The organism is Mesorhizobium sp. L103C131B0, from assembly GCF_000502275.1.
Lineage (GTDB): Bacteria > Pseudomonadota > Alphaproteobacteria > Rhizobiales > Rhizobiaceae > Mesorhizobium.
In genome coordinates, this window is the sequence record NZ_AYXC01000010.1 from 166593 (window position 1) to 220015 (window position 53423).

Genomic DNA, 53423 nt, shown 5'->3' on the forward strand with positions numbered 1-53423 from the left:
CCTCCTTGATGGTCAGCGAGGTGTCGTCGAGCGCCTTGAACGCCCCATAGCTGCGGGTAACGCTGCGGATTTCGATCATTGCTCGGTCGGTTTGGGGTCGATCAGATTGGGCCCGCTCGGACTTATCTTGCTTGGATGGCTCATCCTGAGGCCGTTCGGCCCGGGACTGCTCAGGCATAGAGGCCTCCCTCGCTCTGGGTGCGTCTGGCCGCATGGCGGCGCAGGATCTCGGCAACGGTCATCAAAACGAAAGAGGCAACCAGCAGCAGCGTGCCCAGCGCCAACACACCCGGCAGCTTGGCGGCAAAGCGCAACTGGCCCCAGATATAGATCGGCAGCGTCGTCTCGGTGCCGGTCAGGAAGAAAGCGATGACGAACTCGTCGAGCGAGATGGTGAAGCAGACCAGGAGGCTGGAAATGATCGCCGGCGCCACCATCGGCAGCGTCACCCGCCGGAAGGTGCCGAAGGCACTCTCGCCGAGATCGGCGGAGGCTTCTTCGAGGCTGCGGTCGAAGCCCTCGAAACCGGCGGTCAGCACCGTCATCGAATAGGGAATGCAGATCAGGACATGGCCGAGTACGACGGTGAACAGCGAAAGGGTTAAGCCCAGTTGCAGCATGACCAGCAGCATGGAGATGGCGAGGATGATTTCCGGCAGCACCAGCGGCGCCATGATCAGGCCATTGATTGTGCGGCGGCCGGGATAGCGGTAGCGGGTGATCGAGCGGGCGGCGAGGATGCCGAGCAGCGTCGCCAGCACCGATGCCGAGATACCGACGATCAGGCTGTTCCAGGCGGCGTCAAGCAGCGCCGGCGTCTTCGGCAGGTCTTGGTACCATTTCAGCGTATAGCCGGTGAGAGGAAATTTTGGCGTCGGCGCGGTGTTGATCGAGAAGATCGGCAGGAAGATCACCGGCAGATAGAGAAAGACGACGTAGAGGAAGGCGTAGGCGGACAGCCAGCCGCCGGGAAAAAGGCGCCGCCTCGCCGTCATCGCGCCAGCCTCTGCAGCGCGCGGATGATGAGCACGGTGGCGCCCGCCATCAGCGTCACGACCAGCATGGTGGTCACGGACAATGCCGCGCCGAGTGGCCAGTTGGAGGCCTTATGGAACTGCGACTCGATGGCATTGGCGATCATCACGCCATCCTTGCCGCCGACCAGCCTTGGGGTGACGTAGTCGCCGACGGTGGGGATCATGACGATGAGAGCGGCCGAGATGACGCCCGGCGCCGACAGCGGCAGCGTCACGCGCAGGAAGGAGCGCAGCGGGCCGTCGCCAAGATCGGTGGCAGCCTCGACCAAGGTGCGGTCGACCTTCTCGAGCGAAACGAAGATCGGCAGGATGGCGAAGGCCGCCCAGGCGTGTGTGAGCGTGATGATGACGGCGCTGGAATTGTAGAGTAGCGCGGTCGATGGTTCGTCGATGATGCCGAGGCCCATCAGGCCGGAATTCAGCACGCCATTATAGCCGAGGATGACTTTCCATGACATCACGCGCAGGAGATAGCTGGTCCAGAACGGGATGGTGATCAGGAACAGCCATAGGCTCTTGTGGCGACCGCCATGGAACGAGATGAAATAGGCGATCGGATAGGCGAGGATGACGGTGAAAAAGCTCACCGTCAGCGAAATGTAGAGCGAGCGCCAGAGCAGATCGCGATAGATCGGCTCGGTCAGCGCGATGCGATAATTCTCCAGCGTGAATGTATGGTCGATGGTGAGGTAGTTCTGCGTCCAGAAGGAGTGGGCGAAGACCACCAGGATCGGCACCAGCAGCAGGATCAAAGCGTAGACCAAGGTCGGGCTGATCAGGGCAAGGCCCTGGACGGATTCGGACTGCAGAAGGGCGTTTCGCCTTGCTCGCGTCATGCGTCGCGTGGGCACCCCTTCGGCAGCTACCGTCATTGCAGCGACCCGGGCGTGATCTCGGTTGCTGGCTCGAACTGTTCCGCCATGATGCTCCCATTGACCGGGCCGGCTGCCTGTTCCCAATTTTGCGGAGCGCGCTTTGCTGGTTGCGCTCCAAGCTTGCCGGCTTTCTTTCATCATGAGCGCATCCGTGCATTGAAATCAAGCGCTATTTCTGTAATATTGATTGAACGGACATTCAAAATAATGTGAAGAAAGCCGGCTTTCCTGCCCTTGGCGCTTCGCTTTCTGTCCGGTGAAATTACGCTCAGACGATGCGAGGCAATGATGGCGGCTGCAAGAGACCTAAGAGCGATGGAAATGGCTGACGGTGGCGATGCGGTCGAGCTGGCCAAGCGCCATCTCATCCAGCCCTGGCCTTATGCCGGCTCGGTCGGCAATGAAGCGCGTGCGCTGATTGGCGAGGGCGATGGCATCTACATCACCGATGTAACAGGCAAGCGACTGATCGACGGGCCGGCCGGCATGTGGTGCATCAATGTCGGCCACCGCCGCGAGGAGCTGGCCAGGGTGATGTACGACCAGGCGATGATGCTGTCCTACAACACGCCCTGGTATACGATGAATGCGCCGTCGGCCGAGCTCGCCAAGCGCCTCGCCGATCATGCGCCGGGCGATCTCAGCCATACCTTCTTCACCACCGGCGGATCGTCGGCTGTCGAGACGGCGCTGCGCTTCATGCAGTTCTACAACAATGTGCGCGGGCGGCCGGAAAAGAAGCTGATCCTCAGCCGCGGCGGCGCCTATCACGGCTCGACCTATCTGTCGGCCTCGCTCAACGGCCGGCCGCGCGACCGCGACTGGATGGACGGCGCCGACGATCTCGTCGTCAAACTGTCCTCGCCAGACCCGTTCCGGCGGCCGAAAGGCATTGACATCGCCGCCTTCTGCGATTTCCTGGTCGATCAGTTTCGCGATACGGTCGCCCGCGTCGGCGCAGAGAAGATCGGTGCTTTCGTCGGCGAACCGGTGCAGGCATCCGGCGGCGTCGTCGTGCCGCCGGATGGCTATCTCAAGCGCATTCGCGAAATCTGCAGGGACAACGATATCCTCTATATCTCCGATGAGGTGGTGACCGGCTTCGGGCGGCTCGGCCATGTCTTTGCCTCCGGCGATGGCTTCGGCATCGACCCCGACATGATCACCTTCGCCAAGGGCGTTACATCAGGCTATTTCCCGCTTGGCGGCGTAATCATCTCGGAGCGGCTGCTTCAGGAAATGCGCCGTTCCAACCATCCCGATGCGATGTTCGGCCATGGCCTGACCTATACCAGTCATCCCATCGGCTGCGCGGTGGCGCTGAAGAACCTCGATATCCTGGAAGACAGCGTGCTGGCCCACACGCGCGATGTCGCGCCCTATTTCCAGGCGCAGTTGAAGACGCTGGAGGAACTGCCGCTGGTTGGCGAAGTCCGCGGCATGGGCCTGATGGGCTGCGTCGAGTGCGTAGCCGACCGCGAAAGCAAGGATCCGCTGCAGCTCGACAAGGATGTCGGCAAGCGCATCGACGCGCATTGCCACGAACTCGGCCTCCTGGTCCGGCCGCTGATCAACATGTGCGTGATGTCGCCGCCGCTGATCATCACGCGAGAGCAGATCGACGACATGGTGGCGATCCTGCGCGAAGGCATTTCGCGGACCATGGATGATCTGCGCAAAGAGGGCGTGTGGCAGGGGTGACTGGCAGTTCCGCCCCTACACCTGCGAGCGCATAGCCTCATTGAGGTTCCACATGTCCTTCTCCTCCGGCGCCGTCTCCAGGCCCAGCACCGGGATCTGCTTGCGCAGATGGTCGTGGTGGGTGCGCACACCGTATTCGAGGTCGGAGAGATAAAAACCCTCGAAGGCCTCCGAGATCATGGACTCGTTTGACCAGACGGAAAGCTGCACGTCCTCGTTCATGGTATCGCGGTCGATGCGGTAGGCGAGATAGCGGGCGGCCGCCTGTTCCCGGGTCTCGTCGGGGTAGCGGTAGATGGCGCCGCGCAGCAGCGTCTCGCCGGTCGACAGCGGGAACTCCTGATAGAACTGCACCGATTCCGGCATGATCGACAGCGCGTTGTTGGGGAAGATGCCGTAATAGATCCAGGCCCTGCGCAGATGCTCCGGCAGGTGTGAGGCATCGGGCGTGAGCTTGATGTATTCGCGCACGCTCCAGCGCCGGCCGGCATGCGGATTGTAGGTGGCAAACGAGCGCGACACGCCGTTGATGAACGGCTCGTCGAAATAGGTCGAGCCGTAGAGATCCTGCAGCGCCGGATGCGCCATGGCGACGTGGTAGCCTTCATTGTCGACGTCGCGCACCGACTTCCAGTTGACCGGCGTTTTCTGTGTCCAGATGCCCCAGGACGGCACCATCTCGGCCACGTTGTAGTGTGCCATCTCGGCCTCGATCGGCTTCAACAGTTCGGCCACCGAAGGCTGCGGGCCGCCCTTGCGAAAGCGGACAAAGATGAAGCCCATCCATATCTCAAGGTCGAGCGGCATCAGGCCGAATTCGGTCTTGTCGAGCTCGGGGAAGGAGCGCGGCCGGGCGGCGCCGCGCAGCGTGCCGTCGAGATTGTAGACCCAGCCATGGAACGGGCAGACCAGCGCGTTCTTGCAGGTGCCCTGGCTGTCGGCGACGACGCGGCTGCCGCGATGCCGGCACATGTTGTTGAAGGCGCGCACGACGCCGTCCTTGCCGCGCACGATGAGCGCCCGCTCGCCGACCACGTCCATAGTCAGATAGTCGCCGGCATTCGGCACGTCGCAGACATGGCCGGCGATCTGCCAATGGTTGCGGAAGACGTATTCCTTCTCAAGTTCGAGAAGCGCGTCGGAGTGATAGCTCCAGCCCGGCAGACCCCGCCGGTCCCAATCATTGGGGATCGCCACGTCACGGAGATGCGGGTTCATAAAAAAGCTCTTCTTTTATTGAATACTCATTCAATAAAACCATATTTTACATTGAAATGCAATGGTTTGTAGAAATCTCAACTTTTCAAGTCGGCACAACAGGACCAGCTGAAAGCCAGAAAATCCCGGAATATCCGGGCGTTAACCGGGGGGCGTGAAATAGTTGTCCGGCATGCGGATTTGGCCGTGCCGAGCTTCAAAACACGGCCCGCTCCGAGACGAAAATACCTGGCGTCCGCAAATTCGATCCGCAGTGTGAGCTTGTTCATAGTGCGGCCGACAGGAAGCGGGCTTGGTGCGTTCGCGGCCCGCCTGTCGTCAACATTTGATTGCCCGCATGAAACAGCTTCGCAAACGCATCTTGCCGTCGGCACATGACCGGATCTGTCCGGATATGCCCGAATTTCTTGTTTCAAACCTGTTACGCGGGCAAGCCAAGCGCATCATTCGCCCGTTACCAGGCGCGCTTAGGTTCGTTTCATAATAAAACGAAGGGGAGCAGCAATGCATACGAAAGTCGAGATCACTAGCAACGAACGACGCGCCAAACCGGCACTGCGTCAGCGCGCCAGCGACCATCCGGTTGCGATGTTCTCCATGCTGGGCGCCTGCGCTCTGGCCGTCATGTTCCTGACACCGGCTTCCGGTCCGGCCTTCGCTTCGCTCAACCCGCCGGCCAATGTCGTCCAGGGCGCGCCGACCACCATCAAGACCGCCCGGCTGCCGGAGCCGGAAATCGATTTTGCCTGCCAGGGCCAAGCCTGGGGCGCCGAGAGCGCGGAGTGCCTGCGCGTCATCGCCGCCCAGTCCGGCGTGCACAAGGCGCGTGCCGTCCGCATGATCGCCAACGCAGCGCCGCTGACCACGACACCCAACGTTTTCTGAACCTCCCGAGCGCTTCCTCCCGCGCTCGTTCTTGGCTCCCGCCGCTTCCCTCGGTCGGGAGCCTCTTTTTTAGGGCCTATCGACATTCGGGTGAGGCCGGCCTGCGCATGGAGGTTCCCTGCGCTTCCGGTGCTCGCGTACTTCAAGTACGCTCCGCTCCGGTTCTCGGGAACCACCATTCTCGACTCCGCCTGACCCGAATCTCGATAGACCCCTACGTGGGTGCTTCGGAAAACTTAGCCGGCGGCGGCGACCTGGTCGGCTATTGCCGAGAGTACGCCGCGGACGTCCAGCGTCGAGAACGGCTTTTCCAGGATTTGCGGGCGCTGCGGCGCCGGCAAGGCTTCGATCTCGGCCTTGGCGCCGATCAGGTCGCCGGTGACCAGCACGAAGCGTTTGGCCAGCGCCAGGTTGTCGGCGAGCAATTCGCGGTAGATGGCAATGCCGCTGGTGCCGGGCATGCGCAAGTCGGAAAAGACGATGTCTGGCGGCATGTGGCCGGTCAAGGTCGCCGCCGCCGACGTCCAGGCCGGCACAACCCGCGACTTGATACCCATCAGTTCCAGGATGTCGGAGAGGGAGCCGGCGACGTCGGGTTCGTCGTCGATGATCAGCGCATAGCGCAAGCCGCTGGAACGAGCCGGGCTGTCGCCGGCTGCTGCCGCGCCGCCGGTGATTACCGGCAGCTGGACGACGAAGCGCGCGCCGCGCGGCGGCACCTCCTCGAACCAGATATTGCCGTTGTGGCGCTCGACGATCGATTTCGAGATCGACAGGCCGATGCCGGTGCCGACGCCGACCGGCTTGGTGGTGAAATAGGATTCGAAGATGCGGCTGCGGATCGCCTCGGGAATGCCCGGTCCGTTGTCCTCGACCGAAAACCCGGGGTTGCCGCGATCGCTGCGGAATGTCCGCACCTTGATCAGGCGGTCGCCGCCGATACCGGCCAGAGCGTGTTGGCTGTTGATCAGGAAATTGGCGGCCACCTGCGTGACGTGGTCGGCATCGGCCATCGCCAGCAGCGGGCCGGGCGCGAAATCGGTGTCGATGATGATGCCGCTCGAGCGTGCGCCATAGGCGGTCACTTCGAGTGCGGCGCGGATCACCTGGTTGAGATCGGTCTCGGCCTGCGCCGCCGGATGCAGGCGCACCATCGACAGGAAGCTTTTGACGATGCGGCCGCAGCGCTCGGCAGCGGCGCGCACTTTCTCGGCGCGAACCTTGGTCTGCGGGTCGGTGGCGAATTCATGCAGCAGCGTCGACTGAGCAACGACCACGGCGAGCGGGTTGTTGAGCTCGTGCGAAACACCGGCCAGCAACGAACCCATTGCCGCCATCTTCTCGTTCTGGTGCAGTTTTTCGCGCTGGCGGTTGATCTCTTCTTCGGCGCGCAGCTTATCGCGCAGGTCGCGGATCGAACCGAAGATGAGCTGACGGTCGGCCACCCGCATCTCGGTCGCCGTCAATTCGATGGGAAACACCTCGCCGGCCGCATTCTGTGTCACGGTCTCAAGCCGCTGGCCAACCATCGGCGCGCCGCGGCCAGACATGTATTCGGCGCCCGAGACATAGCCCTTGCGGTAATATTCCGGCACCACGGTATCGAGCAGGTCCTTGCCGAGGATGTCGCTGCGCTGATAGCCGAACATCTTTTCGGCGGCCGGATTGAATTCGATGATCGAGCCGGTCTCGTCGATGACGATGATGGCGTCGAGCGACGCCTGCAGCATGGTGCGGCGGATGACTTCGCTGGCATGGGCGTCGGACGGCGAGTGCTCGATGGCGTCGCCGATGGCGAGCGCGATGATGTGCATCGTCGCCTCTTCCTCTTCGGTCCATTCGCGCTCGTTTAGGCAGTCATTGACCGCGAACGTGCCCCACAGATGACCGTGCGCGAACACCGATACCGACAGGAACGACTTGATGTGCTGCTTTTCGAAATCGGCCCTGAGGAACCCGTCGAGATCGCGCGTATGGCCGGCGAAGATCTTGCCTTGCCGCTCGTCCTCTCCAATCCGCTCCAGCAGCGGATCGGTATCGACGATCGACTGCATGATCACCGTCGGCGAAGCCAGTTCGCCGCCGAAGCGAGGATCGATCCAGTAGGCGGCGACCGATTGGGCGAAGCCCTGGCCGGGCAATTCGCGCAGCCTGAACAGGATGCCGCGCTGGCAATTCATGGCGCTGCAGAGCGTTTCGAGGATGGTTTCCATCTCGCGCTGCCAGTCGCCGGCATCGCGCAACCGGCGGACGACGCGCACAGCCGCCATCGCGGCGCTCTGGCGAGCGCCTTGCGGGTCCATACGTGGTGCTGGTTCAGCGGTCATGTCAGCCATCAGTAAAGGGCCGTCGGATTAGGCAGCTATGGAGCATTTCACGAAAAAGGTGAAACGCTCCATGTTTCAATGCAATCCCGAACGGAAAATCGCTACGTACTGTTCCTGGAATTGCTAGAGCGTTTCACCGTTTCACGGAAACGGAGAAGCGCTCTATCTCTTTGTTTTTACGCCATTCCGGGCGGAAAAACCGCGTACACTTTTCCTGTAATTGCTCTAGTGCCCGTCACCGGTCGGCAGCGAGAAGATATAGCCTTCGCCGCGCACTGTGCGCAAAAATTTCGGATTGGCCGGATCGGTTTCGATCTTCTTGCGCAGCCGCATGATGCGAATGTCGACGGCGCGCGACGATTCAGGATCCTCGACAAAACCAATCGCCTCGGAGATCGCCGATCGCGTCAACAGCCGGTTGGCGCGGGTCAGGAAAACCTCCAGCACATCGAACTCGCTCTTGGCCATGTCGATGACGGCGCCGTTGGCGCCGGTGACAAGCCTGCCGTCGAGGTCGGCCTGGAACGGGCCGAAGGTCAGGCGGCGGCCGCCATCGGCTTGTGTCTTCGCCGCCTGGGGCGGGCTCGGCTGCGGAACGCGGCGCAGCACGCTGCGCACACGAGCCAGCACCTCACGCAACTCGTAGGGCTTGACGATGTAGTCGTCGGCGCCAAGCTCCAGCCCGACAATGCGGTCGAGTGCGGTGCCGGCAGCCGTGGCATAGATGATGCCGACCGGTATTTTCGAGCGCAGCCAGCGGCCGAGCGACAGTCCGTCCTCGCCCGGCATGGCGATGTCGAGAATGGCCAAATGAAACGATTCCGTCTCCAGCAAGGCGCGCGCCTCGGCCGCGCTTCCGGCCTGGGTCACATCGTAGCCGTTGGCGCCGAGATACTCGGCGACCGCGTCCCGGAGATCGGGCTCGTCCTCGACGATGACAATCCGTGCCCGCACTATGGCCTCGCTCCCGCTTTCAGCGGAAAGTAGATTGGGTATAAACATGATGTCCAGCACTCATATCCGGTTGCGGGGGAACGGGAAGAAAAACATGGCTGCACGATCCGTCATCGCGCTGGTTTCCGTCGCCGATGTGGTGGCCGGCGATCTTGCCGATCATCTCGACCGGCGCGGCCATGACGTGCGCGAGGCGCGGCAGCCCTGGGAAGCTGAATCCCTGCTTTCGGCCGGAGGCATCGATATCGTCATCGTCGGCGACAGCCTCAGCCAGGCGGAAGGGCGGGACCTGCTCAGGCGTTATGGCGGCGGCCAGAGCGCGGACGGGAAGGCGGGGCCGGATTTCATCCTGATCTGCCGGCCGGCCGATCTGGTCGACAAGGTGCTGGCGCTCGAGCTTGGCGCCGCAGATGTCGTCGAAAGTCCGCTCAATGTCAGGGAGCTTGCCGCGCGCATCGGCGGCCTGCTGACGCGGCGCGGCAGGTCCGCCCAGGAACTGATCGTGCTGGAAAATGCCACCGTCGATTTGCGGTCGGCCATCGTCATGCACCGTTCGGGTACGGAAGAACAGCTGTCGCCGGGCCAGGTGGCGCTGCTCAGGCTGTTTCTGGCCAGCCCGCGCAAGGTGCTGACGCGCGACGACATCATTGCGGCGGCGCCCGCCGAAAATGCCGATGCCTTCGACCGCTCGATCGATTCGCGCATCGTGCGGCTGCGCCGCAAGCTCGACACCGAAACCATCACAACTATACGCGGCGCAGGCTACCGGTTCGACCCGCCGACGCAGCGCGCCGACTGAGGGTCGGGAGGCTGGATTGTTCCTCGGCTCGCCCAAAAAAGCTGCGCAATCTCGGGCGCCATGCATAGGCGTCAGCGCACCACCAGAAGCGATGGTCCCGACGGCAATTCGCTGGCGACTACGATTTCGCTGGCGGCATGCGCGCGGTCCTTCAGGAGAACCGTGGCGAGACCGGCAAAGCCGAGCAGGCCTTGTGCATAGAGCAGTACCGAAAGCACGGAGGCTGCAGATTTCGTCTTCATCGGTGTCCCCAAAAATCAGAACCGCGGGTGCTTCAGGATAAACCCGAAGTGCCCGCGTCGCCCACGGAGCCCCCCGTTGCGACGCGGGCCTTCGGTCCTCTCGGCAGCAAGTTGCCGGAGGGGCCGCGCATCCACTTCAACCCGAGGCCGACCCGCCAGAGGGCCCTGAGACGGTTGATGCGCAGACTGGAGACAATCCAGACCAAGGCTATGAACAGCGCGGCATGCAGCGTCGAAATCTCACCCGAATTCATCACCGCCAGTTTCGTCATCGGGGTGCCGGCTACTGTGCCGATGCCGCCGACGACAAATGCGGCGATGCTTATCCTGAAGAGCCAGGACAGGGTTGTCGATTTGATGCTCATTTTTCGTTGGCGCCGGCTGTTCTCGTTGGGATGACTGTGCCGCGAGCCTGTAACCAGATCATGCCGCCCAGGCCGCGCTTTGTTGCAAGTCGGTTTCGAGCGAAGCCAATCTTCTTTCATATGAGGACATCAGCACTTTCGTTTGGGGGGCGGTGGGTGATCGGGAGTGCGCAGCGAAGACGGGAGCACGCTCCTTGTCCACCTTGCTTGTTAACCAGAGGAAACAGATTCGAAACACAAACGAGCCTCAGCGAAGTCAGTCTGAAACATGGCGCAGGGATAAGGCGGCCACCGAATTGACGCCGGCAGGACCGGCAAAGGGGAGCCATCATGTACAAAGCCATTTCCGCCAAACTCATCAACGTCGCCGCCGCCGCTGCCGGCGCCGCGCTTCTGCTTGGCGCTGCCAATAGCACCGCCCATGCCGCGGCAAACCAGATCGTCGCGCGTGTTTCGCTGTCGCAGCAGACCATGGAAGTGCTGGTCGATGGCCGGCCGACTTTCGCCTGGAAGGTCTCGACCGGCGACAGTGCGCATGTCACGCCGACCGGCTCGTTCAAGCCGACCCGCATGCACGAGATGTGGCATTCGAAGAAATACGACAACGCGCCGATGCCGCACTCGGTCTTCTTCAGCGGCGGCTACGCCGTGCATGCGACCAACGCCATCAAGCGGCTGGGACGGCCGGCGTCGCATGGCTGCGTGCGGCTGCATCCCGACAATGCCGCCGACTTCTACCAGTTGGTCGAAACCTTCGGCCCGACCAACACCAGCATCGTCATCGTCAAGTAGCAGACTGCGTTTGGAGCGATGGTGCAGCGCAGCCGGCCAGGTCATGCCGCACCGCAAGTTCCCGCCTGAAGCTCCATCAGAGCTTCGCGGTAAATCAATCCAGTCAAAAAAGAGGCCGGAAATTTCCGGCCTCTTTTCGTTTGTTCGCTAACGCCGTTCGCAGCTCAGTCCGCGTGCACCGGCATCAGCTTCGGGTCTGGCTTTTCGGCGTGGTGCGGCAGGTCCTTGCTGGCGATGAAGGTGTAGAACATCGGCACCACGAACAGGGTGAACATGGTTCCGACCAGGATGCCGGTGAAGATCACGAGGCCCATCGAATAGCGCGCCGCCGCACCAGCACCACTGGACACGATCAGCGGCACGACGCCGAGCGCCATCGCCGCTGTCGTCATCAGGATCGGCCGCAAGCGCACCTTGGCCGAGGCGACGATCGCATCGCGCCGCCTCATGCCATGCAGCTCGCGCTGCTGGTTGGCGAACTCGACCAGAAGAATGCCATGCTTGGTGATCAGACCTATCAGTGTGATCAGGCCGACCTGCGTGTAGATATTGAGCGTTCCAAGCCCCAGATTGAGCGGCACGATGGCGCCAAAGATCGACAGTGGCACCGCCATCATGATGATCAGCGGGTCGCGGAAGCTTTCGAACTGCGCCGCCAGCACCAGATAGATGACGATTACGGCGGCTGCGAACGCGATAAGGATCGTGTTGCCCTGCTCCTTCTCCTGCCGGGACTGGCCGGAATAATCGATGAAGAAGGTATCGGGCAGGCTCTCCTTGGCAAGGTTCTCCAGGGTTTGCAGCCCGTCGCCCGTGGTGACGCCGGGAAGCGGCAGCGCTGATATCGTCGCCGAGTTCAGCTGGTTGAACTGCTCGATCGCGGCCGGCGCGGCGTTGGTCGAAATCTTCACCACCGCTGAAAGCGGCACCATTTCGCCGGTCACGCTACGCACGAAATATTCGCCGAGCTTCTCGGGATTGTCGCGGAATTCCTTCGGCACCTGCGGGATGATGTCGTAGCTGTTGGAGTCGCGGTCGAACTGAGCCACTTCGGCGCCGCCGACCAGCAGCGTCAGCGTCTGGCCGATGTCGGCGATCGGCAGGTTGAGAGCCGCCGCCCGGTCGCGGTCGATGGTCACCGTCACCTGCGGAGCGTCAAAGGACATCGAGTTTTGCACGACGATGAAGCGGCCGGAGGCCTGCGCCTTGTTCTTAATCTGCTCGGCCGCCTCGTAGACCTCGGCGGAACCACCGGTCGAGCGCACCACCATGGAGATCGGCAGGCCGCCGCCGGAGCCCGGCAGCGTCGGCGGCGCGAAGACGAAGGCCTCGACGCCGGCCACCTTGCCGAGGCGTCCCTGGATATCGGCTTGAAGCTCCTTTGAGTTGCGCTGGCGCTCGGCCCAATCCTTGAAGGCGAAGCCGACAAAGGCGCCGTTGGTGGCGCCGCCAAAGGCAACGGCGGAGAATTGCGCCCTGGTTTCGGGAATGTCCTTCACCAGGCCGAGGATCTGGTTGACGTAGGTCTCGGTGTAGTCCGAGGTCGCGTAGCGCGGTGCCGTCACGATCGACAACAGGAAGCCCTGGTCCTCTTCCGGCGCCAGTTCGCTCGAGGTCTTGGTGAACATGAAGCCGGTGAGCGCAACCAGCGCCACGACCATCAGCAGCGTCACCGGTCGATTTCTCAAGGAGGCGGTTACCGCCCGCTCATAGACATGCTCGACACGGCTGAAGGTTCCGTCGACGACGCGCTGGAAGCGACTGTGCGATCCCGCCTTGAGCAGACGCGCCGCCATCATCGGCGTGATGGTGACGGCTATGAGGCCGGACAGCACCACCGAACCGGCGAGCGTCACCGCGAACTCGCGGAACAGCGCGCCGGTCAGGCCGCCGGTGAAGGCCAGCGGCGCGAACACGGCGGCGAGCGTGATGGTCATGGCCACGATGGCGGAGAAAATCTCGCGCATGCCGTTGAAGGCCGCCTGCATCGGCGACATGTGGTCCTCCTCCATGTGGCGATGAATGTTCTCCACCACCACGATAGCGTCGTCGACGACAAGGCCGATGGCCAGCACCATGGCCAGCAGCGACAGAAGGTTGATCGAATAGCCGACCGCAAACAAAAGGAAGCAGACGCCGACCAGCGACAGCGGGATGGTCACGATCGGCATCATCACCGAGCGGAATGAGCCGAGGAACAACAGGATGACCACGACGACGATGGCGACGGCTTCGGCGATGGTCTTGAACACTTCATCGATCGAGGCGCTGATCTGTTCGGTGGAATCGTAAACGATTTCGATGGTCATGCCTTTCGGCAGCGTCTCTTGAATCAAAGGCACGATCTTGTGGATCGCCTCCGCCGTTGTCAGCGGGTTGGCGGCCGGCGTCGGGAAGATGGCGAGGAAGGTGCCGGGCTTGCCATTGAAGCTCACCCTCGTGTCGGTGCTCTCGGCGGCAAGCTCGACTCGCGCCACGTCGCGCAAGCGCACCACCTGGCCGTCCGTCGAGCGCAGCGGAAGCTCGGCAAAGGCCTCAGGCGTCTGCAGCGTCGAGCGAACCGTGATCGAGGAGACGACATATTCGTTCTCGGTGTTGCCGGGCGCCGACAGGAAGTTGGAGTTGTTGATCGCCGCCAGCACTTCGGCGGCGGTGACGCCACGCGCAGCAAGCTTGACCGGGTCGATCCAGACCCGCATCGAATATTCCTCGGCGCCGAAGATCTGCACGTCGGCGACACCTTCGACCGTCGACATGCGGGGCCGCACGACACGCTCGATATATTCGGTGAGCTGCTCCTTGCTCATGTTCGGATTCTGCATCGAGATGTACATCATCGCGAACTCTTGGCCGGTGCCCTTGACGATGACCGGGTCCTTGGATGCATCCGGCAAGGTGCCGCGTACGCCCTGCACTTTCGACAGGACCTCGGTCAGCGCGACATCCGGATTGGAGCCGAGCTTCATCTGGACGACCACAGTGCTCGAAGACGGCCGGCTGGACGAGGTGACGTAGTCGATGTTCTCGGTCGAGGCGACGGCCCGCGCGATCGGGGCGGAGATGAAGCCCTGGATCAGGTCGGCGCTGGCGCCGGGATAGGCGGTGGTGATGGTGATCGCCGTCTCGTCAACCTTGGGATACTGCCGGATCGACAGGTTGAAGATGCCCTGGAACCCGAGGAGCAGGATCATGCAGGCGAGGACGGTGGAGAGGACCGGCCGGCGAATGAAGATGTCGGAAAAGTTCATTGCTGAGCCTGCTGGTTAGCCGACTTGCTGGGATCAATGGTGTTGTCGACAGCGACGGACATGCCGTTGAAGAGACGGTTCTGACCGGCGGTGACGACCTCGTCCCCGGCCTTGATGCCCTCGATGATCTCGACCATGCCGTCGTTGCGGCGGCCGGGCTTCACGAACACCTGCGACAGCACGAGCGCCGGCTTTTCCGGTTCTGCCGCGGGCTTCGCGGGGTCGACAGCCGGCTTGTCCGCGGGCTTCGCCGCGGCGTCTTCGGCAGCCGGTTTCGCGCCGGCCGGCTTTGCATCTGCCGCCGGCTTTGCCGCGTCGGCCCCTGCAGCAGGCTTTTCCTCGGGTTTCGCGGCTGGGGCGCCTTCCGCCGGCTTCGCCGGAACGACGACGAAGACGAAGTCGCCATAGAGGCTCGACGTCAATGCCGTCTGCGGCAAGGACAGAATGTTTTTCTCCTGCGGCAGCTCGACGCGAACCTGGACGAACTGGCCGGGCGTCAGCTTGCCGTCGGGGTTGGCGACCTCGCCGCGCACGGACACCAGGCGGCTTGAAGCGTCGATCTTGGGATCGATGCCGCGAATGGAGCCGGCAAACGGCATGTCGGCGCCGCCGCCGGTGCCGCCGAGGCCGAGCCGCACGGCCTGGCCTATCTTGAGCAGCGGCAGCTGCTGTTCGGGTACCGAGAAATCGACCCGCATGGTGTCCAGATCCTGCAAGGTCACCACTGCGTTGCCGGGCGAGAGATATTGGCCGAGGTCGATCTTGGGGATGCCCACGGTGCCGGCGAAAGGCGCCGTCAGCTGCTTCTGATCAAGCACGGCCTGCAGCTTGTTGACCTGCGCGGCGGAGGCCGATGCAGCGGCTTGAGCGGTGTCGAGCGTGGCATCCGTTCCGACGCCGCGCCGCTGCAGTTCCAGCGCGCGTTCGAGCGCCGTCTTGTCGGACACGGACTGCGCCTTGGCCGCGACGAGATCCGCGCGTTCGACGGCATCGTCGAGCTGCAGCAGGACCGAATCGACAGGCACCTTCTGGTTGGCGTGGAAAAGGATGTCCTTGACGATGCCGCTGGTCTCGACGGTAAGGTCGACACCGCGCACGGCGCGTACCGTGCCGATCGCCTCGACGCCCGGCGTCCAGTCGGAAGGCTTGACGACAACCGTCGATACGGTCGTCGCCGGCGGCTTCATGGTGGCGAAATACTGTTTGATAGCGTTGTCGCGGAACAGGTTGAAGCCGACAACGCCGACGCACACCAGAGCGAGCAGAAGCAGAATTGCGGTGATAGAGATGAAGCGCTTCACGAACTGTCCCCTCGGCCGGTTTCCGGCAAAATAGCCGAATAGCGGGACACTTATCGACGCCAGGTCCCGATTACAAATGACGGCGAACTTACTGTACCGTCTGGACGGTCTTGTCAATTCCGCCTAGGCTGGTGCGGGGGAAGGGATCGATGAAGACCCAAAGGGCAAATTCGCGCGACAAGATACTCGCCGCCGCCGCCGATGTCGCACGTGAGGCCGGTCCCGGCAGCCTGTCGCTTGACGCCGTCGCCAGCCGCGCCGGCGTGTCAAAAGGCGGCCTGTTATATAACTTTCCGACCAAGGCCAAACTGATGCAGGGCCTGGTGGAGAATTACCTGCGCGCGTTCGAGCTGGCGCTGGAATCGGGCCGTGTCGCCGGCGCCAGCGGTGAGAACCTGCTCGCCACCTATATCCGGCTCTCGGCGGATGATTGCGAGGAGCCGAAGCCGACGGCTTCGTGGATATTCTCGGCGATCGCCGAGGATCCGGATTTCCTGACGCCGATAAAAGCCTTCAAGTCGCAGCTGCTGCAGCGGCTGAAGAGCGAGACGCCGGACCTGAAGACGCTGCTGGTCTGCTTTCTGGCCATCGAAGGGCTGCGCAGCATGAACCTCTTCGATTCCGACGTGCTTTCCGCCGACGAACGCCGCTTGCTGGTATCGGCCCTGCTGGAGATTGCGGGATAGCTCAAGACGTCGGGTCGAAGAAGCGATACGGGCCGGGCGGAAAGGACGGTTGGTGAGCGGCATGGCATAGCCACGCATCACGACATCGGCGATTTCAAGCTACAGCCCCCTGATTCGTTGGATCGATGGTTCAGGAATGACTGCGCGAATGCGCGGCCGACTATGTTGCGCCGCACCATAACACTGCCGTGTCAGCCTTGAGACGGCGCTCGGCGAGGCCGGCAAAGCGCGTTTTAGGGCTGTGATGGCGCCGACCTATGGTTATGGCGTTGTCATGTTGTGGCGCACAAACTATGTGCCTTTGTAGTCCTCCTAACAGTCGCGAGATCTCCATGGGTTCCCTTTCTTCGAAGAATGCGCTCGTCACCGGATCGACCAGCGGCATTGGCCTGGCCATTGCCCGCGCCCTTGCCGCCGAGGGCTCCAACGTCACGATCAACGGCCTTGGCGAAGCCGCGGCGATCGAACAGGAGCGCGCCGGCATCGAGAAGGATTTCGGCGTCCAGTGCCGCTACTCCGGCGCCAACATGATGGACGGCGCAGCGGTGACCGCCATGGTGCGCGAAGCCGAGCAGGCCTTGGGCAGCCTCGACATTCTGGTCAACAATGCCGGGATACAGCATGTCGCGCCAATCGAGGAGTTTCCCGACGACAAGTGGGAAGCCATCATCCGCATCAATCTGCTTGCCGCCTTTTACGCGATCAAGGCCGTGGTGCCCGGCATGAAGGCGCGCAAATGGGGCCGCATCATCAACACCGCGTCGGCGCATGCACTGGTCGCCTCGCCGTTCAAGTCGGCTTACGTCTCGGCCAAGCACGGCATAGCGGGTCTGACCAAGACGGTAGCGCTGGAAGTCGCGCAGGACGGCATCACCGTCAACGCCATCGCGCCCGGCTATGTCTGGACGCCACTGGTCGAAAAACAGATCCCCGACACGATGAAGGCGCGCGGCATGACCGAGGAACAGGTCAAGCGCGACGTGCTGCTGGCAGCGCAGCCCACGAAGGAATTCGTCACCGTCGAGGAGCTCGCCGCGCTGACGCTGTTCCTGTGCTCTGACGCAGCCAGACAGATCACCGGCACAACCTTGCCGATGGATGGCGGCTGGACGGCGCAGTAGGCGCGGTCCCCCGGCGCCGCTCTTTCCTTGACAAAGACGAAGGATCAATCCAGCATTGTGGCAAGGGGTTCCTTCGCGACGACCCCGTGAGGCGTCAGCCCAATGATCGCGTCCAAACTCTCACTCTGGAGGTGGACGCCATGCCGTCAACAACCGCAATCACCGTAGCGCAGCTTTCCCGCCTTGTCGGTCTGTCCGACGCGCCTGTTCTTGTCGATGTCCGCATCGACGAAGACTACGACGTCGATCCGCGGCTGCTTCCGGCCTCGTGCCGGCGCGACTTCAAGTCTGTTTCGAGCTGGGCGGCCGAGTTCACGGGGGCTCATGCTGTCGTCATCTGCCAGAAGGGGCTGAAGCTCTCGCAAGGCGTTGCCGCATGGCTGCGCCATGAGGGCATTGCTGCCGAATCCCTTGAAGGCGGCTTCGAGGCGTGGCAGGCGGCCAAGGGACTTCTGGTCAAGGCCGACAAGATACCGCCCCGCGACGACAAGGGCCGCACGGTCTGGGTGACGCGTGCCCGCCCCAAGGTCGACCGCATCGCCTGTCCCTGGCTGATCCGCCGCTTCGTCGATCCCTCGGCGGTGTTCCTGTTTGTCGAGCCGTCTGAAGTGCTGGCGGCCGCCGATCGGTTTGGGGCGGTTGCCTTCGACATCGACGACGTGTTCTGGAGCCATCGCGGCGAGCGCTGCACCTTCGACACGATGATCGAAGAGTTCGGGTTGCGGTCCGAAGCGCTCGATCGCCTTGCGCTGATCGTGCGTGCAGCCGATACGGCGCGCCTCGATCTCGTACCGCAGGCGGCCGGGTTCCTCGCTGCATCGCTCGGGCTGTCGCGCATGTTCCGCGACGATCTCGAACAGCTTGATGCCGGCATGCTGCTCTACGATGCGTTCTTCAGATGGTGCCGCGATGCCACTGACGAAACCCACAATTGGCCCAGCGCGGGCAAAGCGCCATGAGCGCCCTTGCCGCGGACGACAATGCACAGGCTACCGAGGCTCCGATCGTCCCGACCTTCCGCCAAGCCGCGAAACTGTGGGCAAGGATCGGCCTGCTCTCCTTCGGCGGGCCGGCCGGACAGATCGCGCTGATGCACAAGGAATTGGTCGAGGATCGCCGCTGGATCGGCGAGCAGCGGTTCCTGCATGCGCTCAACTACTGCATGCTTCTGCCAGGCCCCGAGGCACAGCAGCTCGCCATCTATATCGGCTGGCTGCTGCACCGGACCGCCGGCGGCCTCGTTGCCGGCATCCTGTTCGTGCTGCCCGGTGCGTTTGTCATGCTGGGCCTCAGCATCTTCTACGTGCTTTACAATGATGCGCCCGTCATCGAGGCGCTGTTTTTCGGCATCAAGGCGGCGGTGCTGGCCGTCGTCGTGGAGGCGGTCCTCCGCATCGGGAAACGGGCGCTCAAGAACCGGGTGATGATGGCGATCGCGGTGGCCGCGTTCCTTGCCATTTATGTCATCAGGCTGCCGTTTCCGCTGATCATCCTGGTTGCAGGGCTGACCGGCTGGATCGGCAACCGCCTGGCACCGGCGCGTTTTTCCGGAGCCGCACGCGGCAAGGACAATTTGCCCGATGTCAGGGGCGCCGTCGACGTCATGTTCGAACGCGGCGAACTCGCTCACACCAAGCCGACGAAATGGCACGCGCCGCGCACCATCGCGATCTGGGTGCCGATCTGGCTCGGGCCGGTCGTACTGATCCTGGCGCTGACCGGCCCTGCCAGTGTTTGGGCACAGCTTGGCGGCTTCTTCAGCCTGATGGCGGTGGTCACATTCGGCGGCGCCTACGCCGCACTCTCCTATGTCGCGCAGGCAGCGGTGACGTCGTTCGGCTGGCTGGCGCCGGGTGAAATGGTCGATGGGCTTGGCCTGGCCGAGACGACGCCGGGACCATTGATCCTGGTGCTGCAATTCGTCGGCTTCGTCGCCGCCTACCGGCACGCCGGTGCGATGGGACCGCTTGTCGCCGGATCGCTCGGCGCATTGCTGACGCTCTGGGTGACGTTCGTGCCGTGCTTCTTCTGGATCTTTCTCGGTGCCCCCTACATCGAAGCGCTGCGCGGCAACAAGGCACTGTCGGCGGCGCTGAGTGCGATCACGGCGGCTGTCGTCGGCGTGGTGATGAACCTTGCGCTGTGGTTCGCACTGCATGTCGTCTTCGGCGCGGTGCACCGCGTTGGCCTGGGCATGGAGGTGCCGGTGCTGTCGTCGCTGGATTGGCGTGCCGCGCTGCTGGCGGCAGCCGCTATGGTCGCCATGCTGAAACTGAGGATCGGCATGCTGCCGACATTGGCCGGCTCGGCGCTGGCCGGACTGGCGCTGCTGGCCTTGCCTGCGTAGCGTCCGAAGGCGCGACCAGCCATTATCACAGCCGGATTTTTGAGGTATGCCGGGCCGGCGCACAACGGTCGCGGGCGCTGGTGGGATCAGCGCTGGCCCCGGAGATACGCTTTACGTCGAACCCGATACCGCCAAGCTGAACCTGCTCGACGCGGAGAGCGGCGCGCTGGCGAACTGATTTGACGAGGTTGGCCGATCTGTTCAAAGTCGATCCTGGATCGCACAACGGGATATGACATGGTGGATTCCGATCGGATCGACAAGCTGATCGCAGGGGTGCCCCCCGCCTTGGCGCTTCGTGCCGGGCTGGACCTTGGCATCTTCACCCGGCTCGGCGGCGATGCTGCGACTGCCGACAGCCTTGGGGCAGCGCTCAAAGTCGAGCCCGCTCGTCTGTCGCGGCTCCTCTACGCGCTCGCCAGCATCGGTCTCCTCGACGTCAAGGATGGTCAGTTTCGCAACGGAGCCGAAGCGTCGAAGTTTCTCGACGCGTCCAAGCCGACCTATCGCGGCGGCGATCATGTGCTGCTGCGCGAACTCTGGGGAGCCGACCTTTTGACCGCAGAGTCGCTGCGGCAGAACCGGCCGGCCGCGCTGCATGACTTTTCTGAAGCGGGGCCAGAATCCGCAGCGGCCTTCAGCCGCATGCTCGCACCGGGAGGGGTGATTTTCGGCCGGAATCTGGCCCGTGAGCTGGACCTCTCGGCGGTCCGTTCGGTGATCGACATCGGCGGCGGCGCCGGGACCATTCTGGTCGGACTTCGCGAGCGATGGCCGCATATTGCGGCGACTTTGATGGAACTCCCGACGGTCGCAGCGGTCGCACCAGCGATCCTGTCGGAATACGGTGCCGGCGATGTGGTTGTCGAAGAAGGCGACATAACGGTCGCTCCATCGACCGGCCGGCATGACTTGGCAATCCTGAAGGCTGTCGTCCAGGTCCTGCCGCCGGACCAGGCGCGCAGTTCGATCCTGAACGCGGCGCGTTGCCTCACCCAAGGAGGCGAGATCGCAATTGCGGGGTGGGGTGTCGTCGATGACGACCGTCTCGGCCCGCCTGAGGGTGTCTTTCTCAATCTCACCTTCCTGAACCTTTACCGCGCAGGCGAATCGTACACGGAAGGTCAGTATCGCGGGTGGATGGCCGGGGCTGGGTTCCGGGATATCTCCAGGTCGCAGCTGACCGACGGCACCACGTTGTTTCGTGGGCGCCTCACGGACTGATCGTGGCTGGAGTGGTTGGTTTCGGGCGTGTGTGGCCCTCAGAGCCAGCCCCGGACGGATTGCACAAAGTTCCTGAGGCGGCGTGAGCCGATCTTTCCCCTTACCGGGCAGCGCGGTGTCCCCTGTCTTCTCGATAGCTTCTTCGCAGAGGGGGCATTTAAATGTCACTTGGTCGACAACAAGTTCGGGATAGCGGCATATTTCGCATTCGTCGATTGGGGCGGAACCTCCGACAGGATGTTGCGCGGTCGCTGCAACTTGCGCCTAGACTAGCCCGTTCGACTACGTCGAATCGGAATGGAGTTTTTAGACATTCGTTTATCTATTCGTGGTTTCTAATACATATGGCATCCAACGCGTTCACCCGGATTTGGTTTGCTTTGAGCCGCCTAAGGCGCGCCACGAACGGTAACGTTGCCGTCATCGTTGCCTTCACCTTGCCGGTCGTGGTTGGCGGCGCCGGCCTCGGTGTGGAGACATCCTTCTGGTATTACAGCAGCCTTAAGCTGCAGGCCGTTGCCGATGCCGCGGCCTATGCCGGCGCGCTCGAGAAGGTCGCGGGTTCCGATAACCCGACCATCATCGCCGCCGCCACGCAGTCCGCGACCTCGAACAATTTTGCCACGCCGGGCACGATCCAGGTCAACACGCCGCCATTGTCCGGCCCGAACACCGCGAAGAAGGCAGTGGAGGTCATCGTCAAGCAGAACCTCGACCGCTACTTCACGGCGATTTTCAACCAGGCGCCCGTTGCCGAACAGGCAAGGGCGGTGGCGCTGATCAATGACGCCTCCAAAGCTTGCGTGCTGGCGCTCAGTCCGTCGGCCTCCCAGGCTGCGCTCTTTTCCGGTAACACCACCGTCAACCTCACCGGCTGTTCGGTCATGTCGGACTCGATTGCCTCGGACGCCATAAAGACGCAGGGCTCGGCGGTGCTCAAGGCCGACTGCCTGATCACGGTCGGCGGCATGGTGCTGAACAATCCAGCGACCACAGTCTGCAAGTCCAACATCACCCGAGCCTTGCCGGCAGCCGATCCTTTCTCCGGCTTGGCGACGCCGACAGCCGGCAACCCTTGCAAGAATGTCAACGGCAACAAGACGTCGCAAACACTCCAGCCTGGCACCTACTGTAGCGGCATGAGCCTCAGCGGCAACGTCACCCTGCAGCCCGGCGTCTACGTCGTGCAGGGCGGTATGAAGGTCAACGCCAACGCGGTCGTCGCCGGCAGCGGGGTAACCATCTTCATGGCAGGCAGCAACACCGTCAGCATGAACGGCAACGCCAAGGTGACGCTGAGCGCGCCTACCTCCGGAGCCTATTCCGGCGTGCTGTTCTACGGCGACAGGACCGGGACCGCGGCGCAGAGCACCTTCAACGGCACCGCGGCCTCGCTTTTGACCGGCGCCATCTATTTCCCCAGGCAGCAGGTCAACTACCTTGGCAACTTCTCCGGGAACGGCGGCTGCACTCAGGTCGTCGCCGACACCATCCAGTGGTCCGGCAGTACGACCATCAAGCAGGACTGCACCAGCCTCGGGATGAAGAACATTCCGGCGACGCAATCCGTTCAGCTCGTCGAGTAGCTGGATGGGTGGGCGGACCTTGCGCATTGTCCTGGACAAATCCGGGATAGCTGCCGTCGAGTTTTCCATGTTGCTGCCCATCCTGTGCCTCGTCTGCCTCGGCATCGCCGACGGCTGGTCCTACGTAACGAGTTACCTGCAGATGCGCGCGGGCGTTAAAACCGCGGCCAATCTCGTAATGGCCGGCGCGTCCAATGACACCGGAACGCAGGCGGTCGCGCTTTCGAGCTGGAACGACAAGCCCGAGGACGCCGCGGTCGTACTGGTCCGCTCCTATTTGTGCGGCGCCACGGTCGTGGATGCGACCACCATTTGCGGCGGAACGAAGCTGCCGACCGTCTTCGTCCAGATAACGGCGACGGGCACCTGGGTGCCCCCGTTTAACTTCGGTGTCTTCCCGGACCCGCGCGCGATCAGTCATCAGCAGGTGATCCGTGTCCGCTGAAAGGATCGGATCCAGGTGGCGCCGTGACTGCTCCGGCGCAGCCGGGCTGGAATTCGCCTTGATCGCGCCTTTCCTGGTGATGCTTTTGTTCGGAATCTTCGCCTTCGGCTGGGCCATGAATGCCGTGTCGACCGTCCGCTATACACTGGAAACCTCTTCCCGGGCGCTGCAGCTGAACAACACGCTTTCGCAGAGCGACATCCAGGCCATCGCCACGCAGAAATTGGTGAACCTGGGTCTGAAGAACGTCATTGTGACGATCGCGACCGACCCTGCCAGCGGCGGTTTCAAGATGGCGCATCTGACCGCCAGCTATGCCTTCGTCATCGCTTTCCCGTATTTCGACCAGTATCCGATAAATTACGCCACGACCGTCACGGTGCCCCTGGTTGCTAGCTAGGCGTACGACCGGCTTCGTTGAGTTGGCGGCGCCGAACTCAGACCGTAACGGATCGACTGGGAACCATCGCTCGATCTGGAATTGGTCGATTCTCTTCGCCGCTGTAGATGCTTAAAGCTCGCTCCTGAGACCTCAGGGATGGACTTTTTCTATGGAACTAAAGTCGGGCTGCTTGCTTGGTCGCGTCCGTGAAAATCACCGAAGACCAGTCCATCAGTGCTGCAACATGCCGACAGGCTATCTCAGTCACCAAGCCTTTGATCTTGCTGGTGATCCCGACAGGAATCGAACCTGTGACCTACAGATTAGGAATCTGCCGCTCTATCCTACTGAGCTACGGGACCACGCGGCCCGACACATAGCCGCTTCCGATCGTTTCGCCAAGAGGCTCGCCGAAGGCAATTCGGCCGGCCTTTCGGCGGTATATGTCAGGCTGCGAGCGCCGTTTCGGCCAGTTTTACCCAGTAGCTCATGCCGTGCGGGATGACTTCGTCGTTGAAGTCGTAGGCCGGATGGTGGAGGCCGGCGGTCTCGCCATTGCCGATGAAGATGAAGGCGCCAGGGCGGGCTTCCAGCATGTAGGAGAAGTCTTCGCCGCCCATCACCGGCTGGATGGCGCGGTGGACCTGGGTGTCGCCGGCGACATTTGCCGCGACATCGCCGGCAAAGACCGTTTCTTCCGGATGATTGAAGGTCACGGGATAGTTGGCGTCATAGTCGACAGTGATCGTCGCGCCGAAGGCGGTGGCTATTCCTTCGCAGATGGTGCGGATGCGCTCTTCCGATTTCTTGGCGATCTCTTTCTTCAGTGTGCGCACCGTGCCGGCAATCTCGGCGGTCTCGGGAATGACGTTGTAGGCGTCGCCGGCGTGGAACTTCGTCACCGAAACCACCACCGCCTCGACCGGATCGGTGCTGCGCGAAGCGACCGTCTGAAGGGCGCCGACCAACTGGCTGGTGATGACGATCGGGTCGATCGTGCCGTGCGGCATCGCCGCATGGCCGCCGCGGCCCTTCACGGTGATGGTGAACTCGGCGGTCGCCGCCATGATCGGACCCGGCCGGATGGCGAACTGGCCCACCGGCAGGCCCGGCATGTTGTGCATGCCAAAGACGCGCGAAATATCGAAACGCTCCATCATGCCGTCCTTGACCATCTCGTTGCCGCCGCCGCCGCCCTCTTCGGCTGGCTGGAAGATAACCGCGACCGAACCGGCGAAATTGCGCGTTTCGGTCAGATATTTGGCGGCGCCCAAAAGCATCGCCGTATGGCCGTCATGGCCGCAGGCGTGCATTTTGCCGGGAACGGTCGAGGCATAGGGCTTGCCGGTGATCTCGTTGATCGGCAGCGCGTCCATGTCGGCGCGCAAGCCGATGGTCGCGCCTTGCCCCTTGCGGCCATGGATGATGCCGACGACGCCGGTCTTGCCGAGGCCCGTCACCACGTCGTCGCAGCCGAATTCCTTCAGCTTCTCGGTGACGAAGGCGGCGGTCTTGAAGACATCGAAATTCAGTTCTGGCGTCTGGTGCAGATGGCGTCGCCAGCCGGCAACTTCATCCTGCATCTCGGCGGCGCGGTTGAGAATCGGCATAATGGTTCCATCTCGCTGTTGGAGCAGACGATCTGGCCTGCTTGATTGCAATTGTGATTGCCATGCTTGTTGCCATCTTGGCACTTTGCCATCTTGGCGTCACATAGGGTAAATAGCACCCCAGACAATGTGATCCGGAAATTGAGGGCCGGATCAGGTCATGCTGGCCATCGCGTAACGAAATCTTACGGAGCCAGGGGCGACTACGGCAAGAGGCGATTTCGGATTCCATGATGCGGCACAGCCATATCCTCAAATTACTGCTAACGGGCGGCTTGGCGCTACCTATGCTGGCTGGGCCAGCTTTGGCCAATCCGGTGATCCTGTTCGACCTCAACAGCGGCAAGGTTCTGCAGCACCAGGACGCCTTCAAGCGCTGGTATCCCGCTTCGCTGAGCAAGCTGATGACCGCCTATGTCACCTTCCGGGCGATTGCCGCCGGCGAGGTCCAGCTCGATTCACCGATCAAGGTGACCAAGCATTCGGCGGGCGAACCGCCGAGCAAGATGGGCTTCAAGCCGGGCTCGGTGATGCGGCTCGACAATGCGTTGAAGATGATGCTGGTCAAATCGGCCAACGATATCGCCATGGCCATCGGCGAAAACATAGGCGGCTCGCAGGCCGGATTCGCCGTTCGCATGAATGCGGAGGCGGCGCGGCTTGGCATGACCGGAACGCATTTCGTCAATCCGAACGGCCTGTTTTCGCCGGAGCAGTACACGACGGCGCGCGATCTTGCCCTGCTGGTGATGGCGATCCGCAAGGAATTCCCGCAATACGCCCCCTGGTTCTCGATCGAAGGCCTTGCCGTCGGCAAGAAGGCGATCTCCAACTACAATCTCTTGATCGGGCGCTATCCCGGCGCCGACGGCATGAAAACCGGGTTCGTCTGTCCCTCGGGCTTCAACATGATCGGCTCGGCGACACGCAATGGCCGCACGCTGGTCGCGGTCGTGCTCGGCGAAAAATCGGCGATCAGCCGTGCCGAGACCGCCGCCAGGCTGCTCGACCAGGGCTTTGCCACGCCCGACCCGAACTGGCTCACGGTCGCGGCCATGCCTTCCTATGGCGATACAATGTCACCCAACGACATGCATGATGAGATCTGCAGGAAGAAGGCGCCGCACGAGCAGTCCGAGGCGGCTCCGCCGGTGGCCGCGAAGGGTGCCGACGTGCCGAAATCGCCCTATCAGGAAAAGCTCGACCACGTGCCGACGCTGGTTGCCGTGGGCCTCGGCGGCGCCACCGGGCCGGCGCCGAAGGCGATGCTCGACCAGGGCGGCCAGGAATACGCCGATGTGCCGCTGCCGAGCTGGCGGCCAGACATTCCGGCGCCAAAGGGCGCCGAACCGGCCGTGGTGGGCCAGGCAACCGCGGTGCAGGGTGACCAGCTGGTCAAAGCCGCGAACTAGGCGATGGCTGGCTTTCCGATACCCGTCACGGTGGTCACCGGCTTCCTCGGCGCCGGCAAGACGACATTGCTCAACCGGCTGCTCAAAGATCCGGCACTGGTCGACACGGCCGTCATCATCAACGAATTCGGTGAGGTGGCGATCGACCACCTGCTGGTCGAGCAGGCCTCGGACGGCATCATCCAGTTGTCCGACGGCTGTCTGTGCTGCACGGTGCGCGGCGAACTGGTCGATACGCTGGCTGACCTCGTCGACCGGCTGCAGACCGGCCGTATCGCCCGCCTTGCCCGCGTCGTCGTCGAAACCACCGGGCTCGCCGATCCGGCGCCGGTGCTGCAGTCGATCATGGCGCATCCCGCCCTTGTGCAGGCCTTCCGACTTGATGGCGTCATCACGCTGGTCGACGCGGTCAACGGCAATGCGACGCTCGACGGCCATGTCGAGGCGGTCAAGCAGGTGGCGGTCGCCGATCGCATCGTGCTGACCAAGGTCGATCTGGCCAGCGATCCCGGCGACGTCGATGCTTTGCGAACGCGACTCCATCAGCTCAATCCAGGCGCCGTGGTGCTGGAGGCCGGCGACGGCCGAACCGGCGTCACGGCGCTGTTCGATTGCGGCCTCTACAATGCGGCGACCAAATCCGCCGATGTCCGGCGCTGGCTCGGCGAAGAAGCCGCCCATGAGCACCACCATCATCATGATCACGGCGAACATGAGCACCACCACCGCCACGATTCCCGCGTGCGCTCCTACTCGCTGGTCCATGACGGCCCGGTGCCGTTTTCGGCGATCGAGATGTTCCTCGACCTGCTGCGTTCTGCGCATGGCGACAAGCTTTTGCGGATGAAGGGCGTCATCGAGCTTGCGGAGGACCCGTCGCGGCCGCTTGTCGTCCACGGGGTGCAGAAGATCCTGCATCCGCCGGCGCGGCTGCTGGCCTGGCCGGACGGCCAACGCGGCACCAGGCTGGTGCTGATCACGCTCGATATGCCGGAAGATTATGTGCGCCGGCTGTTTTCCGCCTTCACCAACCGGCCGTCGATCGACACGCCGGATCGCGCGGCGCTGGAGAGCAATCCGCTGGCGATAGCCGGGGGCTGATTGTCAGGCTCGCTATGCGCCGCGTTCGACCAGGAAGCGGTGGCCGCCGCTGACGGCTGATGTTTCAACAAGCTGGTGGCCAGCGTCGGCGCAAAAGGCGGGGATGTCGATGACCGCCAGCGGGTCGGTGGTCTCCAGCCAAAGCCGGCTGCCCGGCTGCATTGCCGCCAGGCGTTTTTTCGCCTTGAGAACGGGCAGGGGGCAGTTCAGGCCCTTGAGGTCATAGATCGCGGTGTGATTTGTTTGTTTGTCTTCATGCATGTCTTTGTCCCAAAACCGCTGCGCACTTTTGGGCGACATGCATCGGCAAGGCGAAAAACCTCAGCCGCCGAACATGCCTAGCAGCTTGTTCTTGATCTTCGACATCCGGCTTTCGTCCGCCGGCGGTTCTGCAGGCGCCGCCTCGACGCTCGCAGTGGCGACCGGCTGCTGGGGGGCCTGCTTGGCTGCTTCCTTTTCGGCCAGCGCTTGGGCCTTTGCGGCTTGCTTTTCAGCCAGTGCCTGGGCCTTGGCGGCTTTCGCAGCCTCGATGGCAGCAACCCGCTGTTCCTCGGCCTTGCGCTTGGCTTCCTTCTCTGCGTCCAGCGCCGCCATCTTGCGGCCGGCGGGCGAATCGATGCGGCCCATGCGCGCCGTCTCGGTCAGCGTGCCGTCGGAATTCAGCGACGGCGGTTCGATCGGCACGCGCTCGCCCCGGGCGCGGCGCTTCGACCATTCGGAAACGATGGCGGCTTCCTTGATGCCGGCAATGGTCGGCTTGGGCGCCGGCACGCTGGCTTTGACCGCGCCGGTGAAGGCCGCGTCATAGCTGCTTTGATAGGCGTTGAGTGCGCTCTTCAGCGAATCCGGCTGCGTGGTCGCCGGGCAGGCGCCGGTCGGATCGAATGTCGTGCCCTCGGGCGCCACCTGGTTGAAGACATAGCGCTTGTCGCAGACATCGACTTTCGGCGGCACCTTGGTGATCTCGAAATTGTCGTAACCGACCTTCAGCATCTTCCAGAACTCATAGTTCGGGTCGTTGCGGTAACGCGCCATGTTGGCGGCGGTCATGCGGAATGGGAAAGCCTGGATCTGGAACTCGGTCTGGCCGCCCTGGAAGGCATCGCGACCAAAAGCGTAGATCTGCTCGATCTGCGGATCGGTCATCGAATAACAGCCCGACGACGAGCAGGCGCCGTGCACCATCAGATTGGCGCCGGTGCGGCCATTGGCACGGTCATAGGCGTTGGGATAGCCGATGTTGAAGGACAGGTGATAGTTCGAGCGCGGATTCATCTGCGACGGGCGGACCGTATAGAAACCTTCCGGCGCCTGGCGGTCGCCCTCGGTGTATTTCGGGCCGAGCTTGCCCGACCATTTGCAGATGTCGTAGCTGGCGACCATCTCGTAGCGGCCGGTGGTCTTGGCCTTCCAGATTTCGAGCTTGCCTTCTTCCTTGAAGATGCGAGCCATCACCGACGAGGTGCGGATCATGCCCTTGGCCTTCATGTCGGCCAGGATCTTGTCCGGCAGCGGCTTGCTGGCTTCCGGCGCAAAATTCTTCATAGAGGAATCGTTGCAGCCGGCAACGCCAAGCGCGGCGATCAGAAGTGCGGTGCGGGCAAGCTTGGCAAACATGGATACGGCTATGTCTTTTTCTCGCGTCACGGGCCGGATAGCGCCCGGTCCTGTATGCTGAACACTGACGGACACCCTAAGCCCGTTAACCTTGAAAATTCCTTACCGCAAGCGTCGGACGGCGTCCCCCACGGCAATTCGCCCGGTGTCACGGATTTTTTATTGAGCCGAATGCGGCGGCATTTTTATGGCGAAATTGCTCCTTGACGCCACGTTGCGGTGCGTTGCCCGCCGAAATCAGAGGCTGCGGCCCATCGCCAGGTATTTTTCGCGGCGCTGTTCGCGAAAATCGGTATTGGCGCCGGCAAATTCCTTCATCGTCTTGGCAATGAGGTCGCCGGTGGCGGCGATCACCGTTTCGGGCGCGCGCTGGGCGCCGCCGAGCGGCTCGGCAATGATGGCGTCGATGATCTTCATTTCCAGAAGGTCCTGGGCGGTGATCTTCATGTTGGTCGCCGCATCCTTCGAGCGCGTGGTGTCGCGCCACAGGATCGAGGCAGCGCCTTCCGGCGAGATCACCGAATAGATGGCGTGTTCCAGCATGTAGACGCGGTTGGCGGTGGCGATCGCAATGGCGCCGCCCGAACCGCCTTCGCCGATGACGACCGAAATCGATGGCACTTTGAGGCCGAGGCAGGCCGAGGTTGAACGGGCGATGGCTTCAGCCTGGCCGCGTTCCTCGGCGCCAACGCCGGGGTAGGCGCCGGCGGTGTCGACCAGCGTCAGAAGTGGAATCTGGAAGCGGTCGGCAAGTTCCATCAGCCGCACGGCCTTACGGTAGCCTTCAGGGCGCACCGAGCCGAAATTGTGCTTGAGCCGGCTCGCCGTGTCGGAGCCCTTTTCCTGGCCGATGACGGCCACCGGTTCGCCGCGGAATCGGGCGAAGCCGCCGATGATCGCCTGGTCCTCGCCGAAATTGCGGTCGCCGGCGAGCGGCGTGAAATCGCTGAACAGACCCTTGATGTAGTCGAGGCAATGCGGCCTGTCGGTGTGGCGCGCGACCTGCACCTTCTGCCACGGCGTCAGCGCCTTGTAGATGTCGCGCAGCGCGTCGCGCACGCGCTTCTCGAGCCGGCTGATTTCGTCGCCGACATCGACCGCCTCGCCATTCTCGGCAAGCTTCTTCAGCTCGAGGATCTTGAGTTCAAGGTCCTGCACCGGCTTTTCGAAATCGAGGTAATTGTACATTCTTGAGCGGACCGATGCGTCGGAAGGCAAACATCGCGCAGATGTAGGCTCCGCGCGGGCACGTTGCCCTCACATAGCGATATGAGGCCTAGTCGGCAAGCGGATGATGATCGTTGACCAGCCGCACCAACCGCTCTTCCAGCACATGCGTGTAAATCNCTGCGTGGTCGAGATATCGGCGTGGCCGAGCAGCTGCTGCACCGCCCTGAGATCGGCGCCGTTCTGCAGGAGATGGCTGGCGAAAGCATGGCGCAGCACATGCGGCGAAATTTTCGCCGCCGATATGCCGGCCCGCGCGGCAAGGCCTTTGAGGTCGCGGGCAAAGACCTGCCGGGAGAGAAAGCCGCTGTCGCCGGCGGCCGGGAACAGAAACGGGCTGTCGGCGAAAGCCGGCACCGACGCCCGGGCCGTGAGCCATGCCCGCATCGCCATGCGGGCCTTGGCCGACAGCGGCACCATGCGCTCCTTGTCGCCCTTGCCGCGCACCATGAAGAAGCGGTCGTCGCGCTGCGCGACGGTCACCGGCAGGCCGACAAGTTCGGAGACGCGCAGGCCGGTGGCATAGAGCACCTCGACCAAAGCGTGCAGGCGCAGTGCCGCCACCCGGTCGCCATTGACGCCATCGCCTGTCTCAAGCGCCGCACGGTCGAGCAGCCGACCGGTATCGGCCTCGCTCATCGTCTTGGGCAGCGGCCGGCCCTTTTTCGGACTGTCCAGCGTGCCGGTCGGGTCGTCGCCGCGCAAGCCCTCGGCGTAGAGAAACTTGAAGAACTGGCGGATCGCCGACAGTTTGCGCGCCTGCGACGTCGACGCAAAGCCGCGCGCCGCGATATCGTCGAGATAGGCGCGGATGTCGGCTGCGGCGGCAGCGGCAAGCCCGCCGGCAATCTGCTGCGAAGCGTCTTCGAGATCACGGCGGTAGGAAGACAGCGTGTTTGCAGCGGCACCGCGTTCGGCGCTCATCATCTCGAGAAAGGCTTCGATGCAAGCCGCGCTGTTCATGTTCCAGGGGTCAGTTTGGGTCAGTTTTTCTTGGGGTTCAGCTTTTCCGGTGGGATGCGCACGGTGATTTCGGCTTTTTTCGGCTCGACGAACATCGCCAGCGCCACCATCGTACCATAGGCAATGCCGGCAAGAATCATCATCGTCACGACAAAGCGGAACAGTGTCGGCATCAATCTTCGCCCGTCTTCTTGCTCTGCGATTCCAAGCCCGTGTCCTTATGGGACGCTAATTCCGTCAATTCAAGGACGAAGGGCTCTGCGTGCGAAAGGCGCTATGCTTGACGCAAACGGGCTTTTGATGTCGATACGCCGGCAAAGACGGCTTAGAAACAGCATGGTCTCATGAACGCGTTACCAGCAAATCCTCCCGGCGATAGCCATGCCGCGCTGCTCGACAGGCTGGGCAGCCGCTCGATCGTCTTTGTCGGCCTGATGGGCGCCGGCAAGACGGCGATCGGCCGCAAGGTGGCGACGATGCTGTCGCTGCCCTTCGTCGACAGCGACCAGGAGATCGAAACCGTGTCGCGCATGACGGTGCCGGAACTGTTCGAACGTTATGGCGAGACCGAATTCCGGGCATTGGAGCAGCGCGTCATCCTGCGCGTGCTGGAGAGTGGGCCGCAGGTGCTGTCGACCGGCGGCGGCGCGTTCATGAATGCGCAGACGCGGGAAGCGATCGCCGGGCATGGCGTGTCGGTGTGGCTGAAGGCCGAGATCGACCTGTTGATGGAACGCGTGTCCAAGAAGCAGAACCGGCCGTTGCTCAAAAGCGCCGATCCGCGCGCCGTGCTCGAGCGGCTGATGGGCGAGCGCTACCCGGTCTATGCCACGTCCAACATCACGGTGCCGACACGCGACGACCGCAAGGAGGTCATTGCGACCGAGGTTGTCGACGCGCTGTGCGGGCATTTCGGCATTCCGGCTCCGACTGCGCCGGGCGAGGTGCGGCTGTGAGCGAACCGGTCACTGTCGAGGTCGGCCTTGGCGAGCGTGCCTATGACATCCTGATCGGCCCCGGCCTTTTGGCGCGCGCCGGCGCCGAGATTTCGCGCCGCCTGCCCGGCACGAGAGCGGCGGTGGTCACCGACGACAATGTCGCGGCGGCACATCTCGACGCGCTGAAGGCCGGTCTGGAAACAGGCGGCATCCAGCCTGCCGTCATCACTTTGCCGGCCGGCGAAAAGACCAAGAGCTTTGCCCATCTCGAAGAGGTGGTCGACGGCGTGCTCGCCGCCAAGCTGGAGCGCGGCGATGTCGTCATTGCGCTCGGCGGTGGCGTCATCGGCGACCTCACCGGCTTTGCCGCCGGCATCGTGCGCCGCGGCATGAATTTCGTCCAGATTCCAACCTCGCTGCTGGCGCAGGTCGATTCCTCGGTCGGCGGGAAAACCGGCATCAACAGTCCGCGCGGCAAGAATCTGGTCGGTGTCTTCCACCAGCCGAAACTGGTGCTGGCCGACACCGAAGTGCTCGACACGCTGCCGATCCGCGAATTTCGCGCCGGCTATGCCGAGCTTGCCAAATACGGGTTGATCGACCGACCGGCGTTTTTCGCCTGGCTGGAAGCGAACTGGGAAAAGGTGTTCGCTGGCGGACCGGAGCGGACCGAGGCCATTGCCGAGGCGTGCCGCGCCAAGGCCGATGTCGTCGCCCGCGACGAGTTCGAAACCGGCGACCGCGCACTGCTCAATCTTGGCCACACATTCGGCCATGCGCTGGAAGGCGCCACACAGTATGACGGCGCCCGCCTCGTCCATGGCGAAGGCGTCGCCATCGGCATGGCGCTGGCGCACCGCTTTTCCGCAAGGCTCAATCTGGCCAGCCCGGACGACGCGGCGCGGGTCGAGGCGCATCTTCGCGCCGTCGGTCTACCCTGGCGGATGGCCGACATCCCTGGTGAGTTGCCCGATGCCGAGGCGCTTCTTGGCTTCATCACCCAGGACAAGAAAGTGTCGCGCGGCGCGCTGACCTTCATCCTGACGCGCGGCGTTGGCCAGGCTTTTATTGCCAAGGATGTACCGGCGTCGGAAGTGCTTTCGTTCCTCAGCGAAAACCACCCGGGCCAGGAAGGCCGGCCGCGATGATCAACGAGCCCGGCTGGACCGTCGTCGCCGTCCTTGCCATCCTCATCCTGCTTGTCCTGGCCGTGCGCACGCGCCTGCTTGCCATGTTCGGCTATGAGTTGTCGCGCATCGAGCCGCAGCGCTCGACCCAGGACGAGTTGCGCGGCGCGGTCGACGATTTCCGCCGCGACGGCCAGATGGTGCGTGAGGACCGCGACCGTGTCGGCGGGCTGTTCGATCTCGCCGAGCTCGAAGTCTCCGACATCATGGTCCACCGCACCAATATGCGCTCGGTCAATGCCGACAATGGGCCGGAAGCCGTGGTGCGCGAGATCCTGCAGAGCCCGCACACCCGCATGCCGTTGTGGAAAGGCTCTCTCGACAACATTGTCGGCGTGCTGCACGCCAAGGACCTGCTGCGAGCGCTGAACGAGGTCGGCAACGACTTTTCCCGGATCGACGTGATGAAGATCGCGTCGAAGCCTTGGTTCGTGCCCGACACCACCACGCTGCAGGAACAGCTCAACGCCTTCCTGCGTGCCAAGGCGCATTTCGCTATCGTCGTCGACGAATATGGCGAGGTCGAAGGGCTGGTGACGCTGGAGGACATTATCGAGGAGATCGTTGGCGAGATCGCCGACGAGCACGATGTCGACATTCAGGGCGTCAAGCAGGAGGCGGACGGTTCCGTGGTCGTCGACGGCACCGTGCCGATCCGCGATCTCAACCGGGCGCTCGACTGGAACCTGCCTGACGAGGAAGCGACCACCATTGCCGGCCTGGTCATCCACGAGACGCAGTCGATCCCCGAGGAAAAGCAGGCTTTCACCTTCCACGGCAAGCGCTTCGTGGTGATGAAGCGCGACAAAAACCGGATCGCCAGAATCAGGATCAGGCCGGCGGGCGAATCTTAAAGGTACCGAGCAGGCCCGCCACATGACGCTCTTTGCCGAGCTTATGCCGCGATCTGGCTCGTAGACCGTTCGTGGATGGTCGCACCGGTTTGAGCGTCAACTGCGACCAGGCTGACCTCGTAGCCCCAGAGGCTGCGGACATGGCGCAGCGTCGCGTCACGGCTGGCCCCTTCGAGCACAACACCATCCTTTACCCTGTGTTGCAGCCGCAACTGCCGGTCGCCGAGCAGGTCGACATCAATCACCTGGATGTCCGGCCGATTCGCTCCAAGGTCGTAACTGTGGGCTAGCTGGGCGCGTATCTTGTGATAGCCACGTTCGTTGTGGATCGACGCGACTTCGAAATGCGGTTTGTCGGCTCCATCGCCAAGCACGAAGAACCGCCATTTTCGGATCAAGCTCGGGCTGAGGTACTGGCGGATAAAGGATTCGTCGCGGTGGTTGGCCCAGGCCTCAAGCAGGACCTCGCGCCAGTTGCCATGTCCTGCAATGTCCGGGAACCAGTCGCGGTCCTCCGCCGTCGGCTCGGTCGAAATGCGCTGTATGTCCTGCATCATGTCGAGGCCGAGGGCATAGGGATTGATGCCTGAAAACCGGGGATCGTCAAAGGCCGGCTGGAAGATCACGTTCGAATGGTTGCGCAGGATTTCGAGCATGGCACCTTCGCCGATCCGGCCACGATCGAATAGCATGTTCATGAGGGTATAATGCACGAAGGTGGCGCAGCCTTCATTCATGACTTGAGTCTGTCGCTGCGGGTAGAAATATTGCGCGATGACGCGGACGATCCTGATGATCTCGCGCTGCCAGGGTTCCAGGATCAGGCTGTTCTTCTCGAGGAAATAAAGGAGGTTTTCCTCGGGAAGGTTGAGCGATCTCTTGCGCTCCGCCATCCCTTGATCCTCATTGCCGGACTTGTTTTTGTTCTGCGACGGCGGCAGCGTGCGCCACAGATCGTTGTAGGAGCGCTCTTCGTATTCGAGGCGCTCGCGAAGCCCTTCGCGCTGTCGCTCCGACGAGAGCTTTGGCGGCCGGTGGTAGCGGAACACCCCTTGTTCCATCAGCGCATGGGCGGAATCGAGAATGGCCTCCACTGCTGCAAGGCCGTGCCGCTCCTCGCACCGGGCGATGTAGCCCTTGGCGAAGTCCAGATAACCCAGGATTGCCCCGGCGTCGGTCCATTGCTGAAACAGATGATTGTTCTTGAAGAAATGATTGTGGCCAAGCGCCGCGTGGGCCGTCACAAGGGCCTGCAACGCCATGGTGTTTTCCTCCATGAGGTAGACGATGCAGGGATTGGAGTTGATGACCAGTTCATAGGCCAGCCCCCGACCACCCTTACGGTAAAGAAGCTCCTGGTGAAGGAAATGTTTGCCGAACGACCAATGCCGATACATCAGTGGCATGCCGATAGATGAGTAGGCGTCGAGCATCTGCTGGGAGGAGATTATCTCCATCTGGACCGGGTAAGTATCGAGATACAACTCGTCGACCGCGATCGCCTCGATCTCTTCAAAAGCCCGCGATAATTTCTCGAAATTCCAGTCAGAACCGGAAAACAACAAATTCGTTTCGTTGGCTCGCCTGACCATCTCTCTCTCTCAAGCGCTCTTGATGGCCGCCGGCTGCCTGGCGAAGAGCCGGTGGAAGACCGGGTAAATATCCGCGGGAGCAGCGATGCGGCTCATCTGGAAGTTGGGCCATTTCAGCTCGATCGTACTGTAGGCGCGCCAAAGCGACGTCCCGTTTTCGGTAGCACCGAATATGTGGCTCTCGCGTTCGTCGATGATCTCGACATAGGCGAAATACTGGCACAGGCGCATGAGCTTGCCGTTCATGAGCTCTATGCATCGCTCGGAATCGGTGGTGAAATTGTCCCCGTCAGAGGCCTGCGCGGCGTAAATGTTCCACTCGCTGGCAGGATAGCGCTGGCCGATAATGCGGTGCATTTCGTCGAGCGCGGTGGAGACGATCGTACCGCCGCTCTGCGTGTTGTAGAAGAACGTGTCCTCATCCACTTCGTGCGCCTCATGGGTATGGCGGATGAAGACGATCTCCGTGCGTTCGTAGCGCCGTTTCAAGAACAGGTGCAGCAGCACGAAGAAGCGTTTGGCCAAGTCCTTTTCGCGTTGGCCCATCGATCCGGACACGTCCATAAGGCAGAACATGACGGCATTGGCATTCGGCACCGGCCGGGCGTCGAAGCGGTTGAATCGGATATCGACCGGATCGACAAAGGCAATTCGCCTGCGCCGTCGCTCCAGCCGGTCAAGCTCGTCGCGTAATTCCGCGATGCGCTGGCGCACCGCCGCGCCGGCCGGGGCCGACTCAAGCGTGACGATTTCCCGGAGGATCGCCTCCAGTTCCTGCTGCGTGGGGCGCCTCAGCGCAATGCGCCGGCCTAGGCTGTTGCGCATGGTGCGGCCGGCATTGATGTTGGTCGGGGAACCGGTTGCCGCGAAGCCGGCCCGGCGCGGCTTGAAGGCAAGGATTTCCTTGAGATTGAGCTTAACCAGGTCGGGCAGTTCGAGATCCTCAAAAAAGAGTTCGAGCACCTCCTCGCGTGACAGCACGAAACGAAAATCGTCTTCCGACGCCGTGTTTCCTGGCGACGACGCCGCGCCGCCCCCATGCGGCTTCGGGAGCAGGTCTCCAGGGGAAAAATGCCTGTTGCCCGGAAGGATGTGTCGGCGCCGTCCGCTGGCCCTGTCATCGTTGAAGCTCGGCTCGGCCGTTTTCCTTTCAGGCATGGGCACGGCGTGCTCGGTATCCACGTCGGCGATCCTGCCAGTGCGGATTTGATCGCGAATGCTCCGCTTCAACTCCTCGCGAGCACGCCTGAGGAAGCGCTGTCGATTGCCAAGGCTCTTGTCCTTGGGGTTCAGGCGACGGTCGATGAAGATCGGCATGGAACCATCCGGCTCTGTCAACCCGCCTTGTTCACCCGCATGTACCAGTCCACCAGCCGGCGTACCTGCCGTTCTGTGTAGCCACGCTCGATCATGCGCTGCACGAATTCGTTGTGGCGCTTTTCCGTAACGCTGTCTTGCTTGGAGCCGAAGCTGATCACCGGCAAGAGGTCCTCGACCTGTCCGAACATCCGCTTCTCGATGACCTCGCGCAGTTTTTCATAGCTGGTCCATGACGGGTTGCGGCCGTGGTTTCTTGCGCGAGCGCGCAGAGTGAACTTCACCACCTCGTTACGGAAGTCCTTGGGATTGGCGATGCCTGCCGGTTTCTCGACCTGCGAAAGTTCGTTGTCCAGGATCTCCCGGTTGAGGATCTGGCCGGTGTCGGGGTCCTTGTAGTCCTGGTCCTCAATCCAGGCATCCGCATAGGCGATGTAGCGGTCGAAGAGGTTCTGGCCGTATTCGCTATAGGACTCCAGATAGGCCTTCTGGATTTCGTGGCCGATGAACTCGGCGTAGCGCGCCGCAAGCTCCGACTTGATGAATTCAAGATAGGCCGCTTCCGTTTCCTTCGGGAACTGCTCCCGCTTGATCGCCTCCTCCAGAATGTACATCAGATGCACAGGATCGGCGGCCACCTCCTCATTATCGAAGTTGAATGTCTGCGAAAGGATCTTAAAGGCAAAGCGCGTGCTGACGCCCGTCATGCCTTCATCGACGCCGGCGGCGTCGCGATATTCTTGGACCGACTTTGCCCTGGGATCGACTTCCTTCAGATTTTCGCCGTCATAGGCGCGCATCTTGGTGTAGAGCGGCGAGTTGTCGTGCTCGGCCAAGCGCGTCGAAACTGCAAAGCGGCTGAGGATGTCCAAAACTTCAGGGGCACAGGGGCTGGCGGCCAACTCGCTCTCACGCAGCAATTTCTCATAGATCTGCCTCTCTTCGGTGATCCGCAGGCAATAGGGTACCTTGACCACCAGGATGCGATCGAGAAACGCCTCGTTGTTCTTGTTGCTCTTGAACTGTTGCCATTCCGACTCGTTGGAATGGGCGACGATGATCCCCTGGTAGGGAAAGGCGCCGAAATTTTCAGTGCCGTTGTAGCTGCCTTCCTGTGTCGCGGTCAGCAGCGGATGCAGAACCTTGATGGGTGCCTTGAACATCTCGACGAATTCAAGCAGACCTTGCGTGGTCCGGTTCAGGCCACCGCTATAGGAATAGGCATCGGGGTCGGACTGGCTAAAATTTTCCAATTGCCTGATGTCGACCTTGCCGACCAGGGCCGAGACATCCTGATTGTTCTCATCGCCAGGTTCGGTCTTGGCAATGCCGATCTGGCGCAGCCGCGAAGGCATCAGCTTGACGACGCTGAATTTGGAGATGTCGCCAGACAATTCGTCGAGGCGCTTGGCCGCCCATGGCGAAATCAATCCGTTCAGCCGGCGCCGGGCTATGCCGTATTTATCCTCTAGCAGATCACCCATGTGATCGGGATGGAACAGCCCAAGCGGCGACTCGAAAACCGGGCTGATCTGGTTGCCGACCTTCAGCGTGTAGATCGGGCGCTGCTCCATCAGTTTCTTCAGGCGCTCGGCCAGAGAGGATTTGCCGCCGCCGACCGGGCCGAGGAGATAGAGGATCTGCTTGCGTTCTTCGAGACCCTGCGAGGCATAGCGGAAATACCCGGCTATGCGCTCGATCGTATCCTCCATTCCATAGAAGTCGGAAAAATGAGGGTAGACCTTGAGGGTCCGATTCGAGAAAATGCGGCCGAGCCGCTCGTCTTTGCTGGTGTCAACCAGTTTTGGTTCGCCGATTGCGTCGACCATCCTTTCGGGAGCCGAAGCGTACATCGATTTGTCTTCCCGACAGGCAAGAAGATACTGTTGGATGCTGACCTCTTCGTCCGCCGCATTGGCATAAATTTCCGAAAAAAGATCGAAGACGTCGGATTGGGTTGCACGCATGATGTTCTGCCCTCGGAGCCGATCTGGATTCCAATCGCCTCATCACCTTCAACTGTCGGAAAGCATTGTTGGTTCCCTTCACATGAAGGAGAGTGGCTGCAATCCGGGTAGAAGGCTTGGGAGGAAACATTCGGAGTGGCTGGAATGGCGGGTTGCCCGGTGCTGCGGCGCTGATGGGCGGCGTTGTCGCCGGCCAGCTATCTCGATGGACACAAGCATCCGCCGACCTTCATCGCCTATTCGCGCGCCGAAGGCCGCGACGACCAATCGAAAGCTTTGCCAAACGCCTGCGCGCCATCGGCACTGAAGTGACGCTGTTCGACGGCAACGCCTACACGCATATGTCGATCAATCACGACTTCGGCGAGGACGGCGACGCGTTGACCGCCGCGATGCTGGCCTTCCTGAATGGACCGTCGGTTGATCCCCGATCCCCGCGAGGCGTCCTGGATCAGACCAAAAGCCCCGGCGGGACATTGCCGACCCGGCGGCTACAGGTGCAATTGTTCCTGAGTTGTCGATTGGGAAAGAAAATCATGAATGGCGCCGATCTGCTGTGCGACGTGCTCCTGGCCAATGACGTCACGGTCTGCTTCGCCAATCCTGGCACATCCGAAATGCATTTCGTTGCCGCACTGGACCGCAAACCTCAGATGCGCTGCGTGCTCGGCCTGTTCGAGGGCGTGGTGACCGGCGCCGCCGACGGCTATGCGCGCATGACCGACCGCCCGGCAGCAACGTTGCTGCATACCGGACCGGGTCTCGCCAACGGTTTGGCCAACATGCACAACGCAAGGCGTGCGCGCAGCCCGATGATCAACATTGTCGGCGACCATGCTTCCTACCATCTGCCGCTCGACGCCCCGCTGACCAGCGACATTGAAGGCCTGGCGTCGCCGATGTCGAACTGGGTTGGCCGCGTCAAGGGGCCGGCCGATATTGTGCCGGCCGCAGAGGCGGCTTTCCGCGCCTCACTCACGCCGCCTGGCGTCACGACCTTGATCCTGCCTGCGGATGCCGCCTGGGGCGAAGTTGCTGCGATTTCGCCTGGCAAGGTGAAGCTGGAGCCGCCGCCCGCCGTCGACATGGCTGTTGTGCGCACGATCGCCGAAGCAATCCGCGCCGCGCCGGGCCGTGTCGGCATGGTGGTGCGTGGGCAGGCGGCGCGCGCCGATGGACTTGAAATCGCAGGGAGAATGTCATCGGGAAGCGATGTCAGGCTGTTCAGTGAGGTTCTGATCGCCCGCATGCAGCGCGGCCGCGGGCGGTTCGCCCCGACCCGCATTCCCTATCCGGTCGATGCGGCGACGGCCATGCTCCGGGATATCGACTTGCTGGTGCTGGTCGGCGCCAAGGAGCCGGTTGCCTTCTTCGCCTATCCCGGCAAGCCCGGGCGGCTGGTTCGGGACGATTGCAAGGTGCTTTCGCTGGCGGCGCATGGCCAGGATCTGAAAGCGGCGCTGGAGGCGCTGGCTGCCGAGGTCGGCATCAAGCCGACGCAGCAATTCGCCGCCGCAACCGCCTTTCCAGACGAACCGACGCTGAGCGGCAGACTGACGGACGATGCCATCGCGCTGTCGGTGGCGCGCAAACTTCCGGCCAATGCCATCGTCTGCGACGAAGCGGTCACCTCGGCGAGACGGTTCTTCGCGCTATCCGCCTTTGCGGCGCCGCACGACTACATGATGGGTACGGGCGGATCGATCGGCGGCGGCATTCCGATGGCGACAGGAGCAGCGATCGCCTGCCCGGACCGCAAGGTGATCAATCTCGAGGCCGACGGCAGCGGCATGTACACGGTGCAGGGACTGTGGACCCAGGCCAGGGAAAAGCTTGACGTCGTGACCATCATCTTTTCCAACCGGACCTACGCCATCCTGCATGGCGAAATGAAGAATGTCGGGGTCAATGAGATCGGCGAGAACGCTAGGCGCATGCTCGATCTCGACCATCCGGCGCTGGACTGGGTTGCGCTGGCCAAAGGCATGGGCGTCGAGGCGGCCCGCGCCGACACGTGCGAGCGGTTCGACGCGCTGCTCGACAGTGCCCTGTCGCGTCCGGGACCGTTTCTCATCGAAGCGGTGATCTGAGGCGGAGAGACTTACCAACGGGTCTTTTCGCCGGGTGCAGCCGGTTCGATTGCCAGCGCATGGACACCGGCTTGCAGCTCCGCTGCGAGCAATTCGTTGACGGCGCGGTGGCGGTCGATGCGGCTCATGCCGGCAAAGACGGATGAGACGATGCGGACGCGAAAATGCGTCTCGCCGGTGCCGTCATAGGCACCGTGATCGTCGGAGCCGTGGTGGTGATGACCGGCATGAAGGTGGCTTTCATTGACGATCGCCAGCCGCTCCGGCGAAAACGCCTTGTTCAGCTTGTCTTCCATCGTCGCCTGTATGGACATCGCCATCTCCCTTCACCATATCTGCAAGGCGTGATCGGGAGATCGGGGATCGATCCCGCCGGGCCGCCTCAAAAATCGCCATTCGCCCTGCTTTATGCCGCGATTCAGCGGTTAGGGCGATGATCGCGAAAATGTCAATTCTTGTTTCGCACGTGCGAACAGCCCATAAATGGGTGAGATGAAACCGTACCCCAAATATTTCGAGAAAATTCGGGTCCGTCCCGACAAGGATGCGGAGCTGAAGTCGCACTCGCCGATCTGCCAGTGGGACGGCTGCAAGGAGGCCGGTACCCACCGGGCGCCGGTCGGACGCATGAAGGAAGGCGAGTATTTTCAGTTCTGCTTCGATCATGTGCGCGAATACAACAAGGGTTTCAACTACTTCTCCGGCGTGCCGGACACCGAGATAGCCCGCTTCCAGAAGGAAGCGATGACCGGCCACCGGCCGACATGGAAGATGGGCGTCGCCGGCGCCTCGACGCGCTCCTCGCCCGATTTCGCCCAGCAGCGTTCCGGTCGCGCCGGCTATTACAACCGCATGCGCGATCCCTTCGATCTGTTCAAAGGGCCGAAGGACCCGCGCGAGGCGCGCGAGCGCAAGGCCAAGCCGCTTGAGGCCAAGGCGCTGGAAACGCTTGGCCTTGATACAAAGGCGACTGGCAAGGACATCAAGGCGCGCTATAAGGAACTTGTGAAGCGCCACCATCCGGATGCGAATGGCGGCGATAGAGGTTCGGAAGACCGGTTCCGCGATGTGCTGCAGGCCTATCGCGTGCTCAAGCAGGCGGGTTTGTGCTGAGCGACCTAACGGTCGTGTCGTTTTCCAACTTTCACAAGGGTGGAAAAGGCTCTAAGACCGCCCCCGGACAAAAACGATTGCCGGCGAAATCAGGCATTTCGCCCGTGGAGACTCGGATAGAGATGAACAAGGTCGATCGCGACATCGCCAATTTGCCCGACACGACGGTGTCAGTGAAAGACAAATTCGGCTTCGAGTCCAAGATGGTGGTGCCGGCCTATTCGGTGACCTCGGAACATGTGCCGGACATCGATCCGGATTATCTGTTCGACAAGGCGACGACGCTGGCGATCCTTGCCGGCTTTGCCTACAATCGCCGCGTCATGGTCTCGGGCTATCACGGCACCGGCAAATCGACGCATATCGAACAGGTCGCAGCCCGCCTTAACTGGCCCTGCGTACGCGTCAACCTCGACAGCCATGTCAGCCGTATCGACCTCGTCGGCAAGGACGCCATCGTCGTCAAGGATGGCCTGCAGATCACCGAATTCCGCGACGGCATCCTGCCTTGGGCCTACCAGCACAATGTCGCGCTCTGCTTCGACGAGTACGATGCCGGCCGTCCGGACGTGATGTTCGTCATCCAGCGCGTGCTGGAATCATCGGGGCGCCTGACGCTGCTCGACCAGAGCCGGGTCATCCGTCCGCATCCGGCGTTCCGCTTGTTTTCGACCGCCAACACCGTTGGCCTCGGCGACACCACCGGCCTCTATCACGGCACGCAGCAGATCAACCAGGCGCAGATGGATCGCTGGTCGATCGTCACCACGCTGAACTACCTGCCGCACGACAATGAGGTGAACATAGTGCTGGCCAAGGCCAAGCACTATCGCGACGGCAAGGGCAAGGACATCGTCAACAAGATGGTGCGGGTCGCCGACATGACGCGCTCGGCCTTCATCAATGGCGATCTGTCGACCGTGATGAGCCCGCGTACCGTCATCACCTGGGCCGAAAATGCCGAGATCTTCGGCAATATCGGCATGGCGTTCCGGCTGACCTTCCTCAACAAGTGCGACGAGCTGGAGCGTTCGGTGGTGGCCGAGTTCTACCAGCGCGCCTTCGGCGAGGACCTGCCCGAGAGCGCCGCCAACGTGGTGCTGGGCTGAGCAGAGCCTCGATGGCGGGTCCGGGCGACAACACGCGCAACAAGTCGAAGACGGGGTCTGAAGCCGACAGCTTCAAGCGTGCCGTCACCGTCTGCATGCGCGCCATCGCCGGCGACAAGGAGCTCGAAGTCGGTTTCGCCAAGGACCGCCCGGCGCTCGCCGGCAGCCGCGCCCGACTGCCCGAACTGCCGAAGAAAGCGTCCAAGACAGACATCGCGATTACTCGTGGCCTGGGTGATTCCATGGCGCTGAAGCGCGCCTGCCACGATCAGCGCATCCACACCAAACTGGCGCCGGAAGGCAAGCTGGCGCGCTCGATCTATGACGCCGTGGAACAGGCCCGCGTCGAGGCGATCGGCAGCCGCGCCATGCAAGGCGTCGCCGACAATATCGGCTCGATGCTGGAGGACAAATACGCCAAGGCCAACTTTGTCGACGTCAAGGACAAGGCCGACGCGCCGATCGAGGAGGCGCTGGCGCTGATGGTGCGCGAAAAGCTGACCGGACGGCCGATCCCGAAGAGCGGCGAACGGCTGGTCGACCTCTGGCGGCCCTGGGTCGAGGAAAAAGCCAAGGCCGATCTCGACGGACTGTCGGCCAAGCTTGGCGACCAGCAGGCCTTTGCCCGCGTCGTGCGCGAGATGCTTGCGTCCATGGAGATGGCCGAGGAACTCGGCGACGACCAGGAAACCGAAGACTCCGAGGACAATGACGACAACCAGCCGCAAGGCGAGGAGCAGAGCGAGGAGGGCGGTGAAGACGATTCCGGCTCCGAGCAGTCGCAGTCCGAGGATGCCGAGGCCTCGGCCGACGACGAACAGTCGTCCGAGACTGAGGCCTCCGACGCCACTGCCGACGATCTTTCCGACGATGACGATGCAGACGCCGAAACGCCGGGCGAGGCGCGCCGTAACGACAACCCCTTCGCCAACCTGCCGAAAGAGATCGACTACAAGGTTTTCACCACCGCCTTCGACGAGACGGTCGGTGCGGAAGAGCTGTGCGAGGAAGAAGAACTCGACCGGCTGCGCGCCTTCCTCGACAAGCAACTGGCCAATCTCTCCGGCGTCGTCGGACGGCTCGCCAACCGGCTGCAGCGCCGCCTGATGGCGCAGCAGAACCGTTCCTGGGATTTCGACCTCGAAGAGGGTTATCTCGATCCGGCACGCCTGGTTCGTGTCGTCATCGACCCGATGCAGCCGTTGTCGTTCAAGCAGGAGCGCGACACCAAATTCCGCGACACGGTGGTGACGCTGGTGCTCGACAATTCGGGCTCGATGCGCGGTCGGCCGATCACGGTTGCCGCCACCTGTGCCGACATTCTGGCGCGCACGCTGGAGCGCTGCGGCGTCTCGGTCGAGATCCTCGGCTTCACCACGCGGGCGTGGAAGGGCGGACAGGCTCGCGAGAAGTGGCTGAAGGACGGCAAGCCGCCGAACCCCGGCCGGCTCAACGATCTGCGCCACATCATCTACAAATCCGCCGATCATCCGTGGCGTCGCGCCCGGCGCAATCTCGGCCTGATGATGCGCGAGGGCCTGCTCAAGGAAAACATCGACGGCGAGGCGTTGTTATGGGCGCACAACCGGCTGATCGCCCGGCCCGAACAGCGCAAGATCCTGATGATGATCTCGGACGGCGCGCCGGTGGACGATTCGACGCTGTCGGTCAATCCTGGCAACTATCTCGAGCGGCATCTGCGCGCCGTCATCGAGCTGATCGAGACGCGCTCGCCGGTCGAGCTGCTGGCCATCGGCATCGGCCACGACGTTACCCGCTATTACAGGCGCGCCGTCACCATCGTCGATGCCGAGGAACTGGCCGGCGCCATGACCGAGCAGCTGGCCTCGCTGTTTGCCGAGGAAAACGTGCGCGATACACGCCGCGGCGGCTACCGGCGCGCTGGATGATTTTTTTGCGCGGCGGGTTTCGGCAGATGCTCTTCGCGGTCACTGCCTTGTTCGGCATGGCGTTTGCGCCGGCCATCGCCGCCGGCCCAAGCGCGGTCGAGCCGGTCGAAGTCTCGGCGCGGCCGATCACCACCTTCAATATCGGCAGCGCCGACAAGCAGTTTGGGCTGCTGGAATTCGTCGGCGGTCTTGAGATGAACTCGACGACGCGCGATTTCGGCGCGCTGTCGGCATTTCGGTTCGTCAAACCCGGCAGCGATTTCATCGGCGTCGCCGATACGGGCTTCTGGTTCTTCGGCTCGATCACCCATGATGCCAACAAGCGGCCGTCCGGCATCCAGAATTTCCGCATGCAGCAGATGGTCGATGAAAAGGGCCGGCCGATCGACAGGAAATGGGAAGTCGATGCCGAGGGCCTTGCAGTCAAGGACGGCATCGCCACCGTCGGCTTCGAGCGCGATCACCGCGTCGCCCAGTTCAAGATTGACCCCAGCAACATGACGGCGCCGTTCAAGCAACTGAACTTTCTGGTTCCAGCCCGCGAACTGCGACAGAACCGCGGTTTCGAGACCGTCACCCACGCCAATCCCAACGGCCAGCACGAGGGCGGCCTCGTCGTGGTCTCGGAAAAGAGCTTGGACAAGGCTGGCAACATCTATGCCGCCATCATCGAAGGGCCGCACAAGGGCGTCTTCACGGTCAAGCGCAACGGTGATTTCGACATCACTGACGGCGCCTTCCTGCCGGATGGCGACCTGCTGCTTTTGGAGCGCAGTTTCTCGATGGCCGGCGGTGTCAGGATGCGGCTAAGGCGCATCTATGGCGAAAGCGTCGAGAAGGGCGCGGTTGCCGACGGGCCGGTGCTGATGGAAGCCGACATGGGCTACCAGATCGACAATATGGAAGGACTCGACGTCTGGACCCGCGATGACAGAGCGCTGATGGTGTCGCTGATCTCGGACGACAACCATTCGATCCTGCAGCGCAACCTCTATCTGGAATTCATCCTGCACCAGGATTGAGAGCCCTAAGGCTTGGTGGCGATCCAGATGACGTGGCGCGCGCCGCGCTTGCCATTGGCGCGCGTCTTCACCTCGTCCACGACAAAGCCCGCCTGCTTGAGCCTAAGTGTGAAGCCGGCATCGGGGCCTTGCGACCAAACAGCCAGCACGCCCCCGGGCCTGAGCGCTGCACGCGCCGCGCCGAGGCCGGCAGCGCCATAGAGGGCGTCGTTGCCCTTGTAGACGATGCCTTCGGGGCCATTGTCGACATCGAGCAGGATGGCGTCCCAGGCTGCCTTGTCGGATCTTATGATGTGCCCGGCGTCGGCTTCGCGAACCGTCACACGGGGATCGTCGAGACAGCCGGCGAAGACCGCCTCCATGGGGCCGCGCGCCCAGGCGATGACGGCGGGGACAAGCTCGGCAACGGTGATGCCTGCATCGGCGCCCATTTGGGCAAGCGCAGCGCGCAGCGTAAAACCCATGCCGAGGCCGCCGATCAGGATTTTCGGTTGGGCGCGGCCGCCGATCTTTTCACAGGAGAGCTTGGCCAGCGCTTCCTCGGAGCCGCTGAGGCGGCTGTTCATCAGCTCATTGGTGCCGAGCATGATCGAGAATTCGCTGCCGCGCTGCTTGAGGCGCAGTTCCTGTCCGCCGTCAGGCGTTTTGGCCGAGCCGAGCTGGACCCAGGGAATCACGGCCTAGACAGCCACGGCCGGCTGGCTCCAGTGGGCGGCGAGCAGCCGGTAGGGGATCAGGGCCACAACAGCGATGATCAGCTTCACCGAGAGGTCGCCCAAGGCCCAGGAGACCCAGCGCATGGACTCGACCGGCAGCACGCCCATCAGCGGCGCCGTCTCCAGCGCAAAGCTGTCGTTCGGGCCGGCAAAAGCGAAGGCGGCCGAAAAGGCGATGCTGAAGAACACCAGGGTGTCGAACACCGAGCCGACCAGCGTGCCGACGATCGGCGCGCGCCACCAGCTCTGCCGGCGCAACCGGTTGAACACGGTGACGTCGAGCAATTGCGCGCAAAGGAAGGCCGCGCCGGAAGCTGTGGCGATGCGCACCAGCCGGTCGGCTGATGTCTCGAACTCGATCAGGCCGTGGCGAAACAGGAAGGGCGGGACGAGGATCGAGCAGACCACAGCGGTCATGAAGCCGACAAGGACGATGCGGCGCGCCACGGTCGGCCCGTAGCGGCGGTTGGCAAGGTCGGTGACCAGGAAGGAGAAGGGATAGGTGAAGGCGCCCCAGGTCAGGATGTCGCCCAGCGACAGACCGCCGGCCTGGCCCTGCATCGGGAACTGCACGAGGATGTTCGATGCCACGACGACAAGCGCCATGGCGGCCACAAAGGGCAGATATCGCGAGAAGGAAGTCATTTTTTTATCCTGGGTAATGGAACCAGCCAGGCGCTAGCCGAAGTTCGGGTCGCGCTGCCTTGCAAGTTTTGAGCATCGGATTGCTCCGATGCTGCTGCCTTAGAAGTTTTGAGCCTCGGATTGCTCCGATGCTCAGGGCGGTCGTCCCCCGCCTTGATATCGTTAAGCGGCGGGCTGGTCGGCCAGCTTCTTGGCGATCTGCTTCTTCAACAGGCGCGCCCGCTGCGACAATTCCTTGGCGTCGGCCTTGGCCAGGAAGGCGTCGAGGCCGCCGCGATGCTCGACCGAACGCAGCGCGTTGGCCGAAATGCGCAGGCGCACATTCTGGTTCAGCGCTTCCGAAATCAGCGTCACATTGACGAGGTTCGGTAGGAAGCGGCGCTTGGTCTTGTTGTTGGCGTGGCTCACATTGTTGCCGGTCTGGACTGCCTTGGCAGTGAGTTCGCAGGTGCGGGACATGGTTCTAACCTTCAGTTCTGTCTAGCCTGCCAAACCTTGTTCGCCCGCGCCGGGTGGCGCGCGGTTTCAGTCAGGCGGCCTTATGGAAAAGTTGGCGTTCCATAGTTGCATTTCGCCAATGCGTCAAGCTCCGGCTTACCCACGACTGTGACGAGCGTTTCACATAAAGGCCGGAATTCAGCCTATAAGCGGTCGGACAGGGACATCTCAAGCCGGAGTCGCCCGCCTCCGGTTAAAAAAATCAAGGACCGAGCCCGCCATGCTTCGCCCGTCACATGCCGTTGTCGCCATACTTGTCGCCGCCTTGCCGACATCAACCCTTGCCGCCGCGCCCGCAGCCACCGCACAGTCCTTCAAGGGCGAATACACGGTGTCGTTCCTCGGCCTTTCCGTGGCCAAGGCGACATTTTCCAGCCACTACGAAGGCGATAGCTATTCCATAGACGGCACCGTCTCCAGCGCGGGTCTCGCCACCTTGTTCGACGACACGAGCGGCACGATCTCGTCAAAGGGCAAGATCCTGGGCAAGCAGATGCAGCCGCAGGTATTTCGCGCCGATTATAAGTCTGGCAGGAAGGCTTCCATGGTCGATATCCGCTTTGCCAATGGCGCGGTGACCGCCACCCAGGTCATTCCCGAACCGAAAAAGCGCAATCCCAAAAACTGGATACCGCTGGGCAGCAACGATCTGGCATCGGTGCTCGATCCGATGGCGGCTACCGTCATCCATGCCGACAGCCTCGACCAGGTCTGTGGGCGCAAGGTGAAATTCTATGACGGCGAGATGCGCGCCGACCTGACGCTGACCTACGCCTCGAAAGGATCGATCTCGGTCAAGGGCTACAAGGGCGACACCGTTACCTGCAAGATGAGCTTCGAGCCGGTGGCAGGCTACCGCAAGGGCCGCAAGGCGCTGAATTACCTGAAGAAGAAGAGCCAGATGATGGTGACGTTTGCACCGCTCGGCCAAACCGGCATATATGCGCCGATCCACGCCACGGTCGGGACGCAGATCGGCACCTTGACTGTCAGCGCGGGGCGGTTCGAAGCAACTGAATAGACGCGCCCACCCGAATAGAATGGGGCGCGTCGCCGGAGACGGGCATGGGGCGCGCAACACTGATCGGTTTCTCGGCGGTCGCCATGTGGGCGCTGCTGGCGTTGCTCACCGATGCGTCGGGCGCCGTGCCGCCATTCTTGCTCTCGGCCATCACCTTCACCATCGGCACCGCAGTCGGGCTGGTTGCCCGGCCGTTCATGCCGGCGACCGATAAAAGCCTGAAGATCCCACGCCAGGTCTGGGTGATCGGCATTGCCGGACTGTTCGGCTACCATTTCTTCTATTTCACCGCGCTGCGCAACGCGCCGGCGGTCGAGGCAAGCCTGATCGCCTATCTGTGGCCGCTGCTGATGGTGCTGGGATCAGCGCTGATGCCGGGCGAGAAGCTGGCCTGGAACCATGTCGTCGGCGCGCTGCTCGGGCTCGCCGGGACCGTGCTGATCGTCACCAAGGGTGGCGGCCTCGCCTTCGATGCTCGCTACACCTTTGGCTATGCGATGGCGGCCGTCTGTGCGCTGCTGTGGTCGTCCTATTCGCTGCTGTCGCGGCGCTTTCCGGCGGTGCCGACCTCGATCGTCACCTGGTTCTGCGCCGCCACGGCAGCCCTGTCTCTCGTCTGCCATCTTCTGCTGGAAAAGACGGTGCTGCCCGATGGTCCCGGCCAGTGGCTGGCGGTGCTTGGTTTGGGGTTGATGCCGGTGGGCGCGGCCTTCTACGCCTGGGATATCGGCGTAAAGCGCGGCAACATCCAGGTGCTCGGCGCGGCAAGCTATGCGGCGCCACTGCTGTCGACATTGGTGCTGATCGCGGCGGGCGTTGCCGAGCCGTCGCTGCGTATCCTGGCTGCCTGCGTACTGATCACCGGCGGCGCGGCGCTGGCGGCGAAATCGTTGTTCCTGCGCAAGGCGGCAACTGGCGGGGCAAGCGCATGACGATGCCGTTTGCCGGCGGCATCGACGCCAACGCAAATGCAACATTGATTTTTTCGCTGGTGGCGGCAGTGATCTACGCCTTCACCCTGGATATGCGGCCGACGCTGGCCCGCTCGGCGGCAAAGACGCTGGCCGTGGCCATGCTTGCGGCACTCGTCTTCATGCAAGGTGGGCCGCTGTTGCTCGTCGTCGCACTGCTGCTCAGCGGCGTCGGCGATGCCTTCCTGTCGCGTGACGGCGAAAAGGCCTTCCTCGGCGGGCTGGCCAGCTTCCTTGCGGCGCATGTCCTCTATGTGCCGCTCTTCCTGCTCGGCGGCGGCGGGCTGGATGTGCTCAGCACCGAGACATGGCGCGGCGCCATCGCGCTGGCCATGGCGGCCTTCGCAGTCGTGATGCTGGCGGCGCTCTGGCGCCGTGTCAGTCCCGGCCTGCGGGTGCCGATCGCCATCTATATCGCGGCCATTCTGGCGATGGGCATCTCGGCGTTGACGCTCGCCAATCCGTGGGTCATCGGCGGCGCTGTTATGTTCATGGCATCGGACGGGCTGCTTGCCGCGGAGAAATTCCTGGTTCCGGCAATAGCACCCTATCGCGCCGGCATCCGTTATGCGGTCTGGGTGCTCTACTATGCCGCCCAGCTCTGCATAACTCTTGGCTTTCTTCTGGCCTAAGGCTGCCAGCCCGGCTCGGCCATTTCAAACGCGGCGAAGTCGAAGCCCGGCGCCACGGTGCAGCCGACCAACGTCCATTCGCCGAGGCTGCGCGCCGATTGCCACCAGCCGGCCGGCACGACGATCTGCGGCCGCTCGCCCGCCGCAAGCTCAATGCCGAGCACCTGCTCGATCACCTGGTTAAGCATTGGACTACCTTCCTCGCACATCGACAGCGCCAGCGGCGCTCCGGCATGGAAGTGCCAGACCTCGGCCGCGTCCTTGACCCGGTGCCAGGCCGAAATCTGGTCCTGTTCAAGGAGGAAATAGATCGCCGTCGAATGGCCACGCGCGCCACCGGCGCCGTCGCGAAAGGTCTCGGCATACCAGCCGCCTTCCGGATGCGGCTTGAGGCCAAGCATGGCGATGATTTCAGCGGCGCTGGTCATGGCTGATCCCGGAACGATGCTCAGAAATTGTCCTTGCGCTTGCGGATTTCCGCGAACACTTCGGCGTCGGAGGCCTCCTCCATACGGAGATGCTTGCGGATCGCCGGGTCGTGCCAGCGCAGGAACGGATTGGTCGACAATTCCTCGCCGATCGTGGTCGGCAGCGTCGCCTTGTCGTCGGCGCGCAGGGTCTCGATCTTGGCGGCGCGTTCTTTCAGCGCCGAATTGGTCGGGTCGACGGTCAACGCAAAGCGGGCGTTCGAAAGCGTGTACTCGTGGCCGCAATAGATGACCGTGTCCGCCGGGAGTGCGGCGAGCTTCTTCAGCGACTCGTACATCACCGGCGGCTTGCATTCGAACAGCCGGCCGCAGCCGAGCGCGAACAAAGTGTCGGCGGTGAACGCCACTTTCGAGGCCGGAAAATGATAGGAGACATGGCCCGCAGTGTGGCCGGGCGTGGCGATGACATCGATCCGCTCGCCGCCGAGATGGACGACCGAGCCTTGCCCGACGGTCTCGTCGATGCCGGGGATCTTTTCCTTTTCAGCCTCCGGTCCGACGATGCGCAGCTTGAAGCGCTCCTTCAGTGCCAGATTGGCCTCGACATGGTCGACATGGTGGTGGGTGGTCAGGATCATCGTCGGCTTCCAGCCGGTACGCTCGATCGCGGCAATGATCGGCGCTTCTTCGGGCGCGTCGATGATGGCGGTCTCGCCGCTTTTCGGGTCATGCACCAGCACGCCGAAATTGTCGCTGCGGCACATGAACTGTTCGATTTCGACGGGCATTGGCATCTCTCCATCTGTTGGCGCAGACATAGGGCGCTTGGCCGCCGATGTCACTCTAGCTTTGCAGAACGTGGCGGCTTTGTTGAACTTGGGCGGCATCGCAGCTACCGTCCCGCGCATGCATTCCGATATCGTCGATCTCCGCTCCTTCTATTCGACCACGCTCGGCCGCCTGGCAGAACGCTCGATCACCATGGCGCTGTCCTCAATATGGGCAACAGTGCCCAATGAGCGGCTGGTCGGGCTCGGCTATACCTTGCCGTGGCTGGAGCGGTTCGGCACCGATGCCGAGCGGGTGTTTGCCTTCATGCCTGCCACGCAAGGCGCCGTCGTCTGGCCGGCGAACGGGCCGACGGCTACGGCGCTGGTCTTCGACGAGGAATTGCCGCTGGTCGATTCCTGCATCGACCGCATGCTGCTCGTGCATTCGCTCGAACATGTCGAAAACCCGCGCGAGACGCTGAACGAGATCTGGCGGGTGCTGTCGCCGGCAGGGCGCGTCGTCATCGTCGTGCCCAACCGGCGGGGTGTCTGGGCGCGGTTCGAGCACACGCCGTTCGGCAATGGCCGGCCGTTCTCGCGCGGCCAGCTGACAGAATTGCTGCGCGAGGCGAATTTCACACCGGCTTCCTGGTCCGACGCGCTGTTCTTCCCGCCATCGCCGCGGCGCTTCATGATGCGGTTCCACAATGTGCTGGAGCGCGCCGGCCGGCGGTTCTGGCCGATCTTTTCCGGCGTCATCGTGGTCGAGGCGCAGAAGCGGCTCTATCAGGGCGTGCCGGTCGCGCAGCGCGCCTCGCGCCGTGTCTTCGTGCCGGTACTGTCACCGCACGGTGCGACGCGGCTTGGCCGCCGGGCGGAAGGGGTGACATCGACGACGCGTCAGGTGACACCTTCGTGATCATCATGAAAACTGGTGTTGCGTGGGTTTTTCCCACCTATCTGTCGCAGATGCATTCGCGGTCCGTTTGAGCGGCGGATGCCTTCAAGTCTCTCCATCTGGTTTCAGCAACGCTTCTGAACGCAAGGACCTCGTGCATGGCTGATCAACCGGACAAGTCCGCCACCGTTCAGCCGGTAACCGTCGAAGCCAGCAGCCTGCGCGATCAGGTGGCGACGATCAAACGGGCGCTGATAGGCTCACCGGTGCGCAAGTGGCT

50 protein-coding genes, 1 tRNA gene and 1 pseudogene (1 of these 52 only partly in view) are annotated in these 53423 nt (G+C 62.7%); 26 read left to right on the forward strand and 26 right to left on the reverse strand.

The window, feature by feature from the left end; genetic code table 11:
- From X730_RS146765 to X730_RS146755, 3 genes are all read right to left on the reverse strand, one after another.
- On the reverse strand, positions 1-79 hold the 5' end (the start) of the coding sequence (locus X730_RS146765) for an ABC transporter ATP-binding protein (protein ID WP_023754162.1). Its footprint begins 995 nt before the window's first position; only the first 79 of its 1074 coding nucleotides appear in the window; its start codon is at positions 77-79; the stop codon falls past the left edge of the window.
- A gap of 91 nt (positions 80-170) precedes the next feature.
- Entirely contained in the window at positions 171-995 is an 825-nt protein-coding gene (locus X730_RS146760) for an ABC transporter permease (RefSeq protein WP_023754163.1), read from the reverse strand.
- Positions 992-1909, reverse strand: coding sequence for an ABC transporter permease (locus X730_RS146755; protein WP_023701363.1), 918 nt, complete (start codon positions 1907-1909; stop codon positions 992-994). The genes X730_RS146760 and X730_RS146755 overlap by 4 nt, the downstream gene beginning before the upstream one ends.
- A 291-nt stretch (positions 1910-2200) precedes the next feature.
- On the opposite strand from X730_RS146755, the gene X730_RS146750 reads away from it, so the two are divergent.
- Positions 2201-3613 (forward strand): aminotransferase, encoded by a 1413-nt coding sequence (locus tag X730_RS146750; RefSeq protein WP_023670068.1) that lies wholly within the window; start codon positions 2201-2203, stop codon positions 3611-3613.
- Between the two features lie 15 nt (positions 3614-3628).
- Here the strand turns inward: X730_RS146750 and X730_RS146745 are convergent, their stop codons facing one another.
- The gene (locus X730_RS146745) at positions 3629-4831 is read right to left on the reverse strand and encodes an aromatic ring-hydroxylating dioxygenase subunit alpha (RefSeq protein ID WP_023696407.1); all 1203 of its coding nucleotides are present in this window, start codon (positions 4829-4831) and stop codon (positions 3629-3631) included.
- 504 nt (positions 4832-5335) lie between these two features.
- Here X730_RS146745 and X730_RS146740 point away from each other — a divergent pair.
- Positions 5336-5716: a hypothetical protein gene (locus X730_RS146740; protein ID WP_023751676.1), complete on the forward strand. Its 381-nt coding sequence runs from the start codon at positions 5336-5338 to the stop codon at positions 5714-5716.
- Between the two features lie 236 nt (positions 5717-5952).
- Here X730_RS146740 and X730_RS146735 read toward each other — a convergent pair whose 3' ends face one another.
- Positions 5953-8043, reverse strand: coding sequence for a hybrid sensor histidine kinase/response regulator (locus X730_RS146735; RefSeq protein ID WP_023826748.1), 2091 nt, complete (start codon positions 8041-8043; stop codon positions 5953-5955).
- 225 nt (positions 8044-8268) lie between these two features.
- On the reverse strand, positions 8269-8997 hold the full coding sequence (locus X730_RS146730) for a response regulator transcription factor (RefSeq protein ID WP_023670064.1): 729 nt from the start codon (positions 8995-8997) through the stop codon (positions 8269-8271).
- 94 nt (positions 8998-9091) lie between these two features.
- Here X730_RS146730 and X730_RS146725 point away from each other — a divergent pair, with 94 nt between their 5' ends.
- A complete protein-coding gene (locus X730_RS146725; RefSeq protein ID WP_023670063.1) occupies positions 9092-9796 on the forward strand; it encodes a response regulator transcription factor in 705 nt (234 codons plus the stop codon).
- A gap of 71 nt (positions 9797-9867) precedes the next feature.
- On the opposite strand, the gene X730_RS1000000166365 is transcribed toward X730_RS146725, so the two are convergent.
- Both X730_RS1000000166365 and X730_RS1000000166370 read right to left on the reverse strand, forming a co-directional pair.
- A complete protein-coding gene (locus X730_RS1000000166365) occupies positions 9868-10038 on the reverse strand; it encodes a hypothetical protein (protein WP_023670062.1) in 171 nt (56 codons plus the stop codon).
- 32 nt (positions 10039-10070) lie between these two features.
- On the reverse strand, positions 10071-10403 hold the full coding sequence (locus X730_RS1000000166370; protein ID WP_023670061.1) for a hypothetical protein: 333 nt from the start codon (positions 10401-10403) through the stop codon (positions 10071-10073).
- Positions 10404-10733: 330 nt separating this feature from the next.
- Between X730_RS1000000166370 and X730_RS146720 the strand changes: the two genes are divergently transcribed.
- Positions 10734-11195 carry a L,D-transpeptidase gene (locus X730_RS146720; protein WP_023730774.1) on the forward strand — a complete coding sequence of 154 codons (462 nt, stop codon included), beginning with the start codon at positions 10734-10736 and terminating at the stop codon, positions 11193-11195.
- Positions 11196-11359: 164 nt separating this feature from the next.
- Here the strand turns inward: X730_RS146720 and X730_RS146715 are convergent, their stop codons facing one another.
- Both X730_RS146715 and X730_RS146710 read right to left on the reverse strand, forming a co-directional pair.
- Positions 11360-14443, reverse strand: a complete 3084-nt coding sequence (locus X730_RS146715) for an efflux RND transporter permease subunit (protein ID WP_023696405.1) — start codon at positions 14441-14443, stop codon at positions 11360-11362.
- On the reverse strand, positions 14440-15744 hold the full coding sequence (locus X730_RS146710; RefSeq protein WP_023735209.1) for an efflux RND transporter periplasmic adaptor subunit: 1305 nt from the start codon (positions 15742-15744) through the stop codon (positions 14440-14442). The genes X730_RS146715 and X730_RS146710 overlap by 4 nt, the downstream gene beginning before the upstream one ends.
- A gap of 149 nt (positions 15745-15893) precedes the next feature.
- Between X730_RS146710 and X730_RS146705 the strand changes: the two genes are divergently transcribed.
- The 8 genes from X730_RS146705 to X730_RS146670 all read left to right on the forward strand — a co-directional run bounded on the left by X730_RS146705 (position 15894) and on the right by X730_RS146670 (position 23553).
- Positions 15894-16430: a TetR family transcriptional regulator gene (locus tag X730_RS146705; RefSeq protein ID WP_023824982.1), complete on the forward strand. Its 537-nt coding sequence runs from the start codon at positions 15894-15896 to the stop codon at positions 16428-16430.
- A gap of 332 nt (positions 16431-16762) precedes the next feature.
- Positions 16763-17551 (forward strand): 3-hydroxybutyrate dehydrogenase, encoded by a 789-nt coding sequence (locus tag X730_RS146700; RefSeq protein ID WP_023824981.1) that lies wholly within the window; start codon positions 16763-16765, stop codon positions 17549-17551.
- A 140-nt stretch (positions 17552-17691) separates the two neighbouring features.
- A complete protein-coding gene (locus X730_RS146695; protein WP_023683941.1) occupies positions 17692-18510 on the forward strand; it encodes a sulfurtransferase/chromate resistance protein in 819 nt (272 codons plus the stop codon).
- Positions 18507-19898, forward strand: coding sequence for a chromate efflux transporter (chrA, locus tag X730_RS146690; protein ID WP_023826749.1), 1392 nt, complete (start codon positions 18507-18509; stop codon positions 19896-19898). Before X730_RS146695 ends, chrA begins: the two co-directional genes overlap by 4 nt.
- A 237-nt stretch (positions 19899-20135) precedes the next feature.
- Positions 20136-21122, forward strand: coding sequence for a methyltransferase (locus X730_RS146685; RefSeq protein WP_023751680.1), 987 nt, complete (start codon positions 20136-20138; stop codon positions 21120-21122).
- 380 nt (positions 21123-21502) lie between these two features.
- Entirely contained in the window at positions 21503-22708 is a 1206-nt protein-coding gene (locus X730_RS146680) for a pilus assembly protein TadG-related protein (RefSeq protein WP_348633126.1), read from the forward strand.
- Between the two features lie 19 nt (positions 22709-22727).
- Positions 22728-23153 (forward strand): TadE/TadG family type IV pilus assembly protein, encoded by a 426-nt coding sequence (locus X730_RS146675; RefSeq protein ID WP_245260130.1) that lies wholly within the window; start codon positions 22728-22730, stop codon positions 23151-23153.
- Positions 23143-23553, forward strand: coding sequence for a TadE/TadG family type IV pilus assembly protein (locus X730_RS146670; RefSeq protein WP_023708223.1), 411 nt, complete (start codon positions 23143-23145; stop codon positions 23551-23553). Before X730_RS146675 ends, X730_RS146670 begins: the two co-directional genes overlap by 11 nt.
- A 267-nt stretch (positions 23554-23820) precedes the next feature.
- On the opposite strand, the gene X730_RS146665 is transcribed toward X730_RS146670, so the two are convergent.
- Positions 23821-23897 (reverse strand) — tRNA-Arg (locus X730_RS146665).
- An 84-nt stretch (positions 23898-23981) separates the two neighbouring features.
- A complete protein-coding gene (locus tag X730_RS146660; protein WP_023714991.1) occupies positions 23982-25145 on the reverse strand; it encodes a M20 aminoacylase family protein in 1164 nt (387 codons plus the stop codon).
- A gap of 233 nt (positions 25146-25378) precedes the next feature.
- Between X730_RS146660 and X730_RS146655 the strand changes: the two genes are divergently transcribed.
- Together X730_RS146655 and X730_RS146650 are read left to right on the forward strand one after the other, a co-directional pair.
- Entirely contained in the window at positions 25379-26557 is a 1179-nt protein-coding gene (locus X730_RS146655; RefSeq protein ID WP_023694057.1) for a D-alanyl-D-alanine carboxypeptidase family protein, read from the forward strand.
- Between the two features lie 3 nt (positions 26558-26560).
- Positions 26561-27658 (forward strand): GTP-binding protein, encoded by a 1098-nt coding sequence (locus X730_RS146650; RefSeq protein ID WP_023822508.1) that lies wholly within the window; start codon positions 26561-26563, stop codon positions 27656-27658.
- A gap of 12 nt (positions 27659-27670) precedes the next feature.
- On the opposite strand, the gene X730_RS146645 is transcribed toward X730_RS146650, so the two are convergent.
- From X730_RS146645 to X730_RS146630, 5 genes and pseudogenes are all read right to left on the reverse strand, one after another.
- The gene (locus X730_RS146645) at positions 27671-27919 is read right to left on the reverse strand and encodes a sulfurtransferase TusA family protein (protein ID WP_027050749.1); all 249 of its coding nucleotides are present in this window, start codon (positions 27917-27919) and stop codon (positions 27671-27673) included.
- A 60-nt stretch (positions 27920-27979) separates the two neighbouring features.
- Positions 27980-29275, reverse strand: a complete 1296-nt coding sequence (locus X730_RS146640) for a murein L,D-transpeptidase family protein (protein ID WP_023706316.1) — start codon at positions 29273-29275, stop codon at positions 27980-27982.
- Positions 29276-29512: 237 nt separating this feature from the next.
- Positions 29513-30463 (reverse strand): acetyl-CoA carboxylase carboxyltransferase subunit alpha, encoded by a 951-nt coding sequence (locus tag X730_RS146635; RefSeq protein ID WP_023670665.1) that lies wholly within the window; start codon positions 30461-30463, stop codon positions 29513-29515.
- A gap of 88 nt (positions 30464-30551) precedes the next feature.
- Positions 30552-31465, reverse strand: a pseudogene (locus X730_RS01000000164590) (site-specific tyrosine recombinase XerD).
- Positions 31466-31485: 20 nt separating this feature from the next.
- Positions 31486-31638, reverse strand: coding sequence for a hypothetical protein (locus X730_RS146630; RefSeq protein ID WP_023670666.1), 153 nt, complete (start codon positions 31636-31638; stop codon positions 31486-31488).
- 171 nt (positions 31639-31809) lie between these two features.
- On the opposite strand from X730_RS146630, the gene X730_RS146625 reads away from it, so the two are divergent.
- Genes X730_RS146625 through X730_RS146615 form a run of 3 tightly spaced genes read left to right on the forward strand, consistent with a single transcriptional unit; the run spans position 31810 to position 34444 of the window.
- On the forward strand, positions 31810-32421 hold the full coding sequence (locus tag X730_RS146625; RefSeq protein ID WP_023670667.1) for a shikimate kinase: 612 nt from the start codon (positions 31810-31812) through the stop codon (positions 32419-32421).
- A complete protein-coding gene (gene aroB, locus X730_RS146620; RefSeq protein ID WP_023706317.1) occupies positions 32418-33551 on the forward strand; it encodes a 3-dehydroquinate synthase in 1134 nt (377 codons plus the stop codon). The genes X730_RS146625 and aroB overlap by 4 nt, the downstream gene beginning before the upstream one ends.
- Positions 33548-34444, forward strand: a complete 897-nt coding sequence (locus X730_RS146615; RefSeq protein WP_023670669.1) for an HlyC/CorC family transporter — start codon at positions 33548-33550, stop codon at positions 34442-34444. The genes aroB and X730_RS146615 overlap by 4 nt, the downstream gene beginning before the upstream one ends.
- Positions 34445-34485: 41 nt before the next feature.
- Here X730_RS146615 and X730_RS146610 read toward each other — a convergent pair whose 3' ends face one another.
- The 3 genes from X730_RS146610 to X730_RS146600 are packed head-to-tail and all read right to left on the reverse strand — an operon-like array spanning position 34486 to position 39320.
- Entirely contained in the window at positions 34486-36036 is a 1551-nt protein-coding gene (locus tag X730_RS146610) for a SpoVR family protein (RefSeq protein ID WP_023714987.1), read from the reverse strand.
- A gap of 9 nt (positions 36037-36045) precedes the next feature.
- Positions 36046-37353 (reverse strand): YeaH/YhbH family protein, encoded by a 1308-nt coding sequence (locus X730_RS146605; RefSeq protein WP_023686733.1) that lies wholly within the window; start codon positions 37351-37353, stop codon positions 36046-36048.
- Positions 37354-37370: 17 nt separating this feature from the next.
- On the reverse strand, positions 37371-39320 hold the full coding sequence (locus X730_RS146600) for a PrkA family serine protein kinase (protein WP_023714986.1): 1950 nt from the start codon (positions 39318-39320) through the stop codon (positions 37371-37373).
- A 536-nt stretch (positions 39321-39856) separates the two neighbouring features.
- On the opposite strand from X730_RS146600, the gene X730_RS146595 reads away from it, so the two are divergent.
- Positions 39857-41410: an acetolactate synthase large subunit gene (locus X730_RS146595; protein WP_023701378.1), complete on the forward strand. Its 1554-nt coding sequence runs from the start codon at positions 39857-39859 to the stop codon at positions 41408-41410.
- 11 nt (positions 41411-41421) lie between these two features.
- Here the strand turns inward: X730_RS146595 and X730_RS146590 are convergent, their stop codons facing one another.
- Positions 41422-41724 carry a BolA family transcriptional regulator gene (locus tag X730_RS146590; RefSeq protein ID WP_023670675.1) on the reverse strand — a complete coding sequence of 101 codons (303 nt, stop codon included), beginning with the start codon at positions 41722-41724 and terminating at the stop codon, positions 41422-41424.
- Between the two features lie 169 nt (positions 41725-41893).
- Between X730_RS146590 and X730_RS146585 the strand changes: the two genes are divergently transcribed.
- From X730_RS146585 to X730_RS146570, 4 genes are all read left to right on the forward strand, one after another.
- Positions 41894-42523 carry a J domain-containing protein gene (locus tag X730_RS146585; RefSeq protein ID WP_032887126.1) on the forward strand — a complete coding sequence of 210 codons (630 nt, stop codon included), beginning with the start codon at positions 41894-41896 and terminating at the stop codon, positions 42521-42523.
- A gap of 122 nt (positions 42524-42645) precedes the next feature.
- Positions 42646-43632, forward strand: a complete 987-nt coding sequence (cobS, locus tag X730_RS146580) for a cobaltochelatase subunit CobS (protein WP_023670677.1) — start codon at positions 42646-42648, stop codon at positions 43630-43632.
- Between the two features lie 11 nt (positions 43633-43643).
- Positions 43644-45542 carry a cobaltochelatase subunit CobT gene (cobT, locus tag X730_RS146575; RefSeq protein ID WP_023826752.1) on the forward strand — a complete coding sequence of 633 codons (1899 nt, stop codon included), beginning with the start codon at positions 43644-43646 and terminating at the stop codon, positions 45540-45542.
- Positions 45539-46564: an esterase-like activity of phytase family protein gene (locus tag X730_RS146570; RefSeq protein ID WP_023754175.1), complete on the forward strand. Its 1026-nt coding sequence runs from the start codon at positions 45539-45541 to the stop codon at positions 46562-46564. Before cobT ends, X730_RS146570 begins: the two co-directional genes overlap by 4 nt.
- A gap of 5 nt (positions 46565-46569) precedes the next feature.
- Here X730_RS146570 and X730_RS146565 read toward each other — a convergent pair whose 3' ends face one another.
- From X730_RS146565 to rpmB, 3 genes are all read right to left on the reverse strand, one after another.
- Positions 46570-47241, reverse strand: a complete 672-nt coding sequence (locus X730_RS146565) for a spermidine synthase (RefSeq protein ID WP_023686729.1) — start codon at positions 47239-47241, stop codon at positions 46570-46572.
- 3 nt (positions 47242-47244) lie between these two features.
- Positions 47245-47925 carry a queuosine precursor transporter gene (locus X730_RS146560; protein WP_023731082.1) on the reverse strand — a complete coding sequence of 227 codons (681 nt, stop codon included), beginning with the start codon at positions 47923-47925 and terminating at the stop codon, positions 47245-47247.
- A gap of 162 nt (positions 47926-48087) precedes the next feature.
- Positions 48088-48384 (reverse strand): 50S ribosomal protein L28, encoded by a 297-nt coding sequence (gene rpmB / locus X730_RS146555; protein ID WP_023670682.1) that lies wholly within the window; start codon positions 48382-48384, stop codon positions 48088-48090.
- 259 nt (positions 48385-48643) lie between these two features.
- Between rpmB and X730_RS146550 the strand changes: the two genes are divergently transcribed.
- The 3 genes from X730_RS146550 to X730_RS146540 are packed head-to-tail and all read left to right on the forward strand — an operon-like array spanning position 48644 to position 51047.
- Positions 48644-49444 carry a DUF3108 domain-containing protein gene (locus X730_RS146550; RefSeq protein ID WP_023826753.1) on the forward strand — a complete coding sequence of 267 codons (801 nt, stop codon included), beginning with the start codon at positions 48644-48646 and terminating at the stop codon, positions 49442-49444.
- A 44-nt stretch (positions 49445-49488) separates the two neighbouring features.
- Entirely contained in the window at positions 49489-50376 is an 888-nt protein-coding gene (locus X730_RS146545; RefSeq protein ID WP_023826754.1) for an EamA family transporter, read from the forward strand.
- Positions 50373-51047 carry a lysoplasmalogenase family protein gene (locus tag X730_RS146540; protein WP_023826755.1) on the forward strand — a complete coding sequence of 225 codons (675 nt, stop codon included), beginning with the start codon at positions 50373-50375 and terminating at the stop codon, positions 51045-51047. The genes X730_RS146545 and X730_RS146540 overlap by 4 nt, the downstream gene beginning before the upstream one ends.
- Here the strand turns inward: X730_RS146540 and X730_RS146535 are convergent.
- Together X730_RS146535 and gloB are read right to left on the reverse strand one after the other, a co-directional pair.
- The gene (locus X730_RS146535; RefSeq protein ID WP_023699114.1) at positions 51044-51475 is read right to left on the reverse strand and encodes a cupin domain-containing protein; all 432 of its coding nucleotides are present in this window, start codon (positions 51473-51475) and stop codon (positions 51044-51046) included. The genes X730_RS146540 and X730_RS146535 overlap by 4 nt on opposite strands.
- Positions 51476-51495: 20 nt before the next feature.
- Entirely contained in the window at positions 51496-52263 is a 768-nt protein-coding gene (gene gloB / locus X730_RS146530; protein WP_023826756.1) for a hydroxyacylglutathione hydrolase, read from the reverse strand.
- Positions 52264-52381: 118 nt separating this feature from the next.
- Here gloB and X730_RS146525 point away from each other — a divergent pair, with 118 nt between their 5' ends.
- Positions 52382-53164: a methyltransferase domain-containing protein gene (locus X730_RS146525; protein ID WP_023670688.1), complete on the forward strand. Its 783-nt coding sequence runs from the start codon at positions 52382-52384 to the stop codon at positions 53162-53164.
- Positions 53165-53423 lie beyond the last annotated feature (259 nt).

What these genes read in the sequence shown, in the direction of transcription:
- X730_RS146760 (WP_023754163.1), bottom strand. Translation starts at nt 995, where the DNA reads ATGACGGCGAGGCGGCGCCTTTTTCCCGGCGGCTGGCTGTCCGCCTAC.
- X730_RS146755 (WP_023701363.1), bottom strand. Translation starts at nt 1,909, where the DNA reads ATGACGGTAGCTGCCGAAGGGGTGCCCACGCGACGCATGACGCGAGCA.
- X730_RS146750 (WP_023670068.1), top strand. Translation starts at nt 2,201, where the DNA reads ATGGCGGCTGCAAGAGACCTAAGAGCGATGGAAATGGCTGACGGTGGC.
- X730_RS146745 (WP_023696407.1), bottom strand. Translation starts at nt 4,831, where the DNA reads ATGAACCCGCATCTCCGTGACGTGGCGATCCCCAATGATTGGGACCGG.
- X730_RS146740 (WP_023751676.1), top strand. Translation starts at nt 5,336, where the DNA reads ATGCATACGAAAGTCGAGATCACTAGCAACGAACGACGCGCCAAACCG.
- X730_RS146735 (WP_023826748.1), bottom strand. Translation starts at nt 8,043, where the DNA reads ATGACCGCTGAACCAGCACCACGTATGGACCCGCAAGGCGCTCGCCAG.
- X730_RS146725 (WP_023670063.1), top strand. Translation starts at nt 9,092, where the DNA reads ATGGCTGCACGATCCGTCATCGCGCTGGTTTCCGTCGCCGATGTGGTG.
- X730_RS1000000166365 (WP_023670062.1), bottom strand. Translation starts at nt 10,038, where the DNA reads ATGAAGACGAAATCTGCAGCCTCCGTGCTTTCGGTACTGCTCTATGCA.
- X730_RS1000000166370 (WP_023670061.1), bottom strand. Translation starts at nt 10,403, where the DNA reads ATGAGCATCAAATCGACAACCCTGTCCTGGCTCTTCAGGATAAGCATC.
- X730_RS146720 (WP_023730774.1), top strand. Translation starts at nt 10,734, where the DNA reads ATGTACAAAGCCATTTCCGCCAAACTCATCAACGTCGCCGCCGCCGCT.
- X730_RS146715 (WP_023696405.1), bottom strand. Translation starts at nt 14,443, where the DNA reads ATGAACTTTTCCGACATCTTCATTCGCCGGCCGGTCCTCTCCACCGTC.
- X730_RS146705 (WP_023824982.1), top strand. Translation starts at nt 15,894, where the DNA reads ATGAAGACCCAAAGGGCAAATTCGCGCGACAAGATACTCGCCGCCGCC.
- X730_RS146700 (WP_023824981.1), top strand. Translation starts at nt 16,763, where the DNA reads ATGGGTTCCCTTTCTTCGAAGAATGCGCTCGTCACCGGATCGACCAGC.
- X730_RS146695 (WP_023683941.1), top strand. Translation starts at nt 17,692, where the DNA reads ATGCCGTCAACAACCGCAATCACCGTAGCGCAGCTTTCCCGCCTTGTC.
- chrA (WP_023826749.1), top strand. Translation starts at nt 18,507, where the DNA reads ATGAGCGCCCTTGCCGCGGACGACAATGCACAGGCTACCGAGGCTCCG.
- X730_RS146685 (WP_023751680.1), top strand. Translation starts at nt 20,136, where the DNA reads ATGGTGGATTCCGATCGGATCGACAAGCTGATCGCAGGGGTGCCCCCC.
- X730_RS146660 (WP_023714991.1), bottom strand. Translation starts at nt 25,145, where the DNA reads ATGCCGATTCTCAACCGCGCCGCCGAGATGCAGGATGAAGTTGCCGGC.
- X730_RS146655 (WP_023694057.1), top strand. Translation starts at nt 25,379, where the DNA reads ATGCGGCACAGCCATATCCTCAAATTACTGCTAACGGGCGGCTTGGCG.
- X730_RS146650 (WP_023822508.1), top strand. Translation starts at nt 26,561, where the DNA reads ATGGCTGGCTTTCCGATACCCGTCACGGTGGTCACCGGCTTCCTCGGC.
- X730_RS146645 (WP_027050749.1), bottom strand. Translation starts at nt 27,919, where the DNA reads ATGCATGAAGACAAACAAACAAATCACACCGCGATCTATGACCTCAAG.
- X730_RS146640 (WP_023706316.1), bottom strand. Translation starts at nt 29,275, where the DNA reads ATGTTTGCCAAGCTTGCCCGCACCGCACTTCTGATCGCCGCGCTTGGC.
- X730_RS146635 (WP_023670665.1), bottom strand. Translation starts at nt 30,463, where the DNA reads ATGTACAATTACCTCGATTTCGAAAAGCCGGTGCAGGACCTTGAACTC.
- X730_RS146630 (WP_023670666.1), bottom strand. Translation starts at nt 31,638, where the DNA reads ATGCCGACACTGTTCCGCTTTGTCGTGACGATGATGATTCTTGCCGGC.
- X730_RS146625 (WP_023670667.1), top strand. Translation starts at nt 31,810, where the DNA reads ATGAACGCGTTACCAGCAAATCCTCCCGGCGATAGCCATGCCGCGCTG.
- X730_RS146615 (WP_023670669.1), top strand. Translation starts at nt 33,548, where the DNA reads ATGATCAACGAGCCCGGCTGGACCGTCGTCGCCGTCCTTGCCATCCTC.
- X730_RS146610 (WP_023714987.1), bottom strand. Translation starts at nt 36,036, where the DNA reads ATGGTCAGGCGAGCCAACGAAACGAATTTGTTGTTTTCCGGTTCTGAC.
- X730_RS146605 (WP_023686733.1), bottom strand. Translation starts at nt 37,353, where the DNA reads ATGCCGATCTTCATCGACCGTCGCCTGAACCCCAAGGACAAGAGCCTT.
- X730_RS146600 (WP_023714986.1), bottom strand. Translation starts at nt 39,320, where the DNA reads ATGCGTGCAACCCAATCCGACGTCTTCGATCTTTTTTCGGAAATTTAT.
- X730_RS146595 (WP_023701378.1), top strand. Translation starts at nt 39,857, where the DNA reads ATGAATGGCGCCGATCTGCTGTGCGACGTGCTCCTGGCCAATGACGTC.
- X730_RS146590 (WP_023670675.1), bottom strand. Translation starts at nt 41,724, where the DNA reads ATGTCCATACAGGCGACGATGGAAGACAAGCTGAACAAGGCGTTTTCG.
- X730_RS146585 (WP_032887126.1), top strand. Translation starts at nt 41,894, where the DNA reads ATGGGTGAGATGAAACCGTACCCCAAATATTTCGAGAAAATTCGGGTC.
- cobS (WP_023670677.1), top strand. Translation starts at nt 42,646, where the DNA reads ATGAACAAGGTCGATCGCGACATCGCCAATTTGCCCGACACGACGGTG.
- cobT (WP_023826752.1), top strand. Translation starts at nt 43,644, where the DNA reads ATGGCGGGTCCGGGCGACAACACGCGCAACAAGTCGAAGACGGGGTCT.
- X730_RS146570 (WP_023754175.1), top strand. Translation starts at nt 45,539, where the DNA reads ATGATTTTTTTGCGCGGCGGGTTTCGGCAGATGCTCTTCGCGGTCACT.
- X730_RS146560 (WP_023731082.1), bottom strand. Translation starts at nt 47,925, where the DNA reads ATGACTTCCTTCTCGCGATATCTGCCCTTTGTGGCCGCCATGGCGCTT.
- rpmB (WP_023670682.1), bottom strand. Translation starts at nt 48,384, where the DNA reads ATGTCCCGCACCTGCGAACTCACTGCCAAGGCAGTCCAGACCGGCAAC.
- X730_RS146550 (WP_023826753.1), top strand. Translation starts at nt 48,644, where the DNA reads ATGCTTCGCCCGTCACATGCCGTTGTCGCCATACTTGTCGCCGCCTTG.
- X730_RS146545 (WP_023826754.1), top strand. Translation starts at nt 49,489, where the DNA reads ATGGGGCGCGCAACACTGATCGGTTTCTCGGCGGTCGCCATGTGGGCG.
- X730_RS146540 (WP_023826755.1), top strand. Translation starts at nt 50,373, where the DNA reads ATGACGATGCCGTTTGCCGGCGGCATCGACGCCAACGCAAATGCAACA.
- X730_RS146535 (WP_023699114.1), bottom strand. Translation starts at nt 51,475, where the DNA reads ATGACCAGCGCCGCTGAAATCATCGCCATGCTTGGCCTCAAGCCGCAT.
- gloB (WP_023826756.1), bottom strand. Translation starts at nt 52,263, where the DNA reads ATGCCCGTCGAAATCGAACAGTTCATGTGCCGCAGCGACAATTTCGGC.
- X730_RS146525 (WP_023670688.1), top strand. Translation starts at nt 52,382, where the DNA reads ATGCATTCCGATATCGTCGATCTCCGCTCCTTCTATTCGACCACGCTC.